Raw genomic sequence first — 56230 nt, forward strand, 5'->3', positions numbered from 1 at the left:
CCCCGAGCGGCCCGCAGCCGTCCACGAGCGCCGCCTCGTCGAGATCGCGGGGCACCGAGTCGAAGTACCCCGCCACCCGAGTACGCACCCTCGTACGTCGTTCCGGGCCGGGCGTGTCTCAGCGATCCGCGTCCAGCGGGTCCAGGGTGTCGATCTCCCCGTCGGAGCCGAGGTCGTCGTCCAGGTCGTCGTCGTCCGCGTCCTCGTCGAACACCGCGCTGACGTCGAAGCGGCAGACGACACGCTGCGGGTCGATCGACTCGAAGGGTGTCTCCAGCCATTCACCCGGCTCGGCGGGTTCGTCCGCCGCGGTCACCCAGAGCGTGGAGTCGCCCTCCTCCAGCCCGAATTCCTTGTGCCGGGTGGCGATCTCGTCCGGCTCGAACTCTCCGAAGAGGACCCCGAGCGCGCCGTGAACGGTGCCGGCCGCCGCGTCGAAGCCCTCGCTGACGGTGGCGCCGTCCTCCTCCACCGCCTCCACCCGCTGGGCCTGCGCCAGCAGTCGCTGCGGTTCCACCACCGCGTAGTCCCGGCGGATCACCACGCTCAGCGCGTTCGGCTCCTCCGGTCCGGTGTAGGGAGGCAGCGTGTCGTCACTGCCGGGGATCTCGAAGGGCGTGACCTCGTCGTAGCGGTCGTAGAGGAGCTCGTCGTACTCCTCGGCCGCCGCGGCCAGCTCGTTGAAAGCCTCGTAGACGTCCGGGTCGTCATCGCCCGTCCTGCGCTCGACCGCGGCCAGGTGGCGGTCGAGTGCGGCCTTGACAGCCTCGGCGGCGGCGCGTACCTCGGCAGCGGTGGGCTGCACAGCATCAGACATAGTGCAGACGCTATCCGTACCGGGCCTCTGCCCGCACAATAGATGCGATGCCGGAATACGAATTTGTCGACGTGTACGTACCTCGCGGGGTCTCCCGCAAGGACACGACACGTCTGCTGACGGACCATGCCGAGTACGGACACTGGGAGTTGGACCGCCTGAGTCTGCTCCGCGACGGCAGCCGCAGAGTGCGGTTGCGCCGACGGATCATCCGCCAGGTACGCGCCACGTGGTGACAGAAGGCAGCTGAACGGCTGCGGGCCCCGTCGTCGCGGGGCCCGCACCGTCACTCGCATCGCCGGGGAGAGCCGCGGCGCCCGGCCGTCGCCGTTCCGCACAGTGATCACGCCTGCGCGGAAGGTCATGCGTACGCCTCGCTGCCCGATGCGATCATCACACCGCTGTCGTGTCAGGCCGCGGCGCGCGCCCGGCGGTAGAGCAGGGCACCGGTCAGCAGCGCGGCGGCTCCCGCCGGCACGACCGCTCCGAGGGGCAGCTCACTGCCCGTGTGGGCCAGCTGGGCCGCGCTGTCCACGGCCGGGGTCCGCACCACGGCCCGCGAGCCCGGCTGACCGACCTGCACGACACCGCCGCCGTGCTTGCCGCCGCCCGAAGTGGAAGTGCCCGGGTGACCCGGGGTTCCGGGGTTGCCGGGGGTACCGGGCTGACCCGGGTGTCCAGGGGTTCCGGGGTTGCCCGGAGTTCCGGGCTGACCCGGGTGACCCGGATGTCCGGGGTGCCCCGGGTGACCGGGCTCGCCCGGGTGTCCAGGGTGGCCGGGGTGACCCGGGTGCTCGCAGTGACCGTGGTGTCCCGGGTGACCGGGCCGGCCCGGGTGCGCAGGATGACCGGGCTCGCCCGGGTGACCCGGATTTCCGGGGTGACCGGGGTGACCGGGGTGGCCAGGATGACCGGGGTGGCCGGGGTGGTGTGTCTGGTGGCCTCCGGGGGTCGCGCCGTTCGCGCAACTGTCTCCCGCAGCCGTGTTGCCGATCCCCACGACGTTCACGCTGTTGCCACAGGCGTTGACGGGGGTGTCGACCGGCACCTGTACGTGGTTGCCGGAACCCACCCCCGGCGAGTGGGCGGTGCCGCCGCCGGCGTGTGATCCGCCCGCCCGGGAGCCGCCGCCCGAGCCGGACCCGTGGGCGCCGTGGTTGACGCAGGTGTTGCCCATCGCCGGGTTGAGCAGCCCGACCACGTTCACGGTGTTTCCGCAGACGTTGACCGGCACGTGCACCGGCGCCTGCACCGTGTTACCGGACAGCACGCCGGGAGAGTTCGACGCGGAGCCGATCGCGCCCGAGTCGGCGTGTGCGGAGACCGCGGAAACCGCGAGTACACCACCGGCCGCCGCCACGGTCATCAGGCCCTTGCGGGTGACCTGTCGCATAGCTGAAATCCCTGCCTTGAGTCCTTGGGACGTGGACCAACAGTCCTTGGGACGTGGACCATCGAGAGCACGCGCACGCCACAGGACGTGCGCGGGGAAAGCCGGTCGGCCCCGGAGCGCATGGCACGCACTCCGGGGCGGACGGGCTCAGACCTTCACGAAGTGACCCTCACGAGACCCATGGAACTCATGGGACTCATGGGATCCCCCTCATCGGATGAGGCGCAACGTCAGTGGTTGAAGCAGGTGTTGCCGAAGGCGGGGTTCAGCAGACCGATCACGGAGACCGTGTTGCCGCAGACGTTCACCGGGACGTGAACGGGCACCTGAATGACGTTTCCGGAGGCGACACCCGGGGACCCCACAGCGGCGCCCTGGGCACCGGAGTCGGCGACGGCCAGACCCGCACCCGCGAGAACCAGACCACTCGTGGCAACCGCAGCGGCGACGATCTTCTTGATCATTATTCCTCCTGGTAGGCAAATGCGGTCCAAAGCAGCGGATCGCAACACCTGTAACGAGGAGGGAGTAGTAGAGCTATGGGCTTATGGTCGCATTCACCCATCCCGGGCGATCTCCGCACGTGCGGGCGAATGCCGGCGTCAACACTCCGCGGAGCCTCACCTGCCCGGGGCACGACGGGCCCGACGGGCGGCACGACAGGCCCGCCCGTCGGCGCCGGGCGGGGTGTGCCGCCGGCGGCACGTCACGACGCGTCGATGAACCGGTCCAGTACACGTACGCCGAACTGGAGCGCGTCCACCGGCACCCGCTCGTCGACACCGTGGAACATGCCCGCGAAGTCCAGCTCCGGGGGCAGCTTCAGCGGTGCGAAGCCGAAGCAGCGGATACCGAGGTCGGCGAAGGACTTGGCGTCGGTGCCGGCCGAGAGCATGTACGGCACGGCACGCGCGATGGGGTCCTCGGCCGAGAGCGCGATCTGCATGGCGTCGACGAGGGCTCCGTCGAAGCCGGTCTCCAGCGCCTTGTCCGCGTGCACGTCCTCGCGCCTGACCCGGGGGCCGAGGATCCGGTCGAGGTCGGCGAGGAACTCCTCCTCGTAGCCCGGCAGATAGCGCCCGTCGACATGCGCGGTGGCCTGCCCCGGGATGACGTTGACCTTGTAGCCGGCGCCCAGCTGGGTCGGGTTGGCGGTGTTCTGGAGGGAGGCGCCGATGAGCTTGGCGATGCCGCCGAGCCTGGCGAGCGTCTCGTCCATGTTCTCCGGGTCGAGCTCGGTGCCGAGGGCGTCGCCGAGCTCGTCGAGGAAGTGCCGCAGGGTCTTCGTCACCCGCACCGGGAACTTGTGCCGCCCGAGCCGCCCGACGGCCTCGGACAGCTCGGTGATCGCGTTGTCCTTGTGGATCATCGATCCGTGCCCGGCGGTGCCGTCCACGGTCAGTTTCATCCAGTGCATGCCCTTCTGCGCGGTCTCGACGAGATACAGCCGAAGCTTCTCGTTGACCGTGAAGGAGAACCCGCCGACCTCGCCGATCGCCTCGGTCACGCCCTCGAAGAGGTCCGGGTGCTTGTCGACCAGGTGCCGGGCGCCGAACGTGCCGCCCGCCTCCTCGTCCGCGAGGAACGCGAGGACGATGTCCCGCGGGGGCTTGCGGCCGGTACGCATCCGCTCCCGTACGACCGCCAGCGTCATGGCGTCCATGTCCTTCATGTCGACCGCGCCACGGCCCCAGACCATCCCGTCGGCGATCTCGCCCGAGAAGGGGTCGTGGGTCCAGTCCGCCGCGTTGGCCGGTACGACATCGGTGTGGCCGTGGATGAGCAGCGCGGGCCGCGATCGGTCCTCGCCCTCGATACGGGCCACCGTGGAGGCACGCCCCTTGTGGGACTCGAAGACCTGCGGCTCGAGCCCGACCTCGGCGAGCTTCTCGGCGACGTACTCCGCGGCCTTGCGCTCACCCGGGCCCGAGTGGTCCCCGTAGTTGCTGGTGTCGATCCGGATCAGCTCACGACAGAGGTCCACGACCTCGTCCTCGCCCGTGACGTTCCTGGTCGTGCCGCTCTCGCTCACGCTGCTTCCTCCCGCTGTCGCCGCTGGTGGTCCCCCTCATCCTCTCCCCGACCCCCTCTCCTCCCCAAGGCAGGACCCGGCCCGTCACCCGGCGTTCACACGACGACAGGGGGTGATCGGGGCCTCCGGAAAGCCTGGTAATGTTTCACCTGTCGCCGCGAGGGAAACCCCGTGCGACAAACACCTTGTCCGGGTGGCGGAATGGCAGACGCGCTAGCTTGAGGTGCTAGTGCCCTTTAACGGGCGTGGGGGTTCAAGTCCCCCCTCGGACACCAGCTGAGACCCCACTTCGCGTGGGGTCTTTTGCGTGTCCGGGCCCTTTTCCGCCCACCGCCACCGAGTTGCGCCCCGGCCCCTCGTCAGGCGATCGGTGAAACTTTCGAAACATTTCGAAGGGTTGACACCTCTACCTGATCTCGCCGAACGCGCATCCGGCGATCAGCCACCTCGAAACAGGCCATTCAGTCCTTCTGAACAGGCAGAATGCCAACCCTTCCCGTTACCAGCCCAGGCGAATGTTTCGGCTTCGACGTCGAAAGTATTGACAGTTGACAGGGCCAGTCCAACACTGTTCGCGATTTCACCCGCGCTCCGCCTCACACGAACGAGGAGGAAACACGCACATGATCGACGCATCCGCACACCCGCCGGGCCGCCGCAGCGGCCGCTCAGGGCGGTTCCGTCATCTCAGGCTGCTCATCAGCGGCGTCTGCACCATGCTGCTGGTCGCCGTGGCCGCCATGACGCTGCCCGGCACGGCCCAGGCCGACACCGTCGTCAGCTCGAACCAGACCGGCACGAACAACGGGTACTACTACTCGTTCTGGACCGACAGCAGCGGAACGGTGTCCATGAACCTGGGCTCCGGCGGCAACTACAGCACGTCATGGAGCAACACCGGGAACTTCGTCGCCGGCAAGGGCTGGAGCAACGGCGGACGCCGGAGCGTGACCTACTCGGGCACGTTCAACCCGTCCGGCAACGCCTACCTGTCCCTCTACGGATGGACGTCCAACCCGCTCGTGGAGTACTACATCGTCGACAACTGGGGCACCTACCGGCCCACGGGAACGTTCATGGGCACCGTCACCAGTGACGGCGGCACGTACGACATCTACAAGACCACCCGGACCAACGCCCCCTCTGTCGAGGGCACCCGCACGTTCGACCAGTACTGGAGCGTCCGGCAGTCGAAGCGGACCGGCGGAACGATCACGACCGGCAACCACTTCGACGCCTGGGCCCGCGCCGGGATGAACCTGGGCAGCTTCAACTACTACATGATCCTCGCCACCGAGGGATACCAGAGCAGCGGCAACTCCAACATCACGCTGGGCGACAGCGGTTCGGGCGGTGGATCCGGCGGTGGCGGCGGAGGCGCCGGCGGATGCGCCGCGGCCCTGTCCGCCGGACAGCAGTGGAACGACCGGTACAACCTCAACGTCGCGGTCACCGGCGCCGGCAACTGGACCGTGACCATGAACGTGCCGTCCCCGGCGAAGGTCCTCTCCACCTGGAACATCAGCGCCGCCTACCCCAGCGCCCAGGTCCTCACCGCCAAACCCAACGGCAGCGGCAACAACTTCGGCGTCACCATCCAGTCCAACGGCAACTGGACCTGGCCCACGGTCTCCTGCACCACGAGCTGATCCCCGCACCCGCACCCGAGACCGGAGGACCACTTCGCATGAGATACGGACCACATCGCGCGTTACGCTCGCTGATCACCGGACTGGCCGTCGTCGCGACGGCCGCCGTGAGCCCGCTCGCCTTCGACGCGGGACCGGCGCGGGCCGCCACCTGCAACGGGTACGTCGGACTCACCTTCGACGACGGGCCCTCGGGCACGACGCCGAACCTGCTCGCCGCGCTCACGCAGAACGGGCTGCGGGCCACGATGTTCAACGAGGGCCAGTACGCCGCGTCGAACCCCGCCCAGGTACGGGCCCAGGTCGACGCCGGCATGTGGGTCGGCAACCACAGCTACACCCACCCCCATCTGGTCCAGCAGAGCCAGGCGCAGATCGACTCGGAGATCTCCCGGACCCAGCAGGCCATCGCCGCGGCCGGCGGGGGCACGCCGAAGCTGTTCCGCCCGCCGTACGGGGAGACCAACGCGACGCTGAAGGCGGTCGAGGCCAAATACGGTCTGACCGAGATCATCTGGGACGTCGACTCGCAGGACTGGAACGGCGCGAGCACCGACGCGATCGTGCAGGCCGCCGGCCGGCTCACCAACGGACAGGTCATCCTCATGCACGACTGGCCGGCGAACACGATCGCCGCGATCCCGCGCATAGCGCAGGGGCTGGCCTCCCGCGGCCTGTGCGCCGGGATGATCTCCCCGCAGACCGGCCGCGCCGTGGCCCCCGACGGGGGCGGCACGGGTGGCGGCGGCGGAAGCGGCGGGTGTGCCGCGGCCCTGTCCGCCGGACAGCAGTGGAACGACCGGTACAACCTCAACGTCGCGGTCACCGGCGCCGGCAACTGGACCGTGACCATGAACGTGCCGTCCCCGGCGAAGGTCCTCTCCACCTGGAACATCAGCGCCGCCTACCCCAGCGCCCAGGTCCTCACCGCCAAACCCAACGGCAGCGGCAACAACTTCGGCGTCACCATCCAGTCCAACGGCAACTGGACCTGGCCCACGGTCTCCTGCACCACGAGCTGACCCACTCCAGGCCCACGCCGAAGGAACAGCCCGGCGGAGGAACAGCGCGGCGGTACCCGACACGGCGAGCGATGGCCCCGATCACCCGGATCGAGGCCATCGCTCGCCGTGTTCACGTTGTTACGGAAAGATGTGGGGCAGATCTCGTCACGCTGACATATCCGCACGTCACAGCGCTGGAGCCCGGGGTCCCGACGGCCCCCGAGGAGGGCCTCGCGACCCTGATCACGAGGCCCGCGGCCGACGTCGTACTAAAATTGCAGGCTTGTTCGGAGCTGGACCGGAATATCCCCAGGCGTACCTGCGGGCCCACCGGCTCCCCGGAGTATCCGGGAACAACACGTGAGGACCCGATGGCAGCCCTCCAGCAAGGCCCCGCGCTCGCGTTGTCCGACGACGAGGTGCGTGCGGAGTTCGGTGACCAGGCGCGCTTCTCCGCCGGCTCGGCAGCCTCGCCACGCACGCTCGTCGACATCCTCGACGCCTCCGTACGGGCGTACCCCGACGAGCCCGCTCTCGACGACGGCAGGCGCGCCCTCACCTACCGGGCGCTGGCCGCCGAGGTGGAAGCCGTGCGCTGGCGGCTCGCGGAGGCCGGGGTCGGTCTCGGCGACCGGGTCGGCGTGCGGGTCCCGTCCGGCACGAACGAGCTGTACGTGGCGATCCTGGGCATCCTCGCGGCCGGCGCAGCCTATGTCCCGGTGGACGCCGAGGACCCCGACGAGCGTGCCGAGCTGGTCTTCGGCGAGGCCCGGGTGCGCGCGGTCGTCGGCGCCGGACACGAGCTGACCGTCCACGGCCGCTCCGAGGTTCCCGCCGGGCGGCCCGGCGTCGAGCACGACGCGTGGATCATCTTCACCTCCGGTTCCACGGGCAAGCCCAAGGGCGTGGCCGTGAGCCACCGCAGCGCCGCCGCCTTCGTGGACGCGGAGGCGAGCCTGTTCCTGGCCGAGGAGCCGATCGGCCCCGGTGACCGGGTCATGGCGGGCCTCTCCGTCGCCTTCGACGCCTCCTGCGAGGAGATGTGGCTGGCCTGGCGCTACGGGGCCTGTCTGGTGCCCGTACCGCGCTCCCAGGTACGCAGCGGAGCCGACCTCGGCCCCTGGCTGGTCGAGCAGGAGATCACCGTCGTCTCGACCGTGCCGACCCTGGCCGCCCTGTGGGAGCCCGAGACCCTGAACGAGGTCCGGCTGCTGATCTTCGGCGGCGAGGCCTGTCCGCCCGAGCTGACGCAGCGGCTGGTGACCGAGGGCCGGGAGGTGTGGAACACGTACGGGCCGACCGAGGCGACCGTGGTGGCCTGTGCCTCGCTGCTGACGGGCGAGGAGCCCATCCGGATCGGGCTGCCGCTGAACGGCTGGGAGCTCGCGGTCGTCGACGAGGCGGGCGAGCCGGTGCCGATGGGCGGCAGCGGCCAGCTGGTGATCGGCGGAGTCGGACTCGCCCGTTATCTCGACGCGGAGAAGGACGCCGAGAAGTACGCGCCGCTCGTGTCGCTGGGCTGGGATCGGGCGTACCGCAGCGGTGACCTGGTCAAGGCGGAACCCGAGGGGCTGATCTTCCTCGGACGGGCCGACGAGCAGATCAAGCTCGGCGGGCGCCGGATCGAGCTCGGCGAGGTGGACGCGGCGCTCCAGGCGCTGCCCGGCGTCGCGGGTGCCGCGGCGGCCGTACGGACCGCGCGCGGCGGCAATCAGCTGCTCGTCGGCTATGTCGTCACCCAGGAAGGCTGGGACCGGGCGGCCGCGGTCGAGAAGCTGCGCGCCGAACTGCCCGCCGCGCTGGTCCCGCTGATCGCGCCCGTCGAGGACCTGCCGACCCGGACGTCGGGCAAGGTCGACCGGAACGCGCTGCCCTGGCCGCTGGAGGGCCTGGAGAGCAGCGGTGCCAAGGAGCAGCTGTACGGGACCGAGGCCTGGCTGGCCGAGCAGTGGAGCGAGGTGCTCGGCATCCCCGTCGGCGGCGCCGGCGACGACTTCTTCGCGATCGGCGGCTCCAGTCTGGCGGCCGCCCAGCTCACCACGCGGCTGCGCACCCGTTACCCGAGCGCCGCCGTGCTCGACATCTATCAGCAGCCCGTGCTGCGCAAGCTGGCCCGGCATCTGGAGAAGTCCGGCCAGGACGACGGCACGGAGCGGATCGTCGCGCCGGTGCCGCTGCGCGCCAAGGTGGTCCAGCTCCTGGTGCTGATCCCGCTGTTCGGCCTGCTCGGACTGCGCTGGACGGTGGCGCTGGCCGCGCTCGGCAACGTACTGCACTGGTTCGGCCCGTATCCCTGGGCGCCGGGCGTGTCGTGGTGGCTGGTGGGCGCCGGTGCACTCGTTCTCTACAGCCCGCCCGGGCGGCTCGCGGTCGCCGCGGGCGGTGCGCGGCTGCTGCTGCGCGGGGTGAAGCCCGGCCGTCACCCGCGCGGCGGGAGTGTCCATCTGCGGCTGTGGACGGCCGAGCGCCTCGCCGGGTTCAGCGGCGCGACCTCGCTGACCGGGTCCTGGCTGGAGCGGTACGCGCGTGCCCTGGGCGCCAGGGTCGGCCCGGACGTGGATCTGCACTCGCTGCCGCCGGTGACCGGCATGCTCAAGCTGGGCCGGGGTGCCGCCGTCGAGTCCGAGGTGGATCTGTCGGGGTACTGGCTGGACGGTGACCGGCTGGAGATCGGCCCGGTCAAGGTCGGCGCCGGTGCCGTGGTCGGAACGCGCAGCATCCTCTTCCCTGGCTCCCGGGTGGGCAAGCGCGCCGAGGTGGCGCCGGGTTCCGCCGTGACGGGGCAGATCCCGACCGGGCAGCGGTGGGCCGGGGCGCCCGCGGTCAAGCTCGGCAAGGCGAAGCGCGTGTGGCCCAAGGACCGGCCGCAGCGTGGCACGTACTGGCGGGTGATGTACGGCGCGACCGGGTTCGCGCTGAGCGCGCTGCCGGTGCTGGCCGCCGTCGCCGCGCTGCTGGTGGCCCGGGTGTTCGTGAGTCCGGACGCCGGGCTCGCCGAGGCGCTGCGCGGTGCCGGGATCGCCCTGGTGCCGGCGACGCTCGCGTTCGGTCTGGCGTACGCGCTGCTGCTCCTGGTCGCCGTGCGGCTGCTGAGTCTCGGGCTGCACGAGGGCACGCATCCGACGCACAGCAGGATCGGCTGGCAGGCGTGGACGGTCACGCAGCTGATGGACCTCTCCCGGGAGACGCTGTTCCCGTTGTACGCGGGGCTGATCACACCGGTGTGGCTGCGGCTGCTCGGCATGCGGATCGGCCGTGGCGCGGAGGTGTCGACCGTGCTGGCGCTGCCGAGCCTGACGACGGTCGGCGACGGCGCGTTCCTCGCGGACGACACGCTGACGGCGCCGTACGAGCTCGGTGGCGGCTGGATGCGCATCGGGCGGGCCGAGATCGGCCGGCGGGCGTTCCTCGGCAATTCCGGGATGACCGCGCCGGGCCGCAGTGTGCCGGACGGCGGTCTGGTCGGGGTGCTGTCGGCGACCCCGAAGAAGGCGAAGAAGGGCAGCTCGTATCTCGGGCTGCCGCCGATGAAGCTGCCGCGTGCGGCGCAGGGCGGCGACCAGAGCCGTACGTACGAGCCGCCGGCCCGGCTGCTGTGGGCACGTGGTCTGGTGGAGCTGTGCCGGCTGGTGCCGGTGTTCTGCTCGGCGGCGCTGGCCGTGCTGACGATCGCCGCGCTGTGCGCGCTGGGGCCGTGGGCGTGGGCGTTCGCGGGTGTGGTGCTGCTCGCCGTGGGCGTGCTCGGGTGTCTGGTGTCCGTCGTGGCGAAGTGGCTGCTGGTGGGCCGGCACCGTTCCGGTGAGCACCCGCTGTGGAGCGGTTTCGTGTGGCGCAACGAGCTGGCCGACACCTTCGTGGAGGTCGTCGCCGTGCCGTGGCTCGCGGGGTCCGTGCCCGGTTCGCCGCTGATGACGGCGTGGCTGCGGGGGCTCGGCGCCCGGATCGGCCGGGGCGCGTGGATCGAGAGCTACTGGCTGCCGGAGGCGGACCTGGTGACGCTCGGGGACGCGAGCACGGTCAACCGGGGCTGTGTGCTCCAGACCCACCTCTTCCACGACCGGATCTTGCGGACGGATACTGTGGTCCTCCGTGAGGGCGCCACTCTGGGTCCGGGCGGAATCGTCCTGCCCGGCAGCACCGTCGGGGCCCGTTCCACTCTGGGTCCCGCGTCGCTGGTGATGGCGGCGGAGTCCGTTCCCGACGACACCCGCTGGCTGGGCAACCCGATCGAGGCCTGGCGTTCGTAGCGGAATCGACCTGATCGGACACGAAGGGCGGTACAGCGGCACGTCGAGCACAGGGCAGGGAGCAGTCGCAGCAGTGAGCGTTCAGCAGACAGCGGGACCGGACCCCTATTTCCCGGCCAACGGAGACCCCCGTTACCGGGTGCACCGGTACGAGCTCGCGCTGGACTACCGCCCCGGCCCGAACCGGCTGTCCGGCACCGCGCGGATCAACGCCATAGCGGGCCGTTCCGCGCTGGCCGAGTTCCAGCTGAACCTGGCCGACTTCCGGATCGGCCGGGTCCGTGTCGACGGCAAGGCGCCGCACTACACGCACCGCGGCGGCAGGCTCCGCGTCCGTCCGCCGAAGCCGATACGGGCCGGCGCCGCCTTCACCGTCGAGGTGCACTGGTCGGGCAATCCCAAGCCGGTCAACAGTCCCTGGGGCGGGATCGGCTGGGAGGAGCTGGAGGACGGGGCGCTGGTGGCGAGCCAGCCGGTCGGTTCGCCGTCCTGGTATCCGTGCAACGACCGGCCGGCCGACAAGTCCGCGTACCAGATCTCGGTCACCACGCCCTCCGCGTACTCGGTGGTGGCGGGCGGGCGTCTGCTGACGCGGACGACGAAGGCTTCGACGACCACGTGGGTGTACGAGCAGCCCTCGCCGACCTCCAGCTATCTGGTGGGTCTGTCGATCGGCAAGTACCAGACGGTGCTGCTCGGCGACCCGGGCCTCGGGGGCGTACCGCAGTCCGGGTATCTGCCCGCGCAGCTGCTCCCGGAGTTCTCCCGGGACTTCGCGCGGCAACCCGCGATGATGGAGCTGTTCCAGGGTCTGTTCGGGCCGTATCCGTTCGGCGAGTACGCGGTCGTGGTGACCGAGGAGGAGCTCGACGTCCCGGTCGAGGCGCAGGGGCTCTCGCTGTTCGGCGCCAATCACGTGGACGGGGCGCGTGGTTCGGAGCGGCTGATCGCGCACGAGCTGGCGCACCAGTGGTTCGGCAACAGTGTGACCATCGCGGACTGGCGGCACATCTGGCTGAACGAGGGGCTCGCGAAGTACGCCGAGTGGCTGTGGTCGGAGCGCTCCGGAGGGCGCCCGGCACGTCAACTGGCCGCCGCGGCCCACCGGAAGCTGGCCGGGCTGCCGCAGGATCTGCTGCTTTCGGACCCGGGCCGCAAGCTGATGTTCGACGACCGGCTCTACGAGCGCGGCGGGCTCACGGTGCACGCCATCCGGTGCGCGATGGGCGACGAGGCCTTCTTCCGCATGCTGCGCGGCTGGGCGACGCTGCACCGGGGCGGCACGGTGACCAGCTCCGTCTTCACGGCGCACGTCTCGCGCTACGCGCCCGAGCCGCTGGACGACCTCTTCACGGCGTGGCTGTACGAGACGGCGCTGCCGCCGCTGCCGGAGGCGGCCCCGCAGCTGCCGGCCCGGCCCGCCTATCCGCCCACCTATCCGGCCACGAACGCGGACTCGGCCCGGGTCCTGGGAGAATGACGCGATGACCAGCCGTTCCTGCCCCTGCGGGCTCGCCGAGCCGTACGCGCGCTGCTGCGGACGCTTCCATAGCGGCGAGGCCGCGGCGCCGAGTGCCGAGGCGCTCATGCGCTCGCGCTACTGCGCCTTCGTGACGGAGGACGAGGGGTACCTGCTGCGTACCTGGCATCCCCGGACGCGGCCGGCCCGGGTGGAGTTCGACCGCGGGATGCGGTGGACCGGTCTGGAGATCCTGGACACGGCTCAGGGCTCGGCGTTCCACACCACGGGGACGGTGACCTTCCGGGCCTCCTACCGGGGCGGTTCGCTGCACGAGCGGAGCCGGTTCGAGCGGGTGGACGGGGCCTGGGTGTACGTGGACGGGGAGTTCCTCGACTGACCCCGGGGGCGCGCCCGGCACCCGACCGGGCCGGCCGCCCGGACGTCAGGGGGCACAGGACGCCAGGGGGCCAGGACGCCAAGCCGTCAGGGGGCCAGGACGTCCAGTTCCTGGAGTGCGCCGGCCGTGATCTCGCGGGTGAGCCGCTCGGCGCGCGGCGCGTCGCCCTCGCGGACGGCCTCGGCGAGCCGGACGTGCAGGGTGACGGCCGCGGGGTCGGGGTCCTCGAACATGATGTCGTGATGGGTGCGCCCCGAGAGGACCTCGGCGACGACGTCCCCGAGGCGGGCGAACATCTCGTTGCCCGACGCCTTGAGGATCACCCGGTGGAAGGCGACGTCGTGCAGGAGATATCCCTCCAGCTGGTGCCCGCGTGAGGTGGCGACCATGCCGAGCGCGCATTCGGTGAGCTCCGCGCACTGCTCGGCGGTGGCGTGCCGGGCGGCCAGTCCCGCGGCGACGGGTTCGATCGCCGAGCGCAGGACGGTGAGGGAACGCAGCTGGTGGGGACGGTCGGCGCCGGCCAGCCGCCAGCGGATGACCTGGGGGTCGTAGACGTTCCATTCGGACTTCGGGCGGACCGTCACGCCCACGCGGCGGCGGGACTCGACCAGGTACATGGATTCGAGCACCCGGACCGCCTCGCGCATCACGGAGCGGGACACCTCGAAGCGCTGCGCGAGTTCGTCGGTGCGCAGCACGCTCCCCGGCGGGTAGTCGCCCGCCGTGATCGCCGGCCCGAGGGATTCCAGTACGTGCCCGTGCAGCCCCCGGCCCCGTGTGGTCATGAGGTCAGGGTACGAGGCCGACGTCCCGAACAAAAAGTCAGACTTATATGTCACACACTCTTGAATTTGTCGTACCTAATGCGTTTCAGTGGCGTCGACATCAGATGTCGACGAAGACAGCGAGAGCGTGATGCAGCACAGTCCCACCCCCCATGTCGTCGTGGTCATGGGCGTCGCAGGCACCGGTAAGACCACCATCGGCCCGTTGCTCGCGGCCCGGCTCGGCGTGCCGTACGCCGAGGGCGACGACTTCCACCCGCAGGCCAACATCGCCAAGATGACGGCCGGGACACCGCTGACCGACGAGGACAGGTGGCCGTGGCTGGACGCCATCGGGCACTGGGCCCACGACCGGGCCGGGCTCGGCGGTGTGGTCAGCAGCTCGGCGCTCAAGCGCGCCTACCGGGACCGGCTGCGGGCGGCCGCGCCCGGGGTGGTCTTCGTCCATCTGACCGGTGACCGCGAGCTCATCGAGGACCGGATGTCGCACCGCACGGGGCACTTCATGCCCACGGCGCTCCTGGACTCGCAGTTCGCCACGCTCCAGCCGCTGGCGGCGGACGAGGCGGGCGTGGGCGTGGACGTGTCCGGCGGCCCCGCCGAGATCACCGAGCGGGCCGTGGCGGCGCTCGCCGCTCTCGAACCGCCCCGGCGGTAACCCCCGAACGCCACGGCGCCGCCCCTCGCGACAGCGCCCGTCGCACCGCGCCGGCCGGCCCACGAAGCGTCGGCGACCGCTCCACCCCGAGCCCTCCGACCGGAGGAGGCGGCTTCTCGCGGCCCTCCGTCCGGAAGGCCCTTCACCGCCGACCACTCCCCGCGCACCACCTTCGCGCTTACCACCTTCCCCGCGTCCGTTTCTCAAGCAAGGGAACCCCCGTGACCAGACTCAGTGTCGAGACGCTGGCAGCGGACACCGTCGAACCGATCACCTCGGCGGGCCACGCTCAACTGGGCATAGCCGTGCTGGCGGGCATCGCCGTCATCGTCCTGCTCATCACGAAGTTCAAACTGCACGCCTTCCTCGCCCTGACCATCGGCTCGCTGGCCCTCGGCGCGTTCGCCGGCGCCCCGCTGGACAAGGTCATCGTCAGCTTCACCACCGGACTCGGCTCGACCGTGGCCGGGGTGGGCGTCCTGATCGCCCTCGGCGCGATCCTCGGCAAACTGCTCGCCGACTCGGGCGGCGCCGACCAGATCGTCGACACGATCCTCGCCAAGGCGGGCGGGCGCGCCATGCCGTGGGCGATGGTGCTGATCGCCTCGGTGATCGGTCTGCCGCTGTTCTTCGAGGTCGGCATCGTGCTGCTGATCCCGGTGGTCCTGATGGTCGCCAAGCGCGGCAACTACTCGCTGATGCGCATCGGCATCCCCGCGCTGGCGGGCCTGTCGGTGATGCACGGTCTGATTCCGCCGCACCCCGGGCCGCTGGTCGCGATCGACGCGGTCAAGGCGAACCTCGGCCTCACCCTCGCCCTCGGAGTCCTGGTCGCCGTACCGACGGTGATCATCGCCGGTCCGGTGTTCTCGCGGTACGCGGCCCGCTGGGTCGACGTCCAGGCCCCCGACCGCATGGTCCCGGCGCGCGCCTCGGAGGATCTGGAGAAGCGTCCCAGCTTCGGCGCGACCCTCGCCACCATGCTGCTCCCGGTGGTGCTGATGCTGGTCAAGGCACTGGTGGACATCATCGTCGACGACCCCACGAACATGACGCAGCGCGTCTTCGACGTCGTCGGAGCACCGCTGATCGCGCTGCTCGCGGCCGTGATCGTGGGCATGTTCACCCTGGGCCGGGCGGCGGGCTTCACCCGTGACCGCATCTCGACGACCGTCGAGAAGTCCCTCGCGCCCATCGCGGGCATCCTGCTCATCGTCGGCGCGGGCGGCGGCTTCAAGCAGACGCTGATCGACTCCGGTGTGGGCCGGATGATCCTGGAGATCTCCAAGGACTGGTCGATCCCCGCGCTGCTGCTGGCCTGGCTGATCGCGGTGGCGATCCGGCTCGCGACCGGTTCCGCGACCGTCGCCACCATCTCGGCGGCCGGTCTGGTCGCGCCGCTTGCGGCCGACATGTCGACCGCCCACACCTCGCTGCTCGTCCTCGCGATCGGCGCCGGCTCGCTCTTCTTCAGCCATGTCAACGACGCCGGCTTCTGGCTGGTGAAGGAGTACTTCGGTCTGGACGTCGGCCAGACGGTGAAGACCTGGTCCGTCATGGAGACGATCATCTCGGTGGTGGCCGGAGCGCTCGTGCTGCTGCTGTCCCTGGTCATCTAGGGCCTGTCCGCGGACTTTCGGAGCATGTCCGGGGGCTCTCGGAGCCTGTCCGGCCGCGAAGGGGCCGCGGGGAGAACCGAACTCGGTTCTCCCCGCGGCCCCTTCGTCGTCGTCAGCGTGCGCTCACGGCCGCCACAGGGGGTGCTCACGGTCGGCCCACTGCCGACTGACGGATCCCGTGCGCAGGCCCCGCCGGGCCTCGGGGTCGCCCAGTGCCATGCCGACATGGCCCGCGAGGACGATTCCGGCGGTGAGGGCCAGCCAGTCGTGGACGAAGGTCGCCGAGGTACGCCACATCAGCGGGGTGAGGTGGGTGAACCACATCAGCAGGCCGGTGCCCAGCATCACCAGCGTGGCCCCGGCGATCCAGGCGGCGTAGATCTTCTGTCCGGCGTTGAACTTGCCCGCGGGGCGGGACTCCGGGTTCTTGTCGCGGCGCAGTGCCGCCCGCAGCCACACCCGGTCGTGCGGGCCGAAGCGGTTGAGGAAGCCGAGGTCGCGGCGGAACGCGCGGGAGGCCAGGCCCGCCAGGACCGGCACCGGAAGCATCACCCCGGCCAGTTCGTGGACCCGGACGACCAGTTCGCGGCGGCCGACGAGTTCGGCGAACTGGGGGATGTAGAGGCAGGCCGCGGTCGCCACGCACAACCCCATCAGCAGGGCCGTGACACGGTGCACCCAGTGCTCGGCCCGGGTGAAGCGCCGTACGCGGGAGGAGTGCGCGGACACGGCCGGGGACTCGTCAGCTCGTGGGTTCATCGTCGCGTCCGTTCGAACGGCCGACCCAGGCGTCGACGTCGTATCCCCGGTCCTCCCAGTACCCGGGACGGACGTCCTCGGTGACGGTGATGCCGGAGAGCCACTTGGCGGATTTGTAGAAGTACATCGGGGCCACGTAGAGGCGGACGGGACCGCCGTGGTTGTGGCCGACGGGCTTGTCCTGCATGCGCAGGGCCACCAGGACGTCCGGGCGCCGTGCCTGGCGCAGGGTGAGGCTCTCCGAGTACGTACCGTCGAAGCAGGTGAAGCGGATGGCCCCGGCCGTGGAGCGCACTCCGGCGGCGTCGAGGAGGTGCGACAGGCGTACGCCCTCGAAGGGGGTGCCCGGCACCCGCCAGCCGGTGACGCACTGGACGTCGTGCACCAGCCGGGTCTGGGGCAGGGCGCGCAGGTCGGCGAGGGTGTAGCTGGTGGGGTGGTCGACCAGGCCGTCGACGGTGAGACGGTAGTTCGTCTCGTTCTTGTGGGGGACGGAGGCGGCCACCGAGTAGTAGCGGAAACCGCCGCCGTTGGGCAGGAGCCCCGTCAGGCCCGTGGGGTCGCGCTGGGAGGCGCCCGCGAGGAAGGCGTCCATCCCGCGCTGGACCGTGGGCGCGGTCAGGACGCCGAGGGCGCCGAGTCCGAGCGTGCCGAGCAGCACCCGGCGGCCGATGGGCCTGCCGCGCTCCGCGGGCGCCTCGTGTTCTTCGTGCTCCGGTTCCCGGGGCATCGGCCGATCCGGGTCCGATTCCCCGGGCCTATCAGTGTTCACCCCTTGATTCGAGCACCCGCGACCCCCAAAAGGCCAGCGGTTGCGGGTGCTCGTCAGCGTTCCGTCATCTCTTCTCACCCACGGTCCCGGACCATCGGCTCCGAAGAGGACGGCGGGGCCGCGTCAGGAGCCGGACTCGGCCGCCTTGTCCAACTGGAACGCCTCGTTGCCGAGACCGATCCGGGCGTGCGCCTCGGGCTTGCGGGCGCGCAGCACCAGACCCTGGACCAGTCCGACGACGAGCGCGACGCCGATGACGGCGGGCAGCAGCACGTTCAGGGCGGAGTCCGGGCCGGAGCCGACGAGCACGTCGAAGTCCTTGACCGTGTAGACCGCGATGACCAGCAGGGCGAGGCCCGCGACGGCCGAGGTGACCAGGCGCCAGGACTGGGCGCGGGCCGCGCCGCGGCGGACGAAGAACACGATGACCGAGAGCGAGGCGGCGGCCATCAGCAGGGTCACGCCGAGCGCTCCGACGTTTCCGCCCCAGGTGAACAGCTGGAGCACGGGCGCGGTCGGGTCGCCGGTCGGCCTGTCGTCGGCCAGGGCGAAGCCGCCGACCACGATCAGGGAGACGACGGTGTGCAGGAGGGAGCCGGTGCCGGGGGCTCCGCTGGTCTCGGAGGTGCGGCCGAAGGCGCTGGGCAGCAGGCCCTCGCGGCCCATGGCGAAGGCGTACCGCGCGACGACGTTGTGGAAGCTGAGCAGGGCCGCGAACATGCCGGTGACGAACAGCACGTGCAGCACGTCGGTGAACGTGGAGCCGAGCCGTGACTCGGTGAGGAAGAACAGCAGCCCGGCGCTCTGCTTCTGGGACGTGCCCACGATCGCGGAGGGCCCGGTGGCGACGGTGAGCGCCCAGGAGCTGATCGCGAAGAAGACGGCGACGAAGCCGATCGCCAGGAACATCACGCGCGGCACGAGGATGTGCGGGCGGCTGGTCTCCTCGGCGTACACCGGGGCCTGTTCGAAGCCGGTGAAGGCCGCGATGCAGAAGCACAGCGCGGTGCCGACGCCGGCTCCGGTGAGCGTGTCCGGGTTGAAGGCGTGCAGCGACAGACCGGCCTTGGCGGGATCCCCGACGGCCGCGATGTCGAAGACGACGACGAGGGTCACCTCGATGACCAGCAGCACGCCGAGTACCCAGGCGTTGACGTCGATCTTGAGCCAGGCCAGCGCGCCGACGACGAGGACGGCGGCCAACGCCGGTATCCACCAGATGACTTGAGTGTCGAGGTAGGTGGCGAACAGTCCGGAGACCTCGAAGCCGAAGAGGCCGTAGATGCCGACCTGGAGCGCGCTGTAGGCGACGAGGGCGACCGCGGCGGCGCCCGCGCCCGGGGTGCCGCCGAGCCCGCGCGAGATGTACGCGTAGAAGGCGCCCGCGTTGTGGACGTGCCGGCTCATCTCGGCGTACCCGATGCTGAAGAGCACGAGGACGATGCCGAGGATGACGAAGAGCAGCGGCTGCCCGACGATGCCCATCACCGCGAATGTGGTGGGCATGACACCCGCTACCACCATGAGCGGGGCGGTCGCCGCGAGGACGGACAGCAGCAGGCCGGCCGTGCCCAGCCGGCCGGCGCGCAGGGCCCGGTCCTGTCCCTTGAAGGTGCTGATGCCGGCGCCGTCGGCGTCCGGTCTTCCCGTGCTCGACGTACTCGATGTGCTCGAACTGCCCGTCGTCATCGCGGGGTCGTCCTTTCGGATGTCGGTCTTCGGGGGGGCGTTCACACCGTGCCGAGCACGCGGTCGCGCGCGGCACGGAAGGCTTGGTACCCGTCGCGGTCCGGGTACGACCACGGAGCCGCGGTCGGATGCTCAGCGATGCGCAGGAACAGGGCGGCGGCCTCGCCGTCCCGGCCTTCGCAGATCTTGGCGTGGGCAAGGTGGTTGAGGTCGACGAGCCGGCGCGGATGGTCGCCGTGCTCCCACTCGAGCCACCAGTCGAAGGCGGCCTTCATCACCTGGCGGGCCCGGCGCCCGGCCCAGTGCCCGGAGGCGACCGGGTCGGCGGCCTCGCTCCCGGCACCGGCGAGCACCCGGTAGCGCTCGGCGTGCGCGACGACCGGAAGCATCGCGAGCGGCGAGTCCGCGGGCGACTGCTCGGCCGACCAGTTGGCGAAGTCGTACACCTCGTGCAGCGGGTCCTGGCCCGCCTCGGCCCGGCGTTCGGCGAGCCGGGCGACCATCAGGTGGTGCGCGTGGTGATGGACGGCGTGCCGGTGGCGCACCTCGTCGAAGAGGCGGACCACGTCGTCCTCGGCCCCGAGCGAGCGTTCCAGCAGGAGAAGTCCGAGCCAGGGGGTGGGGTCGTCCGGGGCGAGGGCCGCCGCGCGCCGACAGGCCTCGCGGGCACTGTCCGGGCGTTCCTTGCCGTGCAGGGCGCGCTCCACTGTGGCGCAGCCCAGCAGTACGGCGGCGTCGGCGGACTCCGGTTCGGCGAGCTGCCAGTCGCGGGCCCAGGCGAGCGTCGCGGACTCCTGCGCGAGGACGGTGACGCGGTGCCCGCGGCGGTCCCAGTCGTCGCCGGTCGCCGCGAGCAGGTCGCGGACGTCGGTCCACCGCCCCTGGTTCAACGAGGTACGTGCGGTTACGAGTTCGGCGTCGTCGAGAGCGGCGTCGAAGGCCTGGGACGTCCGCTTGCGGCCGCGGCCCAGGGGAGGTGGGGGTGGTGACACCGCTGCTCAACCTCACAGGCGCGGTTCGTCAAAGGGTGATCACGCACAGCAAACCCGGAGCCACGGGTTCAAGTCAAGCTCGGACCAAGTCACTACACGTGTCAACTGCCTTCGCATACGCCGTAGTTGTACGTGCCATGCTGTGAACGCCCCCGAACGGGCCTCCCCCGCACACGGCTTGAGCAGCCATCTTGCAGCCACCGCCCGAACAGCGGCCTTTGTGCGGTGCGTCGAGCCGCCGCCCCGATGCGGTGGCCTGAACGGCCGCCCGGCGTCACCCGCCGGACGGCCGCCCCGCACCCGGAAGGTCAGCTCACCGCTTCGGCCGCCGCCCGTCCCGCGGTGCGGCCGGAGAAGAGGCAGCCGCCGAGGAACGTGCCTTCCAGCGACCGGTACCCATGGACACCGCCACCGCCGAATCCGGCGGCCTCACCGGCGGCGTACACGCCCTCCAGCGGGTCGCCGCCCTCGGTCAGCACCCGCGAGGAGAGGTCGGTCTCCAGACCGCCGAGGGTCTTGCGGGTCAGGATGTTGAGCCGCACCGCGATCAGCGGGCCGGCCGCCGGGTCGAGGATGCGGTGCGGGGGTGCCGTGCGGATCAGCTTGTCGCCGAGGTACCTGCGGGCCCCGCGGACCGACATGACCTGGAGGTCCTTGGTGAAGGGGTTGGCGATCTCCCGGTCCCGCGCGACGATCTCGCGGCGCAGCGCCGCCTCGTCGATGAGCGGCTTCTCGGTGAGCGCGTTCATCCCGCGCACCAGCGCGCCGAGGTCCTTCTCGACGACGAAGTCGGCGCCGTTGTCCATGAACGCCTTGACGGGTCCCGGCACGTCCGCGCGGGCCCGCCCGATGACGCCCCTGATCGACTTGCCGGTGAGATCCGGGTTCTGCTCCGAGCCGGAGAGGGCGAACTCCTTGCCGATGATCTTCTGGTCGAGCACGAACCAGGTGTAGTCGTACCCGGTGCTCATGATGTGTTCGAGGGTGCCGAGCGTGTCGAAGCCCGGGAAGAGCGGGACCGGCAGCCGGTTGCCGCGCGCGTCGAGCCAGAGGGAGGAGGGGCCGGGCAGGATCCGGATGCCGTGCTTGTCCCAGATCGGGTTCCAGTTCTGGATGCCCTCGGTGTAGTGCCACATGCGGTCGCGGTTGATGAGGCGGGCGCCGGCCTCCTCCGTGATCCCGAGCATGGCGCCGTCGACGTGCGCGGGGACACCGGAGATCATCCGCTCGGGCGGGGTGCCGAGCCGTTCGGGCCAGTTGGCGCGGACGAGGTCGTGATTGCCGCCGATGCCTCCCGAGGTCACGATCACGGCCTGCGCCCTGAGCTCGAAGGAGCCGGTGACCGTACGGCTGCTCGCCTGGCCCCGCTCGATGCCGGACGGCTCCAGGACCTCTCCGGTGACGGTGTCGACGGAGCCCGCGCTGCGGGACAGACCGGTGACCCGGTGCCGGAACCGCAGCTCGACCAGGCCGCGGGCGACCCCTTCCCGTACCCGCCGCTCGAAGGGCGCGACGAGGCCGGGACCGGTCCCCCAGGTGATGTGGAAGCGCGGCACGGAGTTGCCGTGCCCGTTGGCGTCGTAGCCGCCGCGCTCGGCCCAGCCCACCACCGGGAAGAAGCGCACGCCCTGAGCGTGCAGCCAGGGCCGCTTCTCGCCGGCCGCGAAGTCGACGTACGCCTCGGCCCAGCGGCGCGGCCAGAGGTCCTCGGGCCGGTCGAAGCCGGCCGTGCCCATCCAGTCCTGGAGGGCCAGCTCGTGCGTGTCCTTGATCCGCATGCGGCGCTGCTCGGGCGAGTCGACGAAGAAGAGGCCGCCGAAGGACCAGTGCGCCTGGCCTCCGATCGACTGCTCGGGTTCCTGGTCGAGGAGGATCACCCTGCGGCCGGCGTCGACGAGCTCCGCGGTCGCCGCGAGGCCCGCGAGGCCCGCTCCGATGACGATCACATCTGCGTCGTAGGCCATGGGCCCGTCCTCTCGGCATTCCGACGGGTCTGATCGGCCGGCGTCACTGGGACGACCTGATGACGTTTGTCACGAACCGATCGGCGGCGTCGCTGGTTGGTGGGACATTGGTGGTGGTCGACCGTGCGGCCGACCAGCACTTGTTACTGATCGGTCCGAATCCTCGGCAAGAAAGGTGACCGAGTCAACCGCCTGGTTCCGGTTGCTGCTCCCGGGGCGGGGCCCCGGCCCATGGCACTACAGTCGGCGGCATACGCAACACTGGCCCGCCCCGACTTCTGACGCATCGAGGTACCCAGCGTGTCGGTACTGGTTCTGGTCCTCGCCGTGAGCGCGGCCTGCTGCCTGGGCTTCGGCTTCGTCCTCCAGCAGAAAGCCGCCTCGCACGCCCCGCTCAGCGACTTCCTCTCCCCCCGCATCCTGCTCGACCTCATCCGGGTCCCGGTCTGGCTGGGCGGTATCGGGCTCATGGTGTGCGGCATGGTCCTCGGAGCGATCGCGCTCGGCAACGGCGAGGTCTCGCTGGTGGAACCGCTCCTGGCGACCAATCTGCTCTTCGCGCTCGCCCTCTCCCGCCACCAGACCAAACAGCCGCTGGGACGGCAGGGCTGGTCCGGGCTCCTGCTGCTCGCCGGCGGTGTCTCGGCGTTCATCGTGGCCGGGCAGCCACAGGGCGGCGAGGCGGTCAGCGACCCGCTCCGGCACTGGCTGATCATCGGGATCGTGGTCGGTCTGGCCCTGCTGCTCACCACCTTCGCGAAACGGTCGCGGCTGAGCGCCGGGCCGGTGCTTCTCGCCACCGCCGCGGGGCTGTTGTACGGCCTCCAGGACGCGCTCACCCGGATCAGCGGCCAGCGGTTCAGCGCGGGCGGACTGGGCGAGCTGGTCACCGGGTGGCAGCCGTACGCGGTGCTCGTCCTCGGTGTGACCGGGCTGATCCTCGTCCAGAGCGCCTTCGAGACCGCGCCGCTGCGGATGTCGCTGCCCGCGCTCACCGCCGCCCAGCCGCTGGCCGGCATCGCCTGCGGGGTGGGCTTCCTCGGGGACCAGCTGCGCACCGACGCCGGCGCCCTCGCCTGGCAGGCCGCGGGGCTCGCGGGCATCGTGACGGGGATCGTCCTGCTGGGCATGCACCCGGCGATGCCCTCGGGCACGACGGAGCCCGAGCACTCGCGGGACCTCCAGCCGCACTGAGCCCCCTTCCCCACTCCGGCCGCCCCGGCACCGCGTGGGCTCCACCCGGCCGGCACCCCCGCATGCGCCCCGCCCCGGGCCCCGCACGTCACACACGCCCACCCGGCCCCACGGCGCCGCACGCTCCCCCGCCCGCCGCGATCCCCCGACACCGGAGCGCCGCACGCAGACGTCCCGCCCCGCGCTCCCCGCCCCGGCCCCACGGCGCCCTCGCTCCCGCCGTCGAGCCATCGCCCTGCGCCACCCGGCCCACCCGGGCCGCCCGGCCTGCCCCGGGCACCCGGTCCCGCGCCACCCCGACGGCCGCGGGCGCCCCCTCCGTGGAGCCGGAGCTGCTTGGATGGGTTCCATGAGTGCCACTGACGAGATCCTCGACATCGTGGACGAGAACGACCAGGTCGTCGGGCAGTCCCCGCGCGGGGAGGCGTACGCGCGCGGGCTGCGTCATCGATGCGTGTTCATCGAGGCGCGGGACGCCCGGGGCCGGATCTTCGTGCATCGGCGCACCCCCACCAAGCTGGTGTTCCCCTCGTTCTACGACATGTTCGTCGGCGGGGTCGTCGGCGCGGGCGAGTCCTACGACGACGCGGCGCTGCGCGAGGCCGAGGAGGAACTCGGGGTCTCCGGCCTCCCCAGGCCGACCCCCCTGTTCAAGTTCCTGTACGACGACGGGACGGGCGCGACCTGGTGGTCGGCCGTGTACGAGGTCCGCTGCGAGCTTCCGGTGAACCCGCAGGCCGAGGAGGTCGCCTGGCACGACTTCCTCACCGAGGACGAGATCGAGCGCCGCCTGGACGAGTGGACGTGGGTGCCGGACGGGCTGGCGGCCCGCGAGCGGCTCACGGACTACCGGGCGATGGACTGAACCGTCCGCCCGGACCCCGCCGGACGGCACCGGACGGCACCGGAGGAGCCTCGCGCGGAGCTCCCCGGTAGGGTCCTGGGCGTGATCGAACTCGTGCGCAATGTCCGGTTGTGGTTCGCGCCGCGGGAGATCCGGTCCGAGGGCACCACCCCTGACTACCGGTTCTCCCTGGCCAACGAGCGGACCTTCCTGGCCTGGCTGCGCACCGCGCTCGCGCTCATCGGCGGTGGCTTCGCGGTGGACCAGTTCCTGCCGGACCTGCGCTGGGCCTGGCGGGCGGGCCTCGCCCTGGCGCTGCTGGCGGCGGGCGTGCTCTGCGCCCTGCGGGCCGTCAACCACTGGGTGCGCTGCGAGCGGGCGATGCGTCGCGGCGAGGACCTGCCGGTGTCCCGCTTCCCTGCGGTGCTGAGCATCGTCGTCGCGGTCGTCGCCGTCGCGATGGTCGTCGTCGTCCTGGTCGGCTGGGCGGGATGACCACCGCCCGCCGGGAGGAGCGCGACCCGGGCCTCCAGCCGGAACGCACCCGGCTGGCCTGGCGCCGTACGACCCTCTCCTGCACCGTCGCCGCGGTGTTCGCCGCGAAGGCCGCGCTGCGCGACAGCGGCTCGGCCGCCGGGATCGTGGCGTTCGCGTTCTGCTGCGTCCTCTGGCTGGCGTTCCTCGCCCTCGCCCACAGCCGCATCCGGACCCTGGCGGCCGCGGACCCCTCGGGTCCGGCCACGCTCATGCCCCGGCACGCGACGGCGACCGCCCTGTGCACGGTGGCCATGGCCGCGGTCGCGCTGGTGCTGGTGTTCTAGTCCGAGGCGGAGGGCCCGGGCCTCCGGGCCTCCGGGAACCGGTTCCGCGGCGAGACGCCGATCACGTTTCGGTCAGCCGCTGGACGACATACCGACTGGTCGGCATCATGGTCATGTCCCGTTCCCGTGTGCTGAGGAGCAATGATGAGCCCGGACCACCCGCCAGGTCTCGATCTCGACCGGCTGCGCGGCCTGCTCGACCGTGAGCGGCCCGGACTCGTGAACGGCCCGCTGACCGGCCGGCTGATCGAGGGCGGACGGTCGAACCTCACGTACGCGGTCTCCGACGGCACCGCCCGGTGGGTCGTACGGCGGCCCCCGCTCGGCCATGTGCTGGCCACGGCGCACGACATGAAGCGCGAGCACCGGGTGATCAGCGCGCTGCACCCGACGGCCGTGCCGGTCCCGGACCCCGTGCTCCTGTGCGAGGACGATTCGGTGCTCGGCGCCCCGTTCTACGTCATGGAGTTCGTGGAGGGCACCCCGTACCGCACCGCGGACCAGCTCGCCCCGCTCGGACCGCAGCGCACCCGCGACGCGGTGCTCGGCCTGGTGGACACCCTGGTCGAACTGCACGCGGTGGACCCGGCCGAAGTGGGACTCGCCGACTTCGGCCGCCCCGAGGGCTTCCTCGACCGGCAACTGCGCCGCTGGGGAAAGCAGTTGGACGCGTCCCGCAACCGCGAGCTCGCCGGGATCGACGAGCTGCACGCGGCCCTCGGACGCGAACTGCCCGACTCCCCCGCGCCCACCGTCGTCCACGGCGACTACCGGCTCGACAACGTGCTGATCGGGCCCGACGACCGGATCAGGGCGATCCTGGACTGGGAGATGTCCACGCTCGGCGATCCGCTCACCGACCTCGGGCTGCTCGTCATGTACAGCACGCGCCTGGAGCTGCCCGACTCCCCCATCAGTACGACCGCTTCGGCCGCCGGGCATCCCGAGGCGGCCGAGATCGTCGAGCGGTACGCCGCGCGCTCGGGGCGCGACGTCTCCGCGGTCTCCTGGTACACGGCCTTCGCCTGGTTCAAGCTCGCCGTGATCCTCGAGGGCATCCACTACCGCTACACCAAGGGCCAAACCGTCGGCGCGGGCTTCGACCGCATCGGCGAGCTGGTCCCCGTCTTCATCGAGCACGGCCTGACCACCCTTCAGGAAGGCTGACCCGCCATGGACTTCGCATTCGACGCGCGCACCGAAGAGCTGCGCGGGAAGCTGCTCGCCTTCATGGACGAGTACGTCTATCCGGCGGAAGCCGTCGCGGAGGAGCAGCGCGCCCTGCTGGCCTCGCCGTGGGACACACCCGCCGTGGTCGGCGAGTTGAAGGCCGAGGCCCGCAGGCAGGGTCTGTGGAACCTGTTCCTGCCGGACTCCGAGCACGGTGCCGGGCTGACCAACCTCCAGTACGCGCCGCTCGCCGAAATCACCGGCCGCAGCCCGCACTTGGCGCCCACCGCGCTGAACTGCGCGGCCCCGGACACCGGGAACATGGAGGTGCTCGCCCAGTTCGGCGACGAACGGCAGAAGAAGCAGTGGCTGGAGCCGCTGCTCGCCGGGGAGATCCGTTCCGCGTTCGCGATGACGGAGCCCGAGGTCGCCTCCTCCGACGCGACGAACATCACGACGCTGATCGAGCGGGACGGCGACGAGTACGTCGTCACGGGCCGCAAGTGGTACATCTCCGGGGCGATGAACCCCGACTGCAAGATCTTCATCGTGATGGGCAAGACGGACCCGGACGGCGCCGACATCCGCCGCCAGCAGTCGATGGTCCTGGTCCCGCGCGACACCCCCGGCCTCGAGGTCCGGCGCGCCATGCGGGTGTACGGCTACGAGGACCACTCCCACGGCGGGCACGCGGAGGTCGTCTTCGACCATGTCCGGGTCCCGGTGAGCAATCTGGTCGGCGAGGAGGGCGGCGGTTTCGCCATCGCGCAGGCGCGGCTCGGTCCGGGCCGGATCCACCACTGCATGCGGCTGATCGGCATGGCCGAGCGGGCCATCGAGCTGATGTGCCGGCGGGCTGTGTCGCGTACGGCGTTCGGTAAGCCGCTGGCCCAGCAGGGTGTCGTGCAGAACTGGATCGCCGACGCCCGGGTCGCCGTCGAGCAGCTGCGGCTGCTGGTCCTGAAGACGGCCTGGATGATGGACACGGTGGGCAACAAGGGCGCCCACACCGAGATCCAGGCCATCAAGATCGCCACTCCGCGCACGGTCGTGGACATCCTCGACAAGGCGGTCCAGCTGCACGGTGCGGGCGGTGTCAGCCAGGACTTCCCGCTGGCCGAACTGTGGGCCGCCGCGCGGACGCTGAAGCTCGCCGACGGTCCCGACGAGGTCCACCAGCGCTCGCTGGCCCACCGGGAGATCAAGAAGTACGTCTGACCGTGAACGTGACGTCACAGCACTGCGGCCCCACCGGACGGTGGGGCCGCAGTGCTCTGTCAGGGTCTTTGCCCCTGCGCGCTACGGGCGCAGTGCGCGCAGCAGCAGGTCGGCCAGATGGTCGGCGACCTCCTGGGGGGCGAGGGGGCCGTCCGGGCGGTACCACGTGGACAGGTGGTGGACCGAGCCGAAGTGGTAGTCGACGACCAGGTCGGCGGGGGTGGCCGTGGAGAAGACGCCCTTCTTCTGGCCCTCCTCGACCAGGGCCCGGAAGCGCTCGTGGTAGCGGCGCCGCTCGGACCGCACCTGCTTGAGCTTCTCGGGGCCGAGATGATGCATCGACCGGAAGAAGATCGAGGCGTCGTCGAGGTTGTCGATGGTCGTGACGACCACGTCGGCCGCCGCGCGCCGCAGTCGCTCCTCGACGGGCGCGTCCGCGTCGGCGAAGGCGTCGAGCCGCTCCTGCTGGAGGCGCAGCACGCGCGCGTAGACCTCGTGCAGGAGGTCGTCCTTGGAGCCGAAGTAGTGGTAGAGGGCACCCTTGGTGACACCCGCCGCCTCGACGATCTCCTGCACCGAGGTGCGGTCGTAGCCCTGCTCCGCGAAGAGCCGGGTGGCGGCGGCAAGGAGCCGCTGCGGAACAGGAGCCCCGTCCCCGTCCGTCGTCCTGGGCACTGCCGCCACCTGCCTTTCGTGCGATACGTCTTCGAACGTTGTCTTTTGTCCGCGAGGAGTCCTGGAGACTGCCGGGAGCCCTGGAGACTACTGGGAGTACCGGAGACTACTGGGAGTGGGAGTACCGGAGACTACTGGGACTCCTGCGACCGGGAACGCAGTTCCCGACGAAGGATCTTCCCAGTCGCCGTCTTCGGCAGTTCGGGCAGGATCTCCACCCGCCGCGGATATTTGTAGGCGGCCAGTCTCTCCTTGCAGTACGCGGCCAGCGCCTCGGGGTCCTCGGCGGCTCCGGGCCGCAGGCTGATGTACGCCATGACGGTCTCCCCGCGGTAGCCGTCCGGGATCCCGACGACGGCCGCCTCGCGGACCGCCGGGTGGGTGTGAAGGACGTCCTCGACCTCGCGCGGCCAGACCTTGAAGCCGGACGCGTTGATCATGTCCTTCTTGCGGTCGACCACGTAGAGCCAGCCGTTCTCGTCCATGAAGCCGATGTCCCCGGTGCGCAGTTCGCCGTCCGGGAAGGTCTCGGCGGTCGCGTCGGGGCGGCGCCAGTAGCCGGGTACGACCTGCGGACCGCTGACGAGGATCTCGCCCTGCTCGCCGAAGGGGACCTCCTGGCCCAGGTCGTCGACGATGCGTACGACGGAGTCCGGACCCGGTACGCCCACGGCCAGGGTCCCGGAGGCCGGGTCGACCGGCGCCTCGAGACCCGGCGGCACGGAGGCGCAGGGCGCGGTGCACTCGGTGAGTCCGTAGCCGTTGCGGATGTAGGGCCCGAAGCCGGCCCGGAACCGCTCGACGAGGGCGGGCGGCAGCGGGGCGCCGCCGGAGGAGATGTTCACGAACGACGAGAAGTGGTCCGGCGTGACGTCCGGGTGGGCGGCCAGTGCCATGAAGGCGGTCGAGGGGCCGACGGTGTAGAGCGGCCGGTGTTCGGCGAAGGCGTCGAGGACGACCCCGGCCTCGAAGCGGTACGCGAGGACGAGGGTGCCCGCGCTGTCGAGGCAGGCGGCGAGCTGGCAGACCATCCCGGTGATGTGGAACAGCGGCGCCAGCGCGAAGTACACGGGCGCCTCGGGCAGCGCGAGGCCGGTCCGCTGCCGCTCGGCGTTGTACATGATGTTGCCGTGTGTGTTGGTGGCTCCCTTGGGGGTGCCGCTGGTGCCCGAGGTGTAGCTGATCAGTGCGATGTCGGACGGGCCGAGGACGCGGTCGCCGGGTGCCTCGTGTCCCTGCCGGGCGACGGCGAGGAGGTCGTCGGCCGCCTTGTCGAGGGGCAGGCGCTCGAAGGCCAGCACGCGCGGGTCGTTCCGGGTCTGGAGATCGAGTTCGCAGGCGGTCAGCACGACCCGTACCGGCGAGTCGGCCGCGGTCTCGCGCAGATAGGCGTCGAAGGCGCGGTCGGAGCAGACGAGGGCGCTCACCTCGGCGTCGTCCAGGACGTGCCGGACCTCGCCGGACTTGTACATCGGGTTGACGGGCACGACCGTGGCGCCGGCCTTCCACGCGCCGAGCAGGGCGACCACGAAGTGCGGGGAGTTCTGGAGCATGATCGCCACACGGTCGCCCCGCTCCAGGCCGCCGGCGGCGAGGTGCCCGGCCACGGAGTCGCTCAGCTCGTCGAGTTCGCGGTAGCTCAGCCGCCCGTCGAAGTAGGCGAGCGCGGTGCGGTCGGGGGTGCGGGCGACGACGTCCGCGAGGGCGTGCACCAGGGTGTCGGCGGGATTCACCGGGCCACGCTGCGCCTCACTGAGAAGCGCCACCCAGGGCCGGTCGGCGTAGCGGGTCACTCGGCGCCCTCCAGCTTCTGCTGGAGGTGGTTCATGTTCGTCATCCAGCGGTCGGGGTCGGCGGCCCGCGCCTGGTAGTACGCGGCGACCTCGGGGTGCGGCAGGACCAGGAAGCGGTCCTCCTCGATGCCCTTCATGAGCGCGTCGGCGACGGCCGAGGGCTCGATGGCGGTGGGCTGGAGCACGAGGTCGCCCGCGCTGCCGGTGGCGTCCAGCATGTCGGTGCGCACGCCCTGGGGGCAGATCGCGTGCACCTTCACCCCGCGGTGGCGGTACGTGAGGGACAGCCATTCGGCGAACGCGTACGCGCCGTGCTTGGTGACGCTGTACGGCGCGGCGCCGATCATCGTGAGCAGTCCGGCGGCGGAGACGGTCGAGACGAACCGGCCGCTGCCGCGCTCGAGCCAGTCCGGGAGGAGGGCGTGGGCGGCGCGTACGTGGGCCATCACGTTGACGTCCCAGGCCAGCGCCCACACGCTCTCGTCGGCGGCTTCGGAGCCGCCCGAGGCGACGCCCGCGTTCGCGCAGTAGACGTCGACGGTGCCGCCGAGTGCGTCGCGGGCCTCGGCCACGATCAGGGAGGCGTCGCCCACGACCGCGATGCCGCCGATCTCGTCGGCCACGGCCTTCACCTTGTCCGGGTCGAGGTCGTTGACCACGACCCGTGCTCCCTCGGCGGCGAAACGGCGGGCCAGCGCGGCCCCGATGCCTCCCCCCGCTCCGGTGACGACGACTCCCGCACCCTGCATGGCTTCCACCACGGGTCTCCTTCGACGCGACGTGACACGGCTCTGCTGCGACGCCAGACTAACCGGTCGGTATGTACCAGGGGAAGGGCTCCCGGCCACTGTGCGGCGGCCCTGTGACGAGCCACGACAGGCCGGTGGTGTCCGTGCCCTACGAACTTCCCCCGGGAGCCCTTAGCGTGCCTGTGCCAGCCTTCCGCGATCACGGAGGTCCCATCATGCGCATGTCCCGACGGTCACTGCTCGCGGCCGGCACCGCCGCGGCCGCCCTGACCCCGCTGCCCGCCGGGGCGGCGGTACGGGCCGCGAACCCCGGCACCCGGCTGCGCACCGGCTTCGAGCGGCTGGCCGGGGACGGGTACGCCCGGCTCGGCGGCGGGCACGTCGGGATCGTCACCAACCCCACGGGCGTCACCCGCGACGTCCGGCACATCGTCGACGTCATGCACGCCGACACCCGGGTGGACCTGACCGCCGTCTTCGGCCCCGAGCACGGATTCCGGGGCACCGCGCAGGCGGGCGGCTCCGAAGGCCGCTACGACGACCCGGCGACCGGACTGCCCGTCTACGACACGTACTTGAAGAGCGGTCAGGTTCTCGCCGACATCTTCACCGCGTCCGGCGTGGACACCGTCGTCTTCGACATCCAGGACGTGGGAGCACGCTTCTACACGTACATCTGGACGCTGTACGACTGCATGGAGGCCGCACAGCTCGCCGGCAAGCGGTTCGTGGTGCTCGACCGGCCGAACCCGGTCACCGGACGGTCGGCCCAAGGACCGGTGCTGCACCAGGAGTTCGCGACGTTCGTCGGACGCCGGCCGATCGCCCAGGCGCACGGGATGACGGTGGCGGAGCTGGCCCGGCTCTTCAACGGGGAGTTCCTGACGGCGACCGTGGAACTGGACACGGTGCTCATGTCGGGCTGGAGCCGCGGGGAGTTCTACGACGCCTCGGGGCTGCCCTGGGTGCCGCCGAGCCCGAACATGCCGACGGCGGACACCGCGCTGGTGTACTCCGGGACCTGCCTGTTCGAGGGGACGAACCTGTCAGAGGGGCGGGGGACGACGCGCCCCTTCGAACTGCTCGGCGCGGAGGGCCTCGACGGGCGCTGGGCCGCGGCGGCCGGTGAACTGGACCTGCCCGGCGTGCACTTCAGAGAGGCCTACTTCGCTCCGACCTTCTCCAAGTTCCAGGGCAGAACCATCGGGGGGGTGCAGATCCATGTGCACGACCGGGCGGCGTACGAGCCCGTCCGTACCGGAATCGCCCTCCTGGTGACCGCGAAGAAGGCCTGGAGCGGCTTCGCCTGGCGCCCCGACAACTGGATCGACAAGCTGACCGGTTCGACGCTGGTGCGCACGATGACCGACGCGGGCGCGGGCACCGACGAGGTCGTGGCGGCCTGGCAGGACGAGCTGGAGGCCTTCCGCCGGGTCCGCAAGCACTACCTCATCTACGAGTGAGCCGAGGCCCATTACCACGAAAGAGTGACGGATGCGCGATGAATAGGCCGTGACGTATGGCCAACTTTCCCCGCCGGGTGGACGATGCGCCCATATCGCACCGCCCGCGGGGTCAGGGGGCCAGAAATGACGGAACCGGCAGTGAGTGTTTCTCCCTACTGGGAGCTGACCTTCGACGCGGACGGGGACGCAAACGGCCACGAACGGGACCGATGGCTCGAGGAGGTGCCGCGGCACGGTGTCCGCGACCTGATCGTCTTCACGCACGGCTGGAACAACGACCGGTCCGCGGCCACCCGGCTCTTCAGCCAGTTCTTCGAACCCGTCCCGGAGCTCGCGCCCACCGCGCGCCTCGGCTACGTCGGAGTGGTCTGGCCCTCGATGCGGTTCTCGGACGAACCGATCCCGGACTTCCCGCCGTCGGTTGCCGCCGATGTCACCGAGGACAGCGCCTCGCCGCTCGGCAAGAACACCCGGCACGCCCTGCTCGAGGTGTTCCCCGGCCGCGCCACCGTGGTCGAGCAGATCGCCCGGCTGCTCGACCAGCAGCCGGACGAGGGAGCCTCGTTGGAGGAGTTCGGCCGCCTCGTACGGCTGCTCGTCGAGGTCCGGCCGCAGGGTCCGCAGGCCTCCTTCGCGGCGGACACCCTGGCGGAGGGCGTACCGGAGAGCGATCCCGAGATGCTCTTCGGGGACACCGCGACGGTGTGCGCCGAGTTCGCTCAGGCGCTCGCCGGTACGCAGGCCCCCGCGTTCGCGCTGCCCCGGCTGTGGGACGGTGCGCTCGAACTGCTGCGCCAGGCGACGTACTACGCCATGAAGAGACGCGCGGGCACCGTCGGCGAACGCGGCCTCGGACGGGCGGTCGGCCGGCTCGCGGCGGTCGCACCCGACGTACGGGTGCATCTGGTCGGGCACAGCTTCGGCGGCCGGCTGGTCTCCTTCGCGCTGCGGGGGCTTCCTCCGGGAGTGCACACGGTCAAGTCCGTGACGCTGCTCCAAGGCGCCTTCTCGCACTACGCGTTCGCCCCGCGGCTTCCCCACGATCCGCGTGCGAGCGGGGTGCTGGACGGGCAGTACCACCGGATCGACGGCCCGCTGGTGTGCTGCTACTCCCACTTCGACTCGGCGCTCGGCACGGTCTATCCGCTGGCCTCGCGGATGGCGGGGGACGACCGGTCGGTCGTGGCGGACTTCGGCATCGGCAGTGTCCTCGGCACACAGTGGGGCGCGATGGGCCACGACGGGGTGCAGGCGGTGCCGGGGACGGCGTCGTTCACGCTCGCCGAGGCCCTGCGCACCCGGCTGCCGGTCTCGGGGTGCGTCAACATCGACGCCGCCTCGGTGGTGTGCCGGGGCGGCGCGCCCGCGGGCGCGCACAGCGACATCTGTCATCGCGAGCTGGCCCAGGTGGTGCTGGCGGCGGGCCGCGTCCGCTGACCCGCCGCCGCTTCGGCGCCGACCGCCCCCAGGTGTGTCGGCCTGGAGGCTGCCGGCCGGCGCCGTTCCGTGCTCACCGGTGCGAGGTGTACTCCACGACCTGCTGGAAGGTCGGCCGGTTCTGCCAGGTGATCTTGCCGTGCTTGATGCCGCCGAGCGTGCGCTGCACGATCGAGTCGGCGCACCACTGGTCGCCCGCCGAGCACTGGTCGTCACCGGGGTAGACGGTCGACGCGCTCTTGCCGGCCGCCTCCTTCAGCGAGCTGATCAGGGCGTCCCGGCAGGCGCTGAGGCTGCCCGCGCCGCAGTACTTCTGCGACAGGCCACCCTGCACCGACTCACCGAGCACCGTCCGGATGTCCTTGTCGACATAGCTCCACCAGCCGTACTGGAAGGAGCTTCCGGCGTGCGAGCCGGTCGGTCCGTGTCCGGCGGACGGCGCTTCGTCGACGGGGAGGTTGCTGCCGAACGCGGTGTAAAGGTCGCTGCCGAGCCCGGGCTGGAACTCCGCCTTCACCAGCAGCGGCCACCAGGCGTCCAGGAGGCGGATCGCGTCGGCGTTGGCGTAGGTGTGCGAACCCGACGACGTCTCCGTGCGCTTGGCGCCCGCCGTCACCCACGCGGACAGCTTGGTCACCGCCGCGGCGGCCGTGGAGTCCGTGACCGGCGAGCCGTTGACGACCTTGAGCAGGTTCGGGAGCACGTCCTCGGCCCGCAGATCGGCCAGTGACGCGTCGGCCATCGCCTTCACCAGCGCGGACCTGGTCACGCCGCCCGCCGCGACCAGCTTGGACACCCGGTCCTCCAGCAGGTCTCCGCGGTGCACGGAGCCGTCGCCCCAGGAGGCCGTGGTGTAGTCCTTGGCCTGCTTGTTGTTCCAGGAGATGTAGTAGTCCTGGTCCACCGAGTTGGGGTGCGCGGACGCCGGCGTGTAGGAGGCGGTGTTGGTGGCCGGGTCCCAGTTCTGCCACTCGTACGCGGCCTGCGCCCACACCGGGAACTCCGCGTCGACGCCGCTCGCCCGCACCGGGTTGTCGCCGCTGTTGTAGTAGGCGGTGTGCGCCGAGTCGGCGTAGAACCAGTTGAAGGTGTAGTTGATGTTCTGCGCCGCGCTCTGGAAGGTCGCCGGACTCTTCACGTAGTCCGGGTCGTTGAGCATCTGGAAGCCGATGATCGAGTCGGCCTCGTGCATGTAGGAGGAGCGCAGGGTGGTGTACGCGACCTTCTTGCCGCCCACGGTCGCGCGGTACTCCACGGGCCCGTACTTGGTCCGGTAGACCTGCATCCGGTACGAGCCGGCCGCGGTGCCGTCGGCGGTGGTCGGCTTCCAGGAGTTGGTCCGCTCGACCTTGTCCATCGCCGTGCAGGTGCCGTGGTACAGGTAGTGGTAGTCGTCCTGGCACAGTTCGACGGCGTACGTGTCGATGATGTCCTGGCCGGAGGTCGTCGCGCTCCAGGAGTAGTCCTGGCCGCGGCCGAGTTCGACGTACATGCTCAGGCCCGCGAAGGAGGCGCCGCGGGCGCTGATCCCGGGCCCCTGGATCTCCTGGAGCATGAGCAGCTGTGGCGCGAAATAGCCGGTCTGCGGACCGAAGACCGCGATCGGGTGGCCGCTGGCGGTGTGGTTCCCGCTCACCACGAGGGCGTTGGACATTCCGCGCTTGGCGGAGGTGAGCGAGGTCGTGGCCGCCGTGGCCGAGGCGCCGGTGGCGCTCGCGGTGGCCGCGCTGCCGGTGCGGTCGTAGACCAGCGGTTCCTGGGCCACCGAGCCGGCGTCGGGCAGTGCCTCGCCCTGCGGGCTGTCCGGCCTGGCGGCGTACGGGAAGCTCTGGCCGTTGTGCACGGTGAGCGCCGCTTCCGGGTCGTTGCGCTCCCGGAAGGACTCCCAGACCTTGGTGCCCTCGGTCACTCCGTACTGGGACTGGGCGGCCAGCAGCGAGAGCGCGTTGTTGACCTCGCCGCCGCCCCCGGAGCCGAACAGCGAGCCGATGACGGAGGCGAGCGCCACCAGGTCGGTGAGCTTGAAGTGGTCGATGGTGCCGGCGTTGGTGATGGAGTCCTTGTGGCCGGTCAGGACGTATTCGCCCGGGAAGTAGCGCCCGCTGTCGGAGGCGTCGATGTAGGAGTTGATGCCGTCGAGGTAGGCGTTGGCATCGGCGAGGGCCTGGGTGCCACGGGCTCCGGCCTTGCCGGTCGCTTCGTCGATCTGGGCCTGGAGATCGGCCTCGGTGTAGGGCGCGTTGCGCCAGAACTCCTGCTCCAGGCCCTGGTTGGAGGCGGCGCCGCCCGCGAAGCTGGTGAGCTGGCCGCGGCCGACATGGCGGAACACGTCCATCAGCCACAGCCGGTCCTGGGCCGCGGCGTACCCGGCGCCGTACTCGGTGCCGTAGCGGGTGGTGCCGGTGATGTGCGGGACGCCCGTCTTCTTGTCGCGGACGATCGTCACGTCGGTGCGGCCGCCGGGCTTGGTGGTCGACTCGACCTGGTTGGAGGCGACGCCGAAGGAGGCGTCGTTGAAGAAGTCGTTGATCTTGGCATCGGTGAGGGTCGAGTAGCCCGAGGCCAGGTTGCCGTAGAGGCCGAGCTGGTCCTCGGCGTGACCGGGCTGGGTGCCGAAGACCTGGTTGAGCAGGATCTGGGCGAGGGTGGCGTTGCCGTTCTCACCGGGCGGCAGGATGTCGGAGCACTGGCCGCCGCAGTAGTCGTTCGCGGCGACCGTGGTCGAGGTGTCCGCGGCGGCCGCCGGGGAAAGCGGCGACAAAAGGCCGGCAATGAGCACGCATAGGGATGCTGCCTTGAGGAACTTGGGGAATCTGCGGGGAGTTCTCAGTCTGTCCAAGGTGGTGCGTGGGTTGCTCGGTGGCATGTCAGCTCCTACCGACGGGGGGTGGGCCGGACGTTACCGCCGGTATCCCCGAGTTTGAAGATGAACATGCGTCAGTTTTTTGGATTCACAGCGGCCGAGGGCGCGCCGCCGCTCCGGTCGATGGCCGTCCGGCGGCGACAGAGGGCAGGCCCGAGGCACTCGGCGGGAGGCTCGCGGGGGGGCGTCGAAAAATTGGATGGAGCCGAATCGCTTGTCGATACGTCTACTCGACGACGTCCGTACGGGACGGCGCCGAAGTGACCGGAGTACAGGTGCAGGTGTGACGGAGGTGCAGGACGATGGCCGGTTTCCGGAGTCTGGCGAGACAGACGCGAGATCCGAGGTGTGATCTGGCACTGCGACGGTACTCACTGCGCAAGTGCCTGGAGAGGTTCGCCCCTTACGGGCATCGGGCGACCTGGGACCATCTGTGTTCCCGGGCCGGGTTCGAGCCCGAGGACCGCTCCCCCGATCCGGCGCGGCTCGTGGCCGCACTGGACGAACTGGAGGAGGCCCGCTCCGTCTGGCTCGCCTACGAGGTCGAGTTCGCACAGCGTCGCAAGAAGGAGAAGCACGACGGGCTGCGCAGGCCGGGCAGTGTCGACGACTGGCACCGCCTGACCTGGGGCGGCTTCGGCGTCGCCTGGTGCGACAACCCCCGTGTCCACCCTCATGAACCACTGGGCGAGGTGCTGCGCCGGCTGATCGCGGCGCTGGAGCGCCGGCCGGGCGCGGTCTGCCCGGTGTGCGCCGGCGGACGCCTCGTCTGGATGTACGAACTGGCCCACGAACCGTCGTCGGGCCCCGTCTGCACGAGCTGCGGAATCGTGGTGCCGCGGCCCGTCCTGACCCCGGAAGCACTGGCCGGCGCCAGGCGCGGCCGGCTGCTCGTGTCCGCGTGAGCGCCCCGCCCGGCCGAGCGGTGCCGGGCAGCGGAACCAGGGGGTGAACCGTCGGCCGCGGAAGGCCCGTGGCCGGACACGCCGTTCGCGGCGCGGGGACAGCCGGGGGGTGTCCCGCGCCGTCGGGGGTGATACGGGCCGTCGGAACCGAGCCCGGATCGGCAAGGCGACGCCGTCGTGCCGATGCCGTGCGGGCGACGGCCCGACCGGCGGCGGAGGCGGTCGCCGTCCTCGCCACGGCCTGCGCGGCAGCCTGCCCTCGAAGCCCGGCGTGCACCGGGACCGAGAAGAACGCACGGTGACCGTAGCAGCCGTAAACCCGCTGGTTCCAGCCTTTTCCCGCGCGGAAAGTTGGGGGCGATGGAGAACGGCTGAGCAACCCGAGGAGCCCCCGTGTCGACGCTGCGCGTCACCGCCGAAGTGCTGACGATCCACGAACACCCGAACGCCGACGCGCTCGAACTGGCCCAGGTCGGCCTGTACCGCGCCGTGGTCGCCAAGGGCGCGTACCGCACCGGGGAACGGGCCGTGTACATCCCCGAGCAGTCCGTGCTGCCGGCCCCGCTGATCGAGGAGCTGGGGCTGACCGGGCGGCTCGCGGGAAGTTCGTCGGACCGAGTGAGGGCGGTGCGGCTGCGCGGCGAGCTGTCGCAGGGCATCGTGTGCCGACCGAAGTCGCTGGCGGACGTGGACCTCGCGCGGGCCGCGGAGGACGGCACGGACTTCGCGGAGTTCCTCGGCATCGTGAAATGGGTGCCGCCGATCCCGCCGACGATGAACGGCGATGTCGAGGCGGCGCCCGATCTGCTGCCCTGGGTCGACATCGAGAACATCCAGCGGTATCCGGACATCTTCACGCCGGGCGAGCCGGTCGTCGTGACGGAGAAGCTGCACGGTTCGGCCTGCCTGCTGACCTACCTCGCCGACGAGGGCCGCGCCCAGGTGTCCTCGAAGGGCTTCGGCGCCAAGTCCCTGGCGCTGAAGGAGGATCCGCGCAACCTGTACTGGCGCGCGGTGCACGGCCACGGTGTCGCCGAGGCCGCGGCCCGGATCGCGGGACGCCTCGGCGCGCGCCGCGTGGGCATCTTCGGCGAGGTCTACGGGGCGGGTGTGCAGGATCTGACGTACGGCGCCGACGGGCGGCGCGAGGCGATCGGCTACGCCGTGTTCGACGTGTCCGCGGAGATCGACGGCGAGGTCCGCTGGCTGGACGCGCAGGAGCTGCTGGCCGGCGAACTCCCGCTCGTACCAAGGCTGTACGAGGGCCCGTACGACGTCGAGCGCGTCCTTGGGATCGCCTCCGGCCGGGAGACCGTGTCCGGTCGCGCGCTGCACCTGCGCGAGGGAGTCGTGATCCGTCCCGGGTCCCCCGCTCCCGGCGGGCCGGAGGGAACCCTCACCGCCGCCGAGCGGTACAGCCCGGTGACGGGCGGGCGGGCCATCGCGAAGGCGGTCAGCCCGGCCTACCTGACCCGCAAGGGCGGCACCGAGTACGAATAGGGGCGGGCCGGGGACGGATGTGTCAGCGGCGGTCTCCCGCCGCCGGTTCGCGGTGCGGTCCTGGTTCGCACGCGGCCGCCGGTCTCCGCTCCCGCGGCGCCGGCGGCTGTGCGCCGGCCTGCTCCACCATGAGCCGGGAGCCGGTCCGGCGCTCGCCGAGGACGTCGTCGGGGTTGGAGAGCACACAGGTCTCCAGGGAGAGGCAGCCGCAGCCGATGCAGTCCGTGAGGTGGTCGCGCAGCCGGCCGAGCTGTTTGATGCGCTCGTCGAGTTCGGAGCGCCAGGCCCGGGACAGCCGGGCCCAGTCCTCCCGTGTCGGGGTGCGCTCCTCGGGGAGTTCGGCGAGCGCCTCGCGGATGGTGGCGAGCGGGATGCCGACGCGCTGGGCGGCCCGCACGAAGGCGACACGGCGCAGCGCGTCACGGTGGTAGCGGCGCTGGTTGCCCGACGTGCGGCGGCTGCTGATGAGGCCCTTGGACTCGTAGAAGTGCAGGGCGGAGACGGCGGCGCCGCTGCGGGCCGACAACTGTCCGACGGTCAGCTCATGGACCGTCTCGGGAATCTGGGGCACCCGCCCAACCTACCCACCGCGCCACCCGTCCGGTCCGTTGACATGCGCCGCCCGGCGGACCATGCTAAGCAGTCGCTTAGACTATGAGATGCGGGAGGCCAGGGACATGGCAGAGCCGAGGACGTTCGCGACGGTCGACGAACTGCGGGGCGCCGTGGGCGAGCAGCTGGGCCACACGGACTGGGTCGAGATCGAGCAGAAGCGGATCGACCTCTTCGCGGAGGCGACCGGCGACCACCAGTGGATCCACGTCGACCCCGAGAAGGCCGCGACGGGCCCGTTCGGCACCACGATCGCGCACGGCTATCTCACCCTGTCGCTGCTGCCGCTCTTTGGCCCGCAGCTGATCCGCGTCGAGGGCGTGAAGATGGGCGTCAACTACGGGACGAACAAGGTCCGTTTCCCCGCCCCCGTCCCGGTCGGCTCGCGGCTGCGCGCCACCGCGACGATCACCGCGGTGGACGACGTGCCCGGTGGCGTGCAGGTCTCCGTCGCCTTCACCGTGGAGCGCGAGGGCGGCGACAAGCCGGTCTGCGTCGCGGAGTCGGTGTCGCGCTACTACCTGTGAACCACGCCCGGGGCGGGCGCCCGCGCCTTCATGGGCCCCGGGCCAGGGCCCACGCCCGTGCGTCCGGACCACCGAGCCCCGCGCCCGCGCGTCCGTGACCGTGACCGGGCAGGGGCTGCCGAGGCGGCCTACTCCTTGAATCCCACCATCCGCCGGACCAGGTCGGCGTACAGCGCGCCGACCTCGTCCGGTGTGCGGGGGCCCTCGACGTTGAACCAGCGCGCCACGTCGATGCACAGGGACAGCACGGCGACGGTGGTGCCGGGGACGTCCGGGACGTCGAACTCGCCCGTCGCGACACCGTCCTGGATGATGCCCCGGACCTCCGCGTCGACCTGCCGGCGCAGCGCGATGATCTCCGCCCGGGCGTCGTGCCCGAGGGCCTCCAGCTCGTACTGGACCACGCGCGCGGTGGTGTGCTGGCCCGCGTGCCACCGTACGAAGGAGCGCACGGCGTCGGAGAGCCGGTCGGCCGCCGTGCCCTCGGCCGCGGCGGCGGTGCGCACGATGTCGAGCGCCTTGTCGTGTCCGATGCGGCTGATCCGGTGGAGCAGCTCTTCCTTGGTCTTGTAGTGGATGTACAGCGCGGCCGGACTCATGCCCGCGCGGCCCGCGATGTCCCGGGTCGTCGTCGCGTGGTACCCGCGCTCGGCGAAGGCCTCCACCGCGGCGACGAGCAGCCGCCGCGCCGCGTCCGGGGTCACCTCGGCCCACGGCTGCATCTCGCCGCCGGGCGTCTCCTGCGCCGTACTCATCGCTGTTCGCCCCTTCTCGACTGACAGGGTGAACACCATACCCCTGAACCTGAGCGGGCGCTTAGCGTCGTCGGCCGGTCAGGGCCGCCCGGGGGTTCAGAGCTTCTCGAACGGGTCGTACACCCGGCCGCCGGGGCGGTTGCCGTCCTGACGGTCGCGGATCACCTTGGCGAGGGTGAAGGCGGAGGTCACCAGGTAGAGGACGGCGACGGCCAGGAAGGCCCGCACCCATGCGTCGGCCTGGAGTTTGAAGATGCCGATGGCGGTCGCGGCCATCGCGACGGAGAAGGAGGCCACGGCCTGGCCGTAGAAGGCTGCCGTGTTCTGCTGTTTGACGGGCGTCTCGGTCATGGGACAAGGATCGGCGGATGTGGCCGCCGCCACATCCGCCGTCGTACTCAGGAAGGTACTCAGAGTCAGAACGCCGAGACGCCCGTCAGAGCCCGCCCTATGACCAGTTTCTGTATCTGGCTGGTGCCTTCGTAGAGGGTCATCACACGGGCGTCGCGCAGCAGCTTGCCGACCGGGTACTCGTCGATGTAGCCGTAACCGCCGTAGACCTGGAGGGCGTTGTTCGCCGCGCGCACCGCGGCCTCCGAGGCGAAGAGCTTGGCCTTCGAGGATTCGGTGGCGAACGGCAGCCCGCGGTCGATGAGGTCGGCGACCCGCCAGGTCAGCAGCCGCGCCGCGTCCACGTCGACGGCGATGTCGCTGATCAGTTCCTGGACGAGCTGGTGGTGCGCGATGGTCTTGCCGAACTGCTCCCGCTCGGTCGCGTACGTCACCGCCGCGTCCAGGGCGGCCTGGGCGATGCCGACGCAGCCCGCGGCCACCGACATCCGGCCCTTCGCGAGCGCCGACATGGCCACCGCGAAGCCCTTGCCCTCGGGCGCCATCATGGCCCTCGCCGGCACACGCACGTCCTCGAAGGCGAGTTCGGCGGTGGCCTGGCCGCGCAGCCCGAGCTTGCCGTGGATGGTGCGGCGGGTCAGACCCGGGGTGTCGGTGGGCACCAGGAAGGCGGAGACGCCCTTGTGGCCCGGGGCGTCGTTGGAGCGGGCGAAGAGCAGGACGACATCGGCCCAGGTGCCGTTCGTGATGAACATCTTGCTGCCGTTGATGACGTAGTCGTCGCCGTCGCGTACGGCCCGGGTCGAGAGCTGTCCCGCGTCGGAGCCGGTGCCGGGCTCGGTGAGCCCGAAGCAGCCGACGTACTCGCCGGAGGTCAGCCCCGGCAGCCAGTGCCGCTTCTGCTCCTCGCTCCCCCAGTGCGCGATCGTCTTGGCGACGAGTCCCAGCGAGACGGAGACGATCCCGCGCACGGAGGAGTCGCCCCGCCCCAGTTCCTCGGTGACCAGGCAGTACGCGAGATGGTCGCCGCCGCTGCCGCCGTACTCCTCGTCGATCGTGAGGCCGAGGAAGCCGACCTCGCCGAGCTTCTTCACGATGGAGCGGTCGACCTCTTCGGCGCGGTCCCACGCGACGACGTGCGGGGCGATCTCACGGCGCACGAAGTCCTTGGCGAGTCGCTGGACGGCGGTCTGCTCATCGCTGAGCCCGAGGTTCATGCCGGGTCACCCCACAGTCGGCGGACTTTGAAAGCCGTACATTTAAATTAGCACTGCTAGTTTCATGGTGCAGCCCTACTATGTGCGCCATGGCCCGACCGCGCAAGCCCCTCCTCAGCACCGGCCGCATCGTCGAGACGGCACGGGCACTGGTGGACGCCGAGGGCCTGGCAGCCGTCTCGACACGCCGGCTCGCGGCTGAACTGGGGGTGAGCGGGCCCTCCCTCTACAACCACTTCCGCACCAAGGACCAGATCCTTGAGGCAGTCGCGGACTCGGTGAGCGCGCAGGTCGAGCTGTCGATGTTCGAGGACGGCCGCGACTGGCGGACCGCGCTGTACGACTGGGCCGTCTCCTACCGCGCGGCCCTGCGCGACCATCCGAACATCGTCCCGGTCCTCGCGCGCGGGCCGGGCCGCAGACCGGCCGGACTCCGGCTCGCCGACGCCGTCTTCGGCGCCATGGTCGACGCCGGCTGGCCGCCGGCCCAGGCCACCTCGATCGGGGCGCTGATGCGGTACTTCATCATGGGCTCCGCGCTGGGTTCCTTCGCCGGGGGCTTCGTGGACGACGAGAGCGCGTACGACCCGGCCGACTATCCCCACCTGGGACAGGCGCACCTCCTCGCCGAACAGCAGGAGAAGATCGACGAACGGGCCTTCGAGACGGGCCTCCGAGCACTGCTGGACGGCCTCGCGGTGCAGTACGCGGGGCTGGGCCGGGAAGCCTGAGCGGGGCGGTCCCCGGCGGCACCCGGCATGTCTCCGACTCGGCGCCGTGCCGGCCACCGGGCTCGGCTCCTGGCCGGCCACCGGGCTCGGACCCACGTCGACCTGCGCGTCCGAAATCCGCGAGCCCGGGCGTGGTGACCCGCCTAGTCTCAGGAGCATGATGAACACCTCCCCTGTAGCGCCGCCCGGGCGGCGTGCGCAGTTGCTCGCAGCCGGTGCGGCGACCGTCACCGTCGGACTGTGGGCCTCCGCGTTCGTCGCGATCCGCAGCGCGGGCGCCTCGTACTCGCCCGGCGCGCTGGCACTCGGACGGCTGCTGGCGGGGGCGCTGGTGCTCGGTGCCGTGTGCGTCGTACGGGGTGAGGGGCTGCCGCCGCGCGATGCCTGGCGCGGCATCGCGATATCCGGGGTGCTGTGGTTCGGGTTCTACATGGTCGCCCTGAACTGGGGTGAGCAGCAGGTGGACGCCGGTACGGCGGCGCTGGTGGTGAACATCGGCCCGATCCTGATCGCCCTGCTCGGGGCCAGGCTGCTGGGGGACGCGATGCCGCCGCGGCTGCTGGCCGGCATGGCGGTGTCGTTCGCGGGAGCGGTCGCGGTGGGGCTGTCGATGTCCGGCGGCGGCGGTTCCTCGGTGCTCGGGGTCGTGCTGTGCCTGCTCGCCGCCGTCGCGTACGCCGCCGGGGTCGTCGCGCAGAAACCGGCGCTCGGGCGCGCGAGTGTGCTCCAGGTGACGACCTACGGCTGTCTGGTCGGGGCCGTGGTGTGTCTGCCGTTCGCGGGACAGCTCGTCCACGACGCGGCCCACGCCCCCCTCACGGCGACGCTCGACATGGTCTATCTGGGCGTCTTCCCGACCGCGCTGGCGTTCACGACCTGGGCGTACGCCCTCGCCCGGACGAGCGCGAGCCGTATGGGCGCGACAACGTACGCGGTGCCCGCCCTGGTGGTGCTGATGTCCTGGCTCTTCCTCGACGAGGTTCCCGGGCTGCTGACCCTGGCGGGCGGTGTGCTGTGCCTGGCGGGCGTGGCCGTGTCGCGCTCCCGGCCGCGCGGAGGACCGGCCTCGGCGAGCGCGCCCGAACCGGGTGCCGCCGGGCCGGACGCGGGGCCCGATGCCGGTCCGGACGCCGGGCACGGTACGGCTCCCGGGCCGGCCCGGACCGCGGCCACCGCTCCTGCCGGTGCTCCGGCGCCCACGTCCGCCCCTGAGCCGGGGAAGCGGACGGAACAGCCGTGACTCCGGGCCGCCTCGGGCGCTCTCGCCTCCCCCGAGGGGGCCCGGCCAGGGATTGTCGGACAGGCCCTAGAACACCACCAGCGCCCGGCCTCCCTTGCCCGCGAGCATGTTGTCGAAGGCCGCCGGGATGCCGTCCAGGGCGATGCGGTCGGTGACCAGGCTCCCGAGGTCGAGGCGGCCCGCGCGGACGTGTTCCGCTAGCACCGGGAGATCGCGGGCCGGGTCGGAGTTGCCGTAGACGCAGCCCGCGAGGGTCCGGCCCCAGTGGAAGATCTCCAGGGCGTTGAACGTGACCTGCTGGTCCTTGCCGCCGATGCCGACGACGGTGGTGCGGCCGCCGCGCCGGGTCGACTCCCAGGCCGTACGGATGGTGACGGCGCGGCCGACGCACTCGACGGCTACGTCGACGCCCTGCCTGCCGGTGAGGGCGCGGATGTCGCGGGCGGTGGTGTCGGAGGCGATGACGTAGTCGGTGGCCCCGGCCTCGCGGGCGAGCGCCTCCTTCCCGGGCGAGACGTCGATCGCGACGATCTTCGACGCGCCCGCGATCCGGGCGGCTTGCAGGGCTGCGAGCCCGACCCCGCCGACCCCGAACACGGCGACCGTCTCGCCGGGCAGCACCTTGGCGGAGTGGTGGACGGCGCCGTATCCGGTCAGGACGGCGCAGCCGAGCAGGGCGGCCTCGGTGAGCGGGATGCCGTCCGGGGCGGGCAGGACGCAGGAGACCGGAACCACTGTCTCCTCCGCGAACGCGGCGACGTTCAGGCCGGGGTGCAGATCGCTCCCGTCGGAGGCGCGACGGGCGTACACGGTTCCCGCGCCGGTCAGCGCGTCGGCACACAGCCACACCTCGCCCAGCGAGCAGGCGTGGCATCTCCCGCAGGAGGGGGCCCAGTTGAGAACGACCCGGTCGCCGGGCGCGACCTGGCCGACGCCCTCGCCGACGGCGACGACGGTGCCGGCGCCCTCGTGGCCGAGCACGGCGGGCACCGGCACCCGCATGGTGCCGTTGGACAGGGACAGGTCGGAGTGGCAGACCCCGGCGGCGGCGAGTCTCACCCGGACCTGGCCCGGTCCCGGGTCGGGGAGTTCGATCCCGGTGATCTCCAGCGGGGCACCCACGGCGGGCAGAACGGCGGCGCGAACCACGTGAACGCTCCTAGAACTGGAGGGACTTGGTCTGGAGGTACTCGGACAGGCCATGGGCGCCGAGTTCGCGCCCCACGCCCGACTGCTTGTAACCCCCGAAGGGGGCCAGGGGGTTGAAGCGTCCCCCGTTGATGTCGACCTGGCCGGTGTCGAGTTGCCGTGCGAAGGCGACCGCCTCGGACTCCTCGCCGGCCCACACCGCGCCCGCGAGCCCGTACACGGTGCCGTTGGCGATCCGCAGGGCGTCCTCCTCGTCCTCGTAGCGCAGGATGGACAGGACCGGGCCGAAGATCTCCTCCTGGGCGATCGTCATCCCCTCGGTGACGTCGGCGAAGACGGTGGGAGCGACGAAGTAGCCCTGTTCGCGCGGGGATTCGGGGCCGCCCGCGACGAGCCGCGCGCCCTCGGCGACGCCCTTCTCGATGTAACCGCGCACCCGGTCACGCTGCGTGGCGTTGACGACGGGGCCGATGCGGTCCGCGTACTTCGCGGCGGCGGCCGCGGCCAGTTCGACGGCCTCGTCGTAGCGGTCGGCGGGGACCAGCATGCGGGTCCAGGCGCTGCACGTCTGGCCGGAGTTGGACATCACGTTGGCGACGCCGACGTTCACGGCCTTGGCGAGGTCGGCGCTCGGCAGGATGACGTTGGCGGACTTGCCGCCGAGTTCGAGGGCCACGCGCTTGACGGCGGCGCCCGCGGTCGCGCCGATCCGCCGGCCGACGGCCGTGGAGCCGGTGAAGGAGACGAGGTCGACGTCGGGGTGCTCGGCGAGCGCCTGGCCCGCGACCGGGCCGAGGCCGGTGACCAGGTTGAAGACACCGGCGGGGACACCCGCCTCGGCCACGGCCTCGGCGAACAGCTGGGCGGTGAGCGGGGTGTCCTCGGCGGGCTTCAGCACCACGGTGCAGCCCGCGGCGAGCGCGGGGGCGACCTTGGCGACGATCTGGTGGAGCGGGTAGTTCCAGGGCGTGATCGCGCCGACGACGCCGACGGGCTCCTGGTAGACGGTCGAGTTGCCGACCTTCTCCTCGAAGGCGTACGTCGCCGCCAGCTCGGCGTAGGAGCCGGCGACCAGCACCGGGACGCCCGCGTGCACCGCCCGGGAGAACGTGAGCGGCGCTCCGAGCTCGGCGGTGACGGTCTCGGCGATCTCGTCCTTGCGGGCGGCCAGGACGTCCCGCAGGGCGGCGAGGCGGGCGGCCCGTTCGGCGGGCGCGGTCGCGGCCCAGCCGGGGAACGCGGCGCGGGCGGCGCGCACGGCGGCGTCGACGTCCAGGGCCGTGCCCGCCGGGACGTGGCCGATCACCTGCTCGTCCACCGGGTTCACGACCTCGATCGTGTCCCGTCCGGCGGCAGGGCGCCATGCCCCGTCGATGTACATGCCGTCATGTGCCTTCATCGTGTTCCTCCCGGGCGGGGCAGCGTCGTCCGGGACCTAAACTAGCGATGATAGTTTTGCGGCGCCAGGGTGACCTGCCGCACGGCGGGTCCCGTCACCCCGCGACCGTCCGCTCCGGGCGTGCCCGGGAACGTCACTCGTCCAGGTCGGGCAGCCGGTCCGGTGCCGGGCAGATCCGTTCGCCGCTCCGGTCGAAGACGAACAGGTGGGCGAGGTCCACGAGGAGCGGGATCTGCATGCCGTGACGGAGTTCGAGGTCGGGTGTGGTGCGCACGACGAGATCGCCGGGCAGCCGTCCCTCGGGCGGCGTCTGTCCGTCGTGATCGGCCTCGCCGTCCGCGGGATGGTCCAGGACGACGACGGGCCCGGCCCGCAGCGCCCCGGCGTGGCCCCGCAGCCGGTCGAGGACGGTGCCCTCACGGCGCCGCCGGCGTGTCGCACGGGACGGGCGCGGGGACTCCAGGTCGGGCACGAAGGCGGGCCGCGAGCCGGTGTCGAAGTGGACGAGGACCTCGTGCCCCTGGAACTCCACGTGCTCGACCAGACCGGTGATCGCCACCTCGCCGGGCCGCGCCTCGGACGCCCTGGCGAGCCGTATGGCCTCGGAGCGCAGTCCGACGATGACCTCGCGGCCCTGCTGCACCCGGAGCAACTGGTGGTCCAGGCAAAGGGGTTCGGGCAGACGCAGGTACTGCTTGCCGAGACTGATCGTCATGGCGCCGTCGAGCGGGGCCCGGACGACTCCGCGCAGCAGGTTGATCCTCGGGGTGCCGATGAAGGCGGCGACGAAGACGTTCGCCGGCAGCCCGTAGACCGTGCGGGGCGTGCCCAGTTGCTGGAGGACTCCGCCGCGCATCACGGCGACCCGGTCGCCGAGCGACATGGCCTCGGCCTGGTCGTGGGTGACGTAGACCGTGGTGGCGCCCAGGTCCCTGGTGAGCTTGGAGATCTCGGCCCGCAGATGGTTGCGGAGCTTGGCGTCGAGGTTGGACAGCGGCTCGTCCATCAGGAACGCGGAGGGGTGGCGCGCTATCGCCCGGCCCATCGCGACGCGCTGGCGCTCGCCGCCGGAGAGCTGGTTGGGGAAGCGGTCGAGGAGGTCCTGGATGCCGAGCATCCGGGCGGTGGCGTCGACCCGGGCCCGGGGGTCCGCGCCCGGCGACTCGATGCGCAGCGGGAAGCCGATGTTGTCGCGGCTGGTCATGCTCGGATAGAGGGCGAAGTTCTGGAACACCATCGCCATGTTCCGGTCGGAGGGCGGCAGATCGTTGGAGTACTCCCCGTCGAGGTGCACCTCGCCCTCGGAGACCTCCTCGAGTCCCGCGATCATCCTCAGCACGGTCGACTTGCCGCAGCCCGAGGGGCCGAGCAGCACGAGGAACTCGCCGGGCCGGATGTCCAGCGAGAACCGTTCCACCACACGGGGCCCGCGGGCGTACGACTTGCTGACGTGGTGCAGGGAGATGGCGCGTGTCATGACAGGTGCCCCCGGGGGCGTGCAAGGCGCTGGTGCTCCGCGGCCGGTCGTCCCGTACGGGTCGTACGGGACCTTGAGTCACGGAAGCTAACGGACCGCGCACGTCCGGGGGAAGACACATGGCGGTATCGGACGCGCGGGTTCGGTACGGGCGGAAACGGACGATCGGATACCGCTCCGGCCGGGGCCGGGCAGCGCGGGCGCCCGCCCGAACCCCGGTCCGCCTCGCCGCGGTTCGGCTCAGCGGGCGCCGGCCCGGCCGCGGATCTCCGTGAGACGGGCGAAGGCGATGACGTTCGCCGCGTACCCGGTGGCGCGGTCGTAGGCGCCGCCACAGGTGATCAGCCGCAGTTCGGGGCGCCCCCGGTCGCCGTACACCTCCTGGTCGGGGAACTGGGACTTCGCGTACGTGCGTACGGCGTAGACCGTGTAGACGGCGGTCCGTCCGTCCACGCGCCGGGCCTCGACGCGCGCGCCGGCCCGGATCCGTTCGAGCGGGGCGAAGACGGCGGGGCCCGTCCGGGTGTCGCGATGGCCGACGGCGAGGGCCGTGCCGCGTTCGCCCGGCGTGGGCCCGTCGGTGTACCAGCCGACGGGTTTCGGGTCGTCGACGGGCGGCGCGGTGAGCCGTCGCCCGCGGTCCAGGCGGAGACCGATGACCGGCGCGTCGACGCCGAGGGAGGGAATGCGCAGGGAGGCGGCCCGGGAGCGCGGCAGCGGGGCGGGCGGGGGTGTGTGTCCGGCTGGCCGGCCCGCGGCCGGGGACGGGTGCCGCCGGCCGTGCGCGGCGCCGCCGGGGCGGGCGTCCGCCGCGTGCCCGGCGCCCGCCTCCCCGGCCGGGGCCCGGGAGGCGGCGCCGTTCTCGGGTACGGCGCCGGACGCCACGGTGGCGGCGGGCTCACCGTCCCCCGCCCACCAGACGCCGCCCACCACCAGCGCGACGGTGACCCCGAGGGTCCTCGTCAGGCGGTAGGCGCGCGTCCGGTACCAGGGCCTCCGTCGCCTACGCGGCGCCATTGCTGCGTCGGCGCAGCCGCAGGAACACGACTCCCCCGGCCACTACGAGACCCGCGGCCGCCGCACCGGCCACCGGCGAGAAGTTCTGCTCGTGGGCGAGACCGCCGCCACCCGCCGGGGGTCCTCCGTTGGGGCCGCCCCGCTGTCCGCCGGGACCGCCCTGCTGCCCGCCCGGGCCACCTTGCTGTCCGCCCTGACCGGCCTGCTGTCCGCCGGGGCCGCCGCCGGGAGCACCCGAGCGACTCGGGCCGGGTCCACCGCCCGGACCGCTCTGCCGGCTGGGCGTCCCGCTGGGTCCGCCGGTCCTGGTCGGCGACGGGGTCGGAGCGCCGACGGGGCAGTCGACCTTGAAGACCTTGCTCTTGGCCGCGCCGTTCACGCCCTGGAAGTTCCAGGTCAGCTTGTACTGGCCGTCGGGCAGCGTGAAGATGCGGGTCCCGGCCCGCCCGGTGTCGGACGTGGACAGCGTGCCCGCGAGGACGGGGGTGCGCGTGGTGGGGGGCTGGGTCGCGATCGACCAGGTGATCTGCTGCCCGGCGTCGAAGTTGAAGCCGTCGAGGTAGAAGCGGCACACCTTCGGATCGTCCCGCGTGTTTGCGAACGGGGTGTTCGCGTCGTGGACCTTGACGTCGCCGTTGTCACCGGGGGCGGCGACGGCGGCCGGGGCCCCGAGGAGAGCGGTGCCCGCGACCGCGAGGGCGGCGAGGGCGCCGGCGCCGCGACGTGGCACGGTGTGGGACGAGGTGGACATGCGGGATTCCTCCGAGTCAGATGATTTTCATACAAATTTCAGGTCATCTGACTAGTTCTCACAGAAGATCCGCGAAGGGGCGCAACTACGCCCGTACCCCCGTCAGGTATCGCCCTTCCGGCGCAACGACACCCCGGGCCCCGGCGGCTCATGGTCGTCCGCGGCGGCCCGGGGCTCCAGGTCGATCGATCCGGGACCGCTCAGGGGCAGGCCGCCAGTTCCACGGGGACCCCGTTGAGGACCGCCGTCCCGGACAGCGGGTCGAGCAGCGAGCCGTCCAGGAGCTGGTTGACGTTGACCCCGGGGTCAAGGGCGGCGTGGCTCATCCGGGTGCCGGGGCGGTCGTGCCCCCAGCCGTGCGGGAGGCTCACCACTCCGCGCCGTACGGTGTCGGTGATCTCCGCCGGGGCGGTCACCTCCCCGCCGGCGCCCCTGACGCGCACGGGCGCCCCGTCGGCGAGCCCCAGCCGGGCCGCGTCGTCGGGGTGGATGTGCAGGGTGCAGCGGTTGGAACCGCCGGTGAGCGCGGGGACGTTGTGCATCCAGCTGTTGTTGGAGCGCAGATGCCGGCGGCCCACCAGGACGACGGCCGCCGGGCGTTCGAGCAGGGCGTCCCGCAGACGCGGCAGATCGCCGGCGATCGGTCCGGGAAGCAGCTCGATCTTCCCACTGCGCGTCTTCAGCCGCCGCGGCAGGCAGGAGGAGAGCGGTCCGAGGTCGATGCCGTGCGGGTCGGCCAGCAGCCTGTCCAGGGTCAGACCGTCGGGGTGCGCGCCGAAGCCGTCGCCGTACGGGCCGAGGCGCAGCATCAGGTCGAGCCGGCGCTCGGGGCCGTTCTCGCCGGTGAGGGCGGCGGCGAGTTCACGCGGGTCGCGTCCGTGCACAGGCGAGGCGGTGTCCTCGACCGCCTTGCCGAGGGTGCCCTCGATGACCATGGTGTCCACGGCCGACGGGTCGGCGCCGTGCATGCCGGTCGCGGCGAGGACGAGCCGGGCGAGGATCTCGGTCTCCGCCATCCGGCCCTCCTCCAGGGGGACGGCGGGACGGTTGTAGCGGACCTGGTTGCGGACGGCGAGGGTGTTGAACGCGAAGTCGTGGTGCGCGCTGCGCGAGGGCGGGGGCGGCGGCAGCACGACATGGGCGTGGCGCGAGGTCTCGTTCAGGTAGGGGTCGACGCTGACCATGAACTCCAGCGATTCGAGCGCCTTGTCGAGGCGGAGACCGTCGGGCGAGGAGAGGACGGGGTTGGCGGCGACGACGATGACGGCACGGACCGGGCTGCCGTCCTCGGTCGGGGTGTCGATCTCCTCCGCCAGTGCGGCCAGCGGCAGTTCGCCCTTGGCCTCCGGGTGCCGGCTCACCCTGCTGTGCCAGCGGCCGAGGGCGAAGCCGCGGCCGGGGCCCGCCGGGCGGGGGCTCCGGTCGGTGGCGGCCGTCGGGAAGAGGGCGCCGCCGGGGCGGTCGAGGTTGCCGGTGAGGATGTTGAGGACGTCCACCAGCCAACTGGCCAGGGTGCCGTGCGGGACGGTGCAGCTGCCGATGCGGCCGTAGACGGCGGCGGTGGGCGCGGCGGCCAGCTCGCGGGCCAGCTCCCTGATGGTCCCGGCGTCCACGTCGCAGGCGGCGCTCGCCGCCTCGGGAGTGAAGTCCCGCAGCGCGTCCGGGAGTTCGTCGACGCCCTGGACGTGCGGGGCGAGCGCGCCGAGGTCGACGAGCTTCTCCTCGAACAGGACGTACGCCATCGCCGCGAGGAGCATGGCGTCGGTGCCGGGGCGGATGGCCACATGGCGGTCGGCGAGCTTGGCGGTGCGGGTCCGGCGCGGGTCGATGACGGTGAGCGTGCCGCCGCGGGCCCGCAGCGCCCGGAGCTTGCCGGGGAAGTCGGGGGCGGTGCACAGACTCCCGTTGGACTCCAGCGGGTTGGCGCCGATGAGCAGCAGGTGGTCGGTGTGGTCCAGGTCCGGCACGGGGATCGCGTTGGCGTCGCCGAACAGCAGGCCGCTGGAGACGTGCTTGGGCATCTGGTCGAGCGTGGAGGCGGTGAAGACGCTGTGCGTGCGCAGGGCGCCGAGCAGGACGGTCGGATAGAGGGCGCCGGCCATGGTGTGCACGTTCGGGTTGCCGAGGACGACTCCGACGGCGTGCGGGCCGTGCCGCTCGACGACCGGGCGCAGTCCGGCGGCCACCGCGTCGAAGGCCTCCTCCCAGGTGGCCTCGCGCAGTTCGCCGTTCTCACGGACGAGAGGGGTGCTCAGCCGGTCGGGGTCGCCGTCGGCGGCGCCGAAGGAGGCGCCCTTCGGGCAGATGAAGCCCTTGCTGAACACGTCGTCGCGGTCACCGCGGGCGCCGGTCACCCGGGTGCCCTCGATGGTCAGCGTCAGCCCGCAGGTGGCCTCGCACAGGGGGCAGACGCGCAGCGCGGTTCGGGAGTCGGGGGTGGTACCGGAGGTACGGGACACGGGTCCTCCCGGAGGGCGGTGGCCTGGGTGGCACACGGACGCGAGCGAGCATACCGACCGGTACGCACGGTGGGGAGGGTCCGTCGGGGGTCAGGTCGCAATTCCGCGCGGCGGCGGCTGCCGCATCCCGCGGGCGACGCGCCATTCACCCTCGCCGCCCCAGGCAGCGGACAGGCGCGTCCGGCGGGGATTCGGCCGGAATTCGGCAGGGAGACCGGCCTTGGGCGCCCCGGAGCCCGACCGGTCAGTCGAGGACCCTGGCGAGATACGCCCGCAGCAGCTCGCGCGTCTCCTCGATGATCCGTTCGTCCCCCGCGGGATCGACCCGGAAGGCGAGGTGGACCAGGGTGTCGGCGCTCTCCACGGCGACCAGGAAACAGCGGCGCAGATCGTCGTCGGGTTCACGGTCGAGATAGCCGGAGAGCAGGTCGGTGAGCCGGTCGGCGACCCGGGTGTTGGGCTCGGCGTAACGGGCGCCGACGGGTATCTGGTTGCCGAAGTCGACGAGGGAGAAGCCCGGCGCGGTGCGCTTCATGGCGAGGTACTCGTCGAGCACCGCGTCCATCGCGGCCCGCCAGCCCGCCCCGTCCGTCTCGAGCAGGCTCCGGGCGACGCGCTCCGTGTAGAGCTCCAGGTTGCGCTGGGCGAGCGCGTCGGCCATCGCCCGCTTGTTGCCGAAGAAGCGGTAGACGGAGCCGATGGGCACACCGGCACGCTGGGCCACGGCCCGTGTGCTCAGCCCGTCGTAGCCCACCTCGTCCAGGAGGTCGGCACAGGCGTCGAGGATTCGGGTCAGGCGTTCTGCGCTACGCCGCTGTACGGGCGCTCTGCGGAGCGAGGTCGCATGGGGCACGTTCTTCATGATGCCTTTCCGCCGGGGTCCGGTGAACCTCGCCCATGAGTACGCGGCTCCGTGCCATGACCACTCATTTCCGGCGGGGCATCGACCTTCCGGCGGGGCATCGACGCAGCGCGGCCACTCGACGCGCGTCGGGCAGGTGCCGCCCGGCGCGGCCCGTGAGGTCGCGGGCGTCAGTCCTGCGCCGACGTGGCCACCACGGCCGCCGCGGCGGGGGCCGCCGCCTCGGGTTTCGGCGATTCCGAGCCCGGCGCCGGGGCGGAACCCGAGGCCGTGATGTCGGCCGTGCTCTCGACGGGCTTGCCGTGGACGGCCCACACGGTGCCGTCGTCCGCGTACAGCCGCGCGGTGATGTGATGGGTGCCGCGCGGCACCAGGTATCCGGCCAGGCGGTACTCGGCGGTACGCAGCCGGGCGACGGCGCGGCCGTCGACGTAGAGCCGGGCGAAGCCATGTCCGGCGACCGGCGCGGTTCGTGAACCCGCGGGCGAGAAGCGGAAGTTGCGGACGGCCAGCCGCACGTCCCAGGTGTCGGCGGAGTCCGGCTGGATCTCGATCGCGACCTCGGGTGCCCCCTTCCTGCCCACCTCGCGGTAGAGCCGTCCCTCCTCGTCCGTCCTGTCGAGCAACGTGCCCACGGGCGAGGCGGAGACCGTGGTCCCCCGCTCGTGCGCATCACCGGCGCCGCAGCCCGCGGCTCCGCCGAGCAGGGCGCAGACCGCGAGCGCGGTGAGCAGTCCACACGTCCACCGCATGTCCGGGAGCGTAGAACAAGGCCCCTTACGGCCGGATCCCCCTGGAGTGGGGTTCTTGGACCGCGTGTACGCCCTGAAGTACTAGTCCCCTGGCAAATCCGGCCAACCCTCGCGCCACCCCGGCCGGCCTCTTGCGCGGGGCGGGCCGGAATCCTACGGTGATACATAGGAATCAGGCGCGAGGGAGCGATCATGAGCGGGGATGCGAGGAAGACGGCCGAGGGGCCGGCCTACCTCTCCGGATTCGGCAACGAACACAGCTCGGAGGCGGTCCCGGGGGCCCTGCCGCACGGCCGCAACGCGCCGCAGCGCGCACCGCTCGGCCTGTACGCGGAGCAGCTGAGCGGCTCGGCGTTCACCGAGCCGAGGGCGTCCAACCGTCGTTCGTGGCTGTACCGGATCCGGCCGTCGGCCGCGCACCCCGCGTTCACCCGCGCCGACAACGGCAACCTGCGCTCGGCGCCGTTCACGGAGACGGTGCCCGACCCGAACCGGCTGCGTTGGAACCCGCTTCCGGAGCCCCCCGCCGGGACCGACTTCCTCGCGGGCCTGTGGACCCTCGGCGGCAACGGCGACGCCGGTCAGCGCACCGGGATCGCGGTGCACCTCTACCACGCCAACGCCTCGATGGAGCGGGTGTTCAGCGACGCCGACGGCGAGCTGCTCATCGTCCCGGAGCGCGGCGGCCTGCTGCTGCGCACCGAGCTCGGGCTGCTGCACGTGGAGCCGGGGCAGGTGGCGCTGATCCCCCGGGGGGTCCGCTTCCGGGTGGAGCTGCTGGACCCCGCGCCGGAGGACGGCCGGGGCGGCGGCGCCCGGGGTTATGTGTGCGAGAACTACGGGGCACCCTTCCAGCTGCCCGACCTCGGCCCCATAGGCGCCAACGGCCTCGCCAACGCCCGTGACTTCCTCGCCCCGGTCGCCGCGTACGAGGACGTCGAGGGCCCGGTCGAGGTGGTGAACAAGTTCTGCGGCAACCTCTGGACGGCGACGTACGACCACTCGCCGCTGGACGTCGTCGCCTGGCACGGCAACCATGTGCCGTACGTCTACGACCTGCGCCGCTTCAATGTGATCGGCTCGATCAGCTACGACCACCCGGACCCCTCGATCTTCACGGTGCTCACCTCGCCGTCGGACACCCCGGGGCTGGCCGGTGTCGACTTCGTCGTGTTCGCGCCGCGCTGGCTGGTCGGCGAGGACACGTTCCGGCCGCCGTACTTCCACCGGAACGTGATGAGCGAGTACATGGGGCTCATCGAGGGCGCGTACGACGCGAAGGCGGAGGGCTTCGTGCCGGGCGGCGGCTCGCTGCACAACATGATGTCGGCGCACGGACCCGACCAGGAGACGTTCGAGCGCGCCAGCGCCGCCGAACTGAAGCCGCAGAAGATCGACGACGGCCTCGCCTTCATGTTCGAGACGCGCTGGCCGGTGGCCGCGACGGCCCAGGCGGCGCGGGCGGAACACCTCCAGCGCGGCTACGACGACGTGTGGAAGGGGCTCGGGCGGCACTTCCGTCCCGCCGGCTGAGCAGCACCGGCCGTTGCCTTCCACGCCCGCGACCGGTACGGATACCCTCGTGACCTCCTTCGCTCCCGATTCGATCGTCCTGAACCGCAAGCTGCCGCTGTGGTATCAGGTGTCGCAGTCCCTGCGTGCCTCCATACTCGGCCGCACTCCCCAGGATCCCCTCAGGCTGCCCACCGAGGAGCAGCTCGCGGGGCACTACGGGGTGAGCGTGCTGACCATGCGGCAGGCGCTCAAGGAGCTGGAGACCGAGGGGCTCATCACCCGGCACCGCCGTCGGGGCACGTTCATCGAGCCGAGCGCCCGGCGGGGCACGCCCGTGCGGCTGCTCGGCTCGGTGGACGCGATCGTGGCCCAGCAGTCGGGCATGACGACCGTGCTGCTGGACCAGGGGAAAGCACCCGTTTCCGGTGAACTGGTGGAATTCTTCCCGGATGTGGAGGAGGTGGCGACGTACCACCGGCTGCGCAGCGACGAGGCGACGGGCGAACCGACGAACCACGCGCGCAACTACCTGCGGCCCG

49 protein-coding genes and 1 tRNA gene (1 of these 50 cut by a window edge) are annotated in these 56230 nt (G+C 71.6%); 24 read left to right on the forward strand and 26 right to left on the reverse strand.

What is annotated here, in order from left to right:
* Positions 1-118 precede the first annotated feature (118 nt).
* On the reverse strand, positions 119-817 hold the full coding sequence (locus ABZV42_RS34475; RefSeq protein WP_355982477.1) for a hypothetical protein: 699 nt from the start codon (positions 815-817) through the stop codon (positions 119-121).
* Positions 818-864: 47 nt separating this feature from the next.
* Between ABZV42_RS34475 and ABZV42_RS34480 the strand changes: the two genes are divergently transcribed.
* Positions 865-1053 (forward strand): DUF5703 family protein, encoded by a 189-nt coding sequence (locus ABZV42_RS34480; protein WP_326788735.1) that lies wholly within the window; start codon positions 865-867, stop codon positions 1051-1053.
* Between the two features lie 173 nt (positions 1054-1226).
* Here the strand turns inward: ABZV42_RS34480 and ABZV42_RS34485 are convergent, their stop codons facing one another.
* From ABZV42_RS34485 to ABZV42_RS34495, 3 genes are all read right to left on the reverse strand, one after another.
* Positions 1227-2210, reverse strand: a complete 984-nt coding sequence (locus ABZV42_RS34485) for a chaplin (protein WP_356055410.1) — start codon at positions 2208-2210, stop codon at positions 1227-1229.
* A gap of 230 nt (positions 2211-2440) precedes the next feature.
* Positions 2441-2674: a chaplin ChpH gene (gene chpH, locus ABZV42_RS34490; protein WP_355982473.1), complete on the reverse strand. Its 234-nt coding sequence runs from the start codon at positions 2672-2674 to the stop codon at positions 2441-2443.
* Between the two features lie 242 nt (positions 2675-2916).
* Entirely contained in the window at positions 2917-4242 is a 1326-nt protein-coding gene (locus tag ABZV42_RS34495) for a M20/M25/M40 family metallo-hydrolase (protein WP_355982471.1), read from the reverse strand.
* Between the two features lie 187 nt (positions 4243-4429).
* Between ABZV42_RS34495 and ABZV42_RS34500 the strand changes: the two genes are divergently transcribed.
* The 6 genes from ABZV42_RS34500 to ABZV42_RS34525 all read left to right on the forward strand — a co-directional run bounded on the left by ABZV42_RS34500 (position 4430) and on the right by ABZV42_RS34525 (position 13001).
* A tRNA-Leu gene (locus ABZV42_RS34500) sits at positions 4430-4517 on the forward strand.
* A gap of 441 nt (positions 4518-4958) precedes the next feature.
* The gene (locus ABZV42_RS34505) at positions 4959-5891 is read left to right on the forward strand and encodes a glycoside hydrolase family 11 protein (protein WP_356055458.1); all 933 of its coding nucleotides are present in this window, start codon (positions 4959-4961) and stop codon (positions 5889-5891) included.
* Positions 5892-5929: 38 nt separating this feature from the next.
* Positions 5930-6913: a polysaccharide deacetylase family protein gene (locus ABZV42_RS34510; RefSeq protein WP_356055412.1), complete on the forward strand. Its 984-nt coding sequence runs from the start codon at positions 5930-5932 to the stop codon at positions 6911-6913.
* A 353-nt stretch (positions 6914-7266) separates the two neighbouring features.
* Positions 7267-11142, forward strand: a complete 3876-nt coding sequence (locus ABZV42_RS34515; RefSeq protein WP_356055414.1) for a Pls/PosA family non-ribosomal peptide synthetase — start codon at positions 7267-7269, stop codon at positions 11140-11142.
* A 73-nt stretch (positions 11143-11215) separates the two neighbouring features.
* The gene (locus tag ABZV42_RS34520; RefSeq protein WP_355982465.1) at positions 11216-12622 is read left to right on the forward strand and encodes a M1 family metallopeptidase; all 1407 of its coding nucleotides are present in this window, start codon (positions 11216-11218) and stop codon (positions 12620-12622) included.
* A gap of 4 nt (positions 12623-12626) precedes the next feature.
* The gene (locus tag ABZV42_RS34525) at positions 12627-13001 is read left to right on the forward strand and encodes a YchJ family protein (protein WP_355982463.1); all 375 of its coding nucleotides are present in this window, start codon (positions 12627-12629) and stop codon (positions 12999-13001) included.
* Positions 13002-13087: 86 nt separating this feature from the next.
* Here ABZV42_RS34525 and ABZV42_RS34530 read toward each other — a convergent pair whose 3' ends face one another.
* On the reverse strand, positions 13088-13789 hold the full coding sequence (locus tag ABZV42_RS34530; RefSeq protein WP_355982461.1) for a FadR/GntR family transcriptional regulator: 702 nt from the start codon (positions 13787-13789) through the stop codon (positions 13088-13090).
* A gap of 130 nt (positions 13790-13919) precedes the next feature.
* On the opposite strand from ABZV42_RS34530, the gene ABZV42_RS34535 reads away from it, so the two are divergent.
* Both ABZV42_RS34535 and ABZV42_RS34540 read left to right on the forward strand, forming a co-directional pair.
* Positions 13920-14447, forward strand: coding sequence for a gluconokinase (locus ABZV42_RS34535; protein WP_356055416.1), 528 nt, complete (start codon positions 13920-13922; stop codon positions 14445-14447).
* Between the two features lie 221 nt (positions 14448-14668).
* Positions 14669-16066 (forward strand): gluconate:H+ symporter, encoded by a 1398-nt coding sequence (locus ABZV42_RS34540; RefSeq protein ID WP_355982459.1) that lies wholly within the window; start codon positions 14669-14671, stop codon positions 16064-16066.
* A gap of 123 nt (positions 16067-16189) precedes the next feature.
* Here the strand turns inward: ABZV42_RS34540 and ABZV42_RS34545 are convergent, their stop codons facing one another.
* From ABZV42_RS34545 to ABZV42_RS34565, 5 genes are all read right to left on the reverse strand, one after another.
* Positions 16190-16825, reverse strand: coding sequence for a cytochrome b/b6 domain-containing protein (locus tag ABZV42_RS34545; protein ID WP_356055418.1), 636 nt, complete (start codon positions 16823-16825; stop codon positions 16190-16192).
* Entirely contained in the window at positions 16809-17555 is a 747-nt protein-coding gene (locus tag ABZV42_RS34550) for a molybdopterin-dependent oxidoreductase (RefSeq protein WP_355982455.1), read from the reverse strand. Before ABZV42_RS34550 ends, ABZV42_RS34545 begins: the two co-directional genes overlap by 17 nt.
* 165 nt (positions 17556-17720) lie before the next feature.
* The gene (locus ABZV42_RS34555; protein ID WP_355982453.1) at positions 17721-19286 is read right to left on the reverse strand and encodes an APC family permease; all 1566 of its coding nucleotides are present in this window, start codon (positions 19284-19286) and stop codon (positions 17721-17723) included.
* Positions 19287-19327: 41 nt separating this feature from the next.
* Positions 19328-20278, reverse strand: a complete 951-nt coding sequence (locus ABZV42_RS34560; RefSeq protein WP_355982451.1) for a hypothetical protein — start codon at positions 20276-20278, stop codon at positions 19328-19330.
* A 308-nt stretch (positions 20279-20586) separates the two neighbouring features.
* Positions 20587-22242 carry an FAD-binding dehydrogenase gene (locus ABZV42_RS34565; protein ID WP_355982449.1) on the reverse strand — a complete coding sequence of 552 codons (1656 nt, stop codon included), beginning with the start codon at positions 22240-22242 and terminating at the stop codon, positions 20587-20589.
* 300 nt (positions 22243-22542) lie between these two features.
* On the opposite strand from ABZV42_RS34565, the gene ABZV42_RS34570 reads away from it, so the two are divergent.
* The 6 genes from ABZV42_RS34570 to ABZV42_RS34595 all read left to right on the forward strand — a co-directional run bounded on the left by ABZV42_RS34570 (position 22543) and on the right by ABZV42_RS34595 (position 27489).
* Positions 22543-23436 (forward strand): DMT family transporter, encoded by an 894-nt coding sequence (locus tag ABZV42_RS34570; protein ID WP_355982447.1) that lies wholly within the window; start codon positions 22543-22545, stop codon positions 23434-23436.
* A gap of 349 nt (positions 23437-23785) precedes the next feature.
* Positions 23786-24301 (forward strand): NUDIX domain-containing protein, encoded by a 516-nt coding sequence (locus ABZV42_RS34575; protein WP_356055420.1) that lies wholly within the window; start codon positions 23786-23788, stop codon positions 24299-24301.
* 81 nt (positions 24302-24382) lie between these two features.
* Complete coding sequence (locus ABZV42_RS34580) at positions 24383-24775, forward strand: DUF202 domain-containing protein (protein ID WP_356055421.1); 393 nt, start codon at positions 24383-24385, stop codon at positions 24773-24775.
* Positions 24772-25101, forward strand: a complete 330-nt coding sequence (locus ABZV42_RS34585; protein WP_355982441.1) for a DUF202 domain-containing protein — start codon at positions 24772-24774, stop codon at positions 25099-25101. The genes ABZV42_RS34580 and ABZV42_RS34585 overlap by 4 nt, the downstream gene beginning before the upstream one ends.
* Before the next feature lie 144 nt (positions 25102-25245).
* Entirely contained in the window at positions 25246-26268 is a 1023-nt protein-coding gene (locus tag ABZV42_RS34590) for a phosphotransferase family protein (RefSeq protein WP_355982439.1), read from the forward strand.
* 6 nt (positions 26269-26274) lie between these two features.
* Positions 26275-27489 carry an acyl-CoA dehydrogenase family protein gene (locus ABZV42_RS34595; protein WP_356055424.1) on the forward strand — a complete coding sequence of 405 codons (1215 nt, stop codon included), beginning with the start codon at positions 26275-26277 and terminating at the stop codon, positions 27487-27489.
* A gap of 81 nt (positions 27490-27570) precedes the next feature.
* On the opposite strand, the gene ABZV42_RS34600 is transcribed toward ABZV42_RS34595, so the two are convergent.
* The 3 genes from ABZV42_RS34600 to ABZV42_RS34610 all read right to left on the reverse strand — a co-directional run bounded on the left by ABZV42_RS34600 (position 27571) and on the right by ABZV42_RS34610 (position 30718).
* The gene (locus tag ABZV42_RS34600) at positions 27571-28164 is read right to left on the reverse strand and encodes a TetR/AcrR family transcriptional regulator (protein ID WP_355982436.1); all 594 of its coding nucleotides are present in this window, start codon (positions 28162-28164) and stop codon (positions 27571-27573) included.
* Positions 28165-28295: 131 nt separating this feature from the next.
* On the reverse strand, positions 28296-29957 hold the full coding sequence (locus tag ABZV42_RS34605; protein WP_355982434.1) for an AMP-binding protein: 1662 nt from the start codon (positions 29955-29957) through the stop codon (positions 28296-28298).
* On the reverse strand, positions 29954-30718 hold the full coding sequence (locus tag ABZV42_RS34610) for an SDR family oxidoreductase (RefSeq protein ID WP_355982432.1): 765 nt from the start codon (positions 30716-30718) through the stop codon (positions 29954-29956). The genes ABZV42_RS34605 and ABZV42_RS34610 overlap by 4 nt, the downstream gene beginning before the upstream one ends.
* Positions 30719-30921: 203 nt before the next feature.
* On the opposite strand from ABZV42_RS34610, the gene ABZV42_RS34615 reads away from it, so the two are divergent.
* On the forward strand, positions 30922-32169 hold the full coding sequence (locus tag ABZV42_RS34615) for a DUF1343 domain-containing protein (RefSeq protein WP_356055426.1): 1248 nt from the start codon (positions 30922-30924) through the stop codon (positions 32167-32169).
* Between the two features lie 126 nt (positions 32170-32295).
* Positions 32296-33609: a serine-threonine protein kinase gene (locus ABZV42_RS34620; RefSeq protein ID WP_356055428.1), complete on the forward strand. Its 1314-nt coding sequence runs from the start codon at positions 32296-32298 to the stop codon at positions 33607-33609.
* Between the two features lie 73 nt (positions 33610-33682).
* On the opposite strand, the gene ABZV42_RS34625 is transcribed toward ABZV42_RS34620, so the two are convergent.
* On the reverse strand, positions 33683-36475 hold the full coding sequence (locus ABZV42_RS34625) for a penicillin acylase family protein (protein ID WP_356055431.1): 2793 nt from the start codon (positions 36473-36475) through the stop codon (positions 33683-33685).
* Positions 36476-36774: 299 nt separating this feature from the next.
* Between ABZV42_RS34625 and ABZV42_RS34630 the strand changes: the two genes are divergently transcribed.
* On the forward strand, positions 36775-37377 hold the full coding sequence (locus tag ABZV42_RS34630) for a hypothetical protein (RefSeq protein WP_355982425.1): 603 nt from the start codon (positions 36775-36777) through the stop codon (positions 37375-37377).
* A gap of 393 nt (positions 37378-37770) precedes the next feature.
* On the forward strand, positions 37771-38877 hold the full coding sequence (locus ABZV42_RS34635) for an RNA ligase (ATP) (RefSeq protein ID WP_356055433.1): 1107 nt from the start codon (positions 37771-37773) through the stop codon (positions 38875-38877).
* 22 nt (positions 38878-38899) lie between these two features.
* On the opposite strand, the gene soxR is transcribed toward ABZV42_RS34635, so the two are convergent.
* Positions 38900-39448, reverse strand: a complete 549-nt coding sequence (gene soxR, locus ABZV42_RS34640; protein WP_355982421.1) for a redox-sensitive transcriptional activator SoxR — start codon at positions 39446-39448, stop codon at positions 38900-38902.
* A 106-nt stretch (positions 39449-39554) separates the two neighbouring features.
* Between soxR and ABZV42_RS34645 the strand changes: the two genes are divergently transcribed.
* Entirely contained in the window at positions 39555-40016 is a 462-nt protein-coding gene (locus ABZV42_RS34645; RefSeq protein WP_355982419.1) for a MaoC family dehydratase, read from the forward strand.
* Positions 40017-40144: 128 nt separating this feature from the next.
* On the opposite strand, the gene ABZV42_RS34650 is transcribed toward ABZV42_RS34645, so the two are convergent.
* The 3 genes from ABZV42_RS34650 to ABZV42_RS34660 form a co-directional block, all read right to left on the reverse strand.
* Entirely contained in the window at positions 40145-40771 is a 627-nt protein-coding gene (locus ABZV42_RS34650; RefSeq protein WP_355982417.1) for a TetR/AcrR family transcriptional regulator, read from the reverse strand.
* Positions 40772-40867: 96 nt separating this feature from the next.
* Positions 40868-41122: a YiaA/YiaB family inner membrane protein gene (locus ABZV42_RS34655; RefSeq protein ID WP_355982415.1), complete on the reverse strand. Its 255-nt coding sequence runs from the start codon at positions 41120-41122 to the stop codon at positions 40868-40870.
* A 65-nt stretch (positions 41123-41187) separates the two neighbouring features.
* Positions 41188-42339, reverse strand: coding sequence for an acyl-CoA dehydrogenase family protein (locus ABZV42_RS34660; RefSeq protein WP_356055435.1), 1152 nt, complete (start codon positions 42337-42339; stop codon positions 41188-41190).
* Positions 42340-42428: 89 nt separating this feature from the next.
* Between ABZV42_RS34660 and ABZV42_RS34665 the strand changes: the two genes are divergently transcribed.
* Entirely contained in the window at positions 42429-43070 is a 642-nt protein-coding gene (locus ABZV42_RS34665; protein WP_355982411.1) for a TetR/AcrR family transcriptional regulator, read from the forward strand.
* A 157-nt stretch (positions 43071-43227) separates the two neighbouring features.
* Positions 43228-44310 carry a DMT family transporter gene (locus ABZV42_RS34670; RefSeq protein WP_356055437.1) on the forward strand — a complete coding sequence of 361 codons (1083 nt, stop codon included), beginning with the start codon at positions 43228-43230 and terminating at the stop codon, positions 44308-44310.
* 66 nt (positions 44311-44376) lie between these two features.
* On the opposite strand, the gene ABZV42_RS34675 is transcribed toward ABZV42_RS34670, so the two are convergent.
* The 8 genes from ABZV42_RS34675 to ABZV42_RS34710 all read right to left on the reverse strand — a co-directional run bounded on the left by ABZV42_RS34675 (position 44377) and on the right by ABZV42_RS34710 (position 54176).
* On the reverse strand, positions 44377-45513 hold the full coding sequence (locus ABZV42_RS34675; protein ID WP_356055438.1) for a Zn-dependent alcohol dehydrogenase: 1137 nt from the start codon (positions 45511-45513) through the stop codon (positions 44377-44379).
* Complete coding sequence (locus tag ABZV42_RS34680; protein ID WP_355982405.1) at positions 45470-46858, reverse strand: aldehyde dehydrogenase family protein; 1389 nt, start codon at positions 46856-46858, stop codon at positions 45470-45472. The genes ABZV42_RS34675 and ABZV42_RS34680 overlap by 44 nt, the downstream gene beginning before the upstream one ends.
* 133 nt (positions 46859-46991) lie before the next feature.
* Entirely contained in the window at positions 46992-48335 is a 1344-nt protein-coding gene (locus ABZV42_RS34685) for an ABC transporter ATP-binding protein (protein ID WP_355982403.1), read from the reverse strand.
* A gap of 240 nt (positions 48336-48575) precedes the next feature.
* Positions 48576-49352, reverse strand: a complete 777-nt coding sequence (locus ABZV42_RS34690; protein ID WP_355982401.1) for a class F sortase — start codon at positions 49350-49352, stop codon at positions 48576-48578.
* Complete coding sequence (locus ABZV42_RS34695; RefSeq protein WP_355982400.1) at positions 49339-50103, reverse strand: hypothetical protein; 765 nt, start codon at positions 50101-50103, stop codon at positions 49339-49341. The genes ABZV42_RS34690 and ABZV42_RS34695 overlap by 14 nt, the downstream gene beginning before the upstream one ends.
* Before the next feature lie 200 nt (positions 50104-50303).
* Positions 50304-52562 (reverse strand): molybdopterin oxidoreductase family protein, encoded by a 2259-nt coding sequence (locus ABZV42_RS34700; protein WP_355982398.1) that lies wholly within the window; start codon positions 52560-52562, stop codon positions 50304-50306.
* A gap of 244 nt (positions 52563-52806) precedes the next feature.
* Entirely contained in the window at positions 52807-53424 is a 618-nt protein-coding gene (locus ABZV42_RS34705) for a TetR/AcrR family transcriptional regulator (RefSeq protein ID WP_356055440.1), read from the reverse strand.
* Positions 53425-53594: 170 nt separating this feature from the next.
* Positions 53595-54176, reverse strand: coding sequence for a hypothetical protein (locus ABZV42_RS34710; RefSeq protein WP_355982394.1), 582 nt, complete (start codon positions 54174-54176; stop codon positions 53595-53597).
* A gap of 192 nt (positions 54177-54368) precedes the next feature.
* On the opposite strand from ABZV42_RS34710, the gene hmgA reads away from it, so the two are divergent.
* Positions 54369-55709: a homogentisate 1,2-dioxygenase gene (hmgA, locus tag ABZV42_RS34715; protein WP_355982392.1), complete on the forward strand. Its 1341-nt coding sequence runs from the start codon at positions 54369-54371 to the stop codon at positions 55707-55709.
* 49 nt (positions 55710-55758) lie between these two features.
* Positions 55759-56230, forward strand: partial view of a GntR family transcriptional regulator gene (locus tag ABZV42_RS34720; RefSeq protein ID WP_355982390.1) — the 5' portion only. The gene runs 278 nt beyond the window's last position; the window shows 472 of its 750 coding nt (coding positions 1-472); its start codon is at positions 55759-55761; its stop codon lies beyond the right edge, outside the window.

The organism is Streptomyces sp. NPDC005281 (assembly GCF_040607495.1).
GTDB lineage: Bacteria > Actinomycetota > Actinomycetes > Streptomycetales > Streptomycetaceae > Streptomyces.

What these genes read in the sequence shown, in the direction of transcription:
- ABZV42_RS34475 (WP_355982477.1), bottom strand. Translation starts at nt 817, where the DNA reads ATGTCTGATGCTGTGCAGCCCACCGCTGCCGAGGTACGCGCCGCCGCC.
- ABZV42_RS34480 (WP_326788735.1), top strand. Translation starts at nt 865, where the DNA reads ATGCCGGAATACGAATTTGTCGACGTGTACGTACCTCGCGGGGTCTCC.
- ABZV42_RS34485 (WP_356055410.1), bottom strand. Translation starts at nt 2,210, where the DNA reads ATGCGACAGGTCACCCGCAAGGGCCTGATGACCGTGGCGGCGGCCGGT.
- chpH (WP_355982473.1), bottom strand. Translation starts at nt 2,674, where the DNA reads ATGATCAAGAAGATCGTCGCCGCTGCGGTTGCCACGAGTGGTCTGGTT.
- ABZV42_RS34505 (WP_356055458.1), top strand. Translation starts at nt 4,959, where the DNA reads ATGCTGCTGGTCGCCGTGGCCGCCATGACGCTGCCCGGCACGGCCCAG.
- ABZV42_RS34510 (WP_356055412.1), top strand. Translation starts at nt 5,930, where the DNA reads ATGAGATACGGACCACATCGCGCGTTACGCTCGCTGATCACCGGACTG.
- ABZV42_RS34515 (WP_356055414.1), top strand. Translation starts at nt 7,267, where the DNA reads ATGGCAGCCCTCCAGCAAGGCCCCGCGCTCGCGTTGTCCGACGACGAG.
- ABZV42_RS34525 (WP_355982463.1), top strand. Translation starts at nt 12,627, where the DNA reads ATGACCAGCCGTTCCTGCCCCTGCGGGCTCGCCGAGCCGTACGCGCGC.
- ABZV42_RS34530 (WP_355982461.1), bottom strand. Translation starts at nt 13,789, where the DNA reads ATGACCACACGGGGCCGGGGGCTGCACGGGCACGTACTGGAATCCCTC.
- ABZV42_RS34535 (WP_356055416.1), top strand. Translation starts at nt 13,920, where the DNA reads ATGCAGCACAGTCCCACCCCCCATGTCGTCGTGGTCATGGGCGTCGCA.
- ABZV42_RS34545 (WP_356055418.1), bottom strand. Translation starts at nt 16,825, where the DNA reads ATGAACCCACGAGCTGACGAGTCCCCGGCCGTGTCCGCGCACTCCTCC.
- ABZV42_RS34550 (WP_355982455.1), bottom strand. Translation starts at nt 17,555, where the DNA reads ATGCCCCGGGAACCGGAGCACGAAGAACACGAGGCGCCCGCGGAGCGC.
- ABZV42_RS34555 (WP_355982453.1), bottom strand. Translation starts at nt 19,286, where the DNA reads ATGACGACGGGCAGTTCGAGCACATCGAGTACGTCGAGCACGGGAAGA.
- ABZV42_RS34565 (WP_355982449.1), bottom strand. Translation starts at nt 22,242, where the DNA reads ATGGCCTACGACGCAGATGTGATCGTCATCGGAGCGGGCCTCGCGGGC.
- ABZV42_RS34575 (WP_356055420.1), top strand. Translation starts at nt 23,786, where the DNA reads ATGAGTGCCACTGACGAGATCCTCGACATCGTGGACGAGAACGACCAG.
- ABZV42_RS34585 (WP_355982441.1), top strand. Translation starts at nt 24,772, where the DNA reads ATGACCACCGCCCGCCGGGAGGAGCGCGACCCGGGCCTCCAGCCGGAA.
- ABZV42_RS34590 (WP_355982439.1), top strand. Translation starts at nt 25,246, where the DNA reads ATGAGCCCGGACCACCCGCCAGGTCTCGATCTCGACCGGCTGCGCGGC.
- ABZV42_RS34595 (WP_356055424.1), top strand. Translation starts at nt 26,275, where the DNA reads ATGGACTTCGCATTCGACGCGCGCACCGAAGAGCTGCGCGGGAAGCTG.
- ABZV42_RS34615 (WP_356055426.1), top strand. Translation starts at nt 30,922, where the DNA reads ATGCGCATGTCCCGACGGTCACTGCTCGCGGCCGGCACCGCCGCGGCC.
- ABZV42_RS34620 (WP_356055428.1), top strand. Translation starts at nt 32,296, where the DNA reads ATGACGGAACCGGCAGTGAGTGTTTCTCCCTACTGGGAGCTGACCTTC.
- ABZV42_RS34625 (WP_356055431.1), bottom strand. Translation starts at nt 36,475, where the DNA reads ATGCCACCGAGCAACCCACGCACCACCTTGGACAGACTGAGAACTCCC.
- ABZV42_RS34630 (WP_355982425.1), top strand. Translation starts at nt 36,775, where the DNA reads ATGGCCGGTTTCCGGAGTCTGGCGAGACAGACGCGAGATCCGAGGTGT.
- ABZV42_RS34645 (WP_355982419.1), top strand. Translation starts at nt 39,555, where the DNA reads ATGGCAGAGCCGAGGACGTTCGCGACGGTCGACGAACTGCGGGGCGCC.
- ABZV42_RS34650 (WP_355982417.1), bottom strand. Translation starts at nt 40,771, where the DNA reads ATGAGTACGGCGCAGGAGACGCCCGGCGGCGAGATGCAGCCGTGGGCC.
- ABZV42_RS34655 (WP_355982415.1), bottom strand. Translation starts at nt 41,122, where the DNA reads ATGACCGAGACGCCCGTCAAACAGCAGAACACGGCAGCCTTCTACGGC.
- ABZV42_RS34660 (WP_356055435.1), bottom strand. Translation starts at nt 42,339, where the DNA reads ATGAACCTCGGGCTCAGCGATGAGCAGACCGCCGTCCAGCGACTCGCC.
- ABZV42_RS34665 (WP_355982411.1), top strand. Translation starts at nt 42,429, where the DNA reads ATGGCCCGACCGCGCAAGCCCCTCCTCAGCACCGGCCGCATCGTCGAG.
- ABZV42_RS34670 (WP_356055437.1), top strand. Translation starts at nt 43,228, where the DNA reads ATGATGAACACCTCCCCTGTAGCGCCGCCCGGGCGGCGTGCGCAGTTG.
- ABZV42_RS34675 (WP_356055438.1), bottom strand. Translation starts at nt 45,513, where the DNA reads ATGGCCTGTCCGAGTACCTCCAGACCAAGTCCCTCCAGTTCTAGGAGC.
- ABZV42_RS34680 (WP_355982405.1), bottom strand. Translation starts at nt 46,858, where the DNA reads ATGAAGGCACATGACGGCATGTACATCGACGGGGCATGGCGCCCTGCC.
- ABZV42_RS34685 (WP_355982403.1), bottom strand. Translation starts at nt 48,335, where the DNA reads ATGACACGCGCCATCTCCCTGCACCACGTCAGCAAGTCGTACGCCCGC.
- ABZV42_RS34690 (WP_355982401.1), bottom strand. Translation starts at nt 49,352, where the DNA reads ATGGCGCCGCGTAGGCGACGGAGGCCCTGGTACCGGACGCGCGCCTAC.
- ABZV42_RS34695 (WP_355982400.1), bottom strand. Translation starts at nt 50,103, where the DNA reads ATGTCCACCTCGTCCCACACCGTGCCACGTCGCGGCGCCGGCGCCCTC.
- ABZV42_RS34705 (WP_356055440.1), bottom strand. Translation starts at nt 53,424, where the DNA reads ATGAAGAACGTGCCCCATGCGACCTCGCTCCGCAGAGCGCCCGTACAG.
- ABZV42_RS34710 (WP_355982394.1), bottom strand. Translation starts at nt 54,176, where the DNA reads ATGCGGTGGACGTGTGGACTGCTCACCGCGCTCGCGGTCTGCGCCCTG.
- hmgA (WP_355982392.1), top strand. Translation starts at nt 54,369, where the DNA reads ATGAGCGGGGATGCGAGGAAGACGGCCGAGGGGCCGGCCTACCTCTCC.